A 56326-nucleotide genomic window follows, 5' to 3' on the forward strand; every position below is an offset into this window, starting at 1 on the left:
ACCGTGGCCGGGTCGGACGATTCCACCCATCTGGTCCGACGCCGGCGCATTAGCCGGTACCTCACGTGGCGCAACCGGCGGGCGGGCAGCACCACCTGCCCGCTGTACCGATTCCGCTCCATCAAGTTGGATAGGCACTAGATCACGGGTCTCCACGAGGCAAGGAGCGGCGTCCGCGGACCGGAGACGTCCGCCGGGGGGGGTGAGTCTTCGACGGGAGTGGCGAGGCGCGTCACGCCCGCTTGCGCCGCAGGAATCCCGACAGGCCGTCCCCGACGAGGCTGAACGCGATGCCGACGACGGTGATCGCGAGCCCCGGAAAGGTCGGCAGCCACCACGCGGTCATGACGTACTCGCGGGAGTCCGCGATCATCGCCCCCCACTCGGGCGTCGGAGGCTGCACGCCCAGGCCGAGGAAGCTCAGCGAGGCGCCCGCGAGGATGTTCAGCACGGCGGCCGACATCGCAAAGACGACGGCCGGGCCGATGACGTTGGGGAGTAGGTGCCGGACGATGACGCGGAGGTCGCTGCAGCCGATCGCCCGCGCCGCGAGCGCGTATTCGAGCTGCTTCGCAATCAGGATTTCTCCGCGGATCAACCGCGCGAACGCGACCCACCCCACGAGGATCAGCGCGTAGTACATGTTGATGAGGCCGGGCCCGAGGATCGCGACGATCGCGATCAACAGGACGTAGAAGGGGAACGCCACCTGGATGTCGATGACCCGCATGAAGATCGCGTCGATCACGCCCCCGTAGTAGCCCGACGCCGCCCCCACCCCGATGCCGATGACCAGCGGCAGCAGCGTGCAGAGAAAGCCGACGCTCAGGTCGATGCGCGTGCCGTAGAGGATCCGCGACAGCTGATCCCGTCCGAACTTGTCGGTGCCGAGCGGGTGCGCGGCGCTCGGCGGTTGCACGGCCGCGGCGTAGTTCTGCCGGATCGGATTGTAGGGCGCGATCGCAGGGGCGACCACGGCGGCCGTCACGACCGCGGCGATGATCACGATCCCCACCACGAGCGAGGGGTTTCGCAGCCAGACCCAGACGAGCGACCGGCGCCGCGGCGAGGCCGACGCCGCCTGCGTCATCTCACGACCGGCCGTCGCGCTCATGCGTGGTCCCGCTCCGTCACAGCGCGATACGGGGATCGATCAGGGCGTAGGTGATGTCGGTCAACAGATAGACGACCGACACCAACACCGCGTACACGAGCGTAAAGCCCTGCACGACCTGGTAGTCGCGTCCGAGGATCGCGGACACCATCTCGCTTCCCATCCCCGGCAGCGCGAACACCGACTCGATGATGACCGATCCGCCGACGAGGAAGCCGATGTACAGCCCGAGCAGGGTGATCGTCGAGATGATCGCGTTGCGCAGCACGTGACGGATCACCACGCGCCGGCCCGGCAACCCCTTCGCGCGCGCCACCACGACGTGCTCGGCGGTCAGCGTCGAGAGGATTGCGTCGCGCAGGTTTCGGGTGAGCACGGCCGACACGCCGAGCCCCATGGTCAGCGCGGGCAGGAACAGGTAGTACACGTGTCCCGTGAAGGTCTGCCCGCCGCCGCCGACCGGGAACCACCCCAGCCTGACCCCGAACAGGATGAGCATCAGGATGCCCACCCAGAAGCTCGGGGTCGAGATCCAGAACACCGAGAACCCCCGGATCGCTTGGTCCACGGCGCTGTTCTTGCGCAGCGCCGCGACGGTGCCGAGCGGCACGGTGACGAGCGTGGCCAGAATCATCGCGTAGGTCACCAAGAACAGCGTGAGCGGCAGCCGCTGGCGGACGAGATCCAGCACCGGTGCCCGCACGAGGACCGACTGGCCGAGGTCGCCGTGGGCGAGACCGGCGACGAAGATCCAGAACTGCACCGGCACCGGGCGGTCCAATCCGAGGTGGTGCCGCAGCTCCTGGACCGAGTCCGGCGTGGCCTGGATCCCCAGCATCGTGATCGCCGGGTCGCCCGGGATGAGCCGGATCATGTAGAAGATGAGCACAGCCAGGACGGCGAAGGTGACCGCCATCTGCCCGAGCCGGCCGACGATGTACCCGCGGCGGTTCATCGACGTCTCCCGGATGCCCGCGGCGTCCGCGCGTTACTTGTTGAGCCAGGTCGTCCAGTACATCGGCACCCCGAGCGGCGTCCGGAAGAACCCCTTGACGTTGGGCGTGAGATAGTTCACCGATGGCGTATAGTACAGCGGGATCGTGCCGCCGACGTCGGTGTTGTAGATATTCTGGATCTCATAGTACAACTGCGCCCGCTTCTTGGGGTCAAGCTCCTCGGCTGCCGCCTTCACCATCTGCACCGCGCGGTCGCTCGGCTGGTAGCCCGTGTTCATCTTGGGATCGATGAAGAAGAACTGCACGAGCTGGTCGGGGTCCATCATCCCGTTCGTCCACTGGTAGCCCGAGATCAGATCATAGCTGCTCTTGTACCACGCGGCCGACAGCGCCGAGCCGTCGACCTCCTGGATCTGCACCTGGAGGCCGATCTCCCCCCACATCTGCTGGGCGAGGACCGCGTTGTCGCGGCCGATCTGGCTGCCGCTCGGCAGCTGCAGCGTGATGCCGCTGCGCCCCGTGGGATACTTTGACTCCTTGACGAGCTGCTTCGCTTTCGTCAAGTCGTAGGGCAGGCTGGCGCGCGCGTTCCAGTAGAGGCCGCTTTTCGGCATGAACGAGTTCGCCGACGTCGCCAGCCCGCCGGTCGCACGGTCCACGAACACCTTGCGGTCCAACGCCAGGCTCATCGCCTGGCGGACCTTGACGTCGTCGAACGGGGGACGTGTCGTCTGAACGACCATAAAATACACTTGTTGCTGCGGGAGCGGCAGGAGCTGTCCGCGCGGGTCGCGCTTGAGCGCAGCGATCTGGCTGAAGGGGATCGCCTCGGAGCCGTTCAGATCGCCGGCCTGGATCTGGAGGACTCTCGTCGTGTCCTCGGCGACCTGTTTGATGATCACCTGATCGAGGTAGGGGTACGGCTTGCCGTCCGGTGCCATCTCCCAGTAGTGCGGGTTGGCGTCCAGGGTCAGATGGTCGTTCGGCACCCAGTCTCGGACCATGAACGGTCCCGTGCCGATCGGTTTCGTAAACTCCTTTTGCCCGATCGCCTCGACCTCGTCCTTTGGGAAGATGGCGTTGGAGATCATGGCGAGCCGCGCGAGGATGCTGGCCACCGGCGAGTTCATTACGATCGCGACCGTCGTGTCGTTCAGCTTGGCAAACGTCTTGACGTCCGCGAGGCTCCACTTGTAGACGCCGTACGCGCGGGAGCGCTCGAGGGAGGCGATGACGTCGTCCGCGGTCACGGGCTTCCCGTTGTGGAAGCGGGCCTGCCGCAGGTAGAACGTGTAAGTGAGGCCGTTCCCGCTCACCGTCCACCGCTCGGCGAGCGCGGGTTCGACGGCGGTCGCATTCGCGTTCGCCCGCACGAGGCCCTGGGCGATGTTCGAGATCGTCGTGCTGTCCGTTCGCGCCTGCGTCCACATGGGGTCGAGCCGCAACGGGATCGTGGTGTAGGCCCACGTCAGCGTGCCGCCGCGCCGGCCCGCCTGGGCCGCCGCGACCCTCGCGGCGCCTCGCCACCCCTCGAGCGCAACCAGCCCCGCGCCCCCAAGTGCCCGTCCCAAGAGCTCACGCCGTTTCACACCGCACCTCCTCGGGTCGCGGGCGAGCCCGCCTTTCCTTCGGCATTTCGCCGCCCGCAGCGGAAATCTTCTCGGGGCGACGGCGCGCGGGCGGGATGCGGTGTGGTGAAGCCGATCGGGCGAGCGGTTGGAACGACGGCAACAACGAGGCGCGGCCGGACGAGGGTTCTCGCCCGGCCGCGCTGCGAAACGCCGAGTCCCGCTACCGAGACGTGCTTCCTGCCGCCACGGAGGCGTCGACGGTAGCCGACGCGCCGACCTCCGGACTCGCGACGGCGGTGTTGGAGTCGTCGGGCACCAGATTGACCGGCTGTACCGGCACCGGCACGGGCTCCGGGTAAATCTGCGTGCCGGCGTGCGCCGTTGTGGCGGCGGGGCTCAGCGCCAGAACCGCGCCGAGCGTGAAGACGGCGGCGATGCGACGCATTGTCCACCCCTCCTTACTAGTGCGGTGGTGCCGTCCCGACCAAAAAGCACGCCGGCCGGAGGGGCGTCCCTCCGGCCGACGCGCCTCCACCCCCTACTGGCTCTGCTGGTTCTGCTGCAGGTAGACGGGGATGTTGTTGGTCGTGTTGAGCTGCGGGGTCTCGTCGGCGCTAGTGTTCATCGTGACATCGGGCGTCGAGGTGACCGGGTGGGAAGAGCCCTGCGTGTTGTCGTCCGCCATCGCGGCGGCCGGCGCCAGGGCCAGGAGCGCTCCCAGGCTGAGCATTGCGAGAACTCGCTGCATAACGACTGCCTCCCTTATGGTTCTTGCCGGAATCTCAGCGGGGACGCGGCGGGCGAACGATGCCCGCTCGGCCGTCGCGCTCCAACTGGCGTTACTGGTTGTTCTGCAAGTACACGGGCGCCTGCAGGTACGCGGGTACGCCGTCTGACGGATCGAGCTGCTGGGCGCCGTTTCCGTTGTCGGTGCTTGTCACGTCGACATTCGAGCTCGACAGGGTCGTCGGGAGATTGCCCTGCGAGTTGTCGTCCGCCAGCGCGGCAACCGGTGCCAGCCCCACTACGGCCCCAAGGGCGAGCATTGCGAGGACCTGACGCATCGGTGGTTCCTCCTTTCCCTGCGGCCCGGGCATTCGCACCCGACCGCTTCTGTAGTTGTAGCCGCTTCCCTAACGCTAGTGACTCTATCACCATAACTTACTATTGTCAAGTGGCTTGTATTATGATAGTATGTAACATGTTGGTAAGGAACGCGGACGGAAAATTGAGAAAGGATAGGGGCTCGCAAACCCTCAAGGGGGAAGAGGGGAGGCTATTTATGGAGGGCGGCGCTCATATTTGTCCCAGGTATCGCAGGGCGATCGAACTGGTGGGCAAGCGCTGGACCGGCGGGATCATCCGCGCCTTGATGGATGGCCCCCGGCGGTTCTCGTCCCTCTTGGATGCCGTACCGGGGATGCACGATCGGGTGTTGTCCGAGCGGCTAAAGGAACTGGAAGCGGCGGAGGTTATCCGGCGCCGCGTCTATGCGGAGACCCCGGTTCGGATCGAATACGAGCTGACCGAGAAAGGGCGCGAGCTGGAGAAGGTGGTCGAGGAGATGCAGCGGTGGGCGAACCGCTGGATGCCGGCCCCCGCGCAGTCGGACGGCGCCTGATCGCGCGTTTGCTAAGGCGTCGTTGATCAGCCCGGTTGTCGCCCGGGACGGCGCTGTTGTTCCCGGGCCTTGCGCTCGCGCAGCACCTCCCAGCACCGTTCGAGCGTCGTCTGGATGCGTGCGAGGCGAGCGCGGTCAGCGTCGCTCGCGTCGCCCTGAGACTCCTTGTCCCACAGCTTGTGTTCCTCGTGCGCCAAATCGTTGATGCGGTGAAAGATCTCGTGCTCCTGTTCCTCCATCGGCGTCTCCTCTCTCACGATTGCTCGGCTCCGGGTGGACGCACCCCCACTTCGTCGAGATGTCGGAGGAGATCCGCGGGGTCCTCGTAGACCCGATACGCGCCGGCCCGCTCCAGCTCCTCGCGCCCGTAGCCCCCAGACAGCAGCCCGATCCCCAGCGCGCGAGCGCGTCGCGCGGCGAGCATGTCCCACACGCTGTCCCCCACCACCAGGCAGTCCTCGATTGGCGTGCGGAGCCGTCGCGCCGCGAACAAGAACAGATCCGGATCCGGTTTCGCCCGCGAGACGTCGTCGCGCGTCACGACCGGGACGTCGTCCGGAATGCCCAAGGTTCGCACCGCCGGGTGCGCCGTGGCCAGGCGTCCGCTCGTGGCGATGGACCACGGCACGCCGTCGCGCGTCAGGGTCCTGAGCAGCTCCCGGGCCCCGGGCAGAGGGCGTACGCGGTCGGCCAGGGCCGCATACGCCCGCTCGTGATTGTCCTGGATGTCGCGGATTTGCGCCGGCGTGAGTCTGTGACCGAGTTCGCGCGCGAGCGCGTTCACAAACAGCCCGCCGCTCATGCCGATCCGGCGATGAATGCGCCACACGGAGAGTTCGATGCCGGCCCCTTCGAGCGCGGCGTGCCACACGGTCGCGTGATGGTACACGCTGTCCACGAGCGTGCCGTCGAGATCGAAGACGAACGCGATTCGCGCTCCGTCCGCCGTCGTGTCCACGGCGTCGCCCCCGCGCCGATCCATGTTCCGACCTCCACCCGGCGCGCCCGCGCAGCCGCAGCCGCCGTCAGCATCACCGGCTCTCCGCTCGGATTCATTGGCTCCGGGCGTCCATCCTGCTACGTAGCCCGGGACCGCGACCGATCCCCCCGCAAGGAGGTCTCTTCCTGCAAAGACCCGAACAGCTTAGGACCAAGTAGCCCCGGTGCTTAGGGCCGGACGTCACCTGGTGTGGGGGGAGGAGTGGACGGCATGCGCAAACGCAACCTGCTGGTTACGCTCGTGCTCTGTGGTCTCCTCGGGATGGTCGCGTTCACCGCGCCCGTACCCGCGGCTACCGTTGGACCGGTGACTGACGCGATGGGCGTCGTCCAGATCGGTCCGGGACAGCCGGTCGTCATCGCCACATGGCTCGTGACGTCGGGGCCGAACGCCGCGCTGGGGACGGACAGCCAGCGGGGGGTCGAGATCGCGATCGATGACCAGGGGGGCAAGCTCCTCGGCCACCCGATCAAGCTGGAGGCCAACGACGACGGGTGTGCCGCCGAAGGCGGACAGACGGCCGCCCAGAAGATCGCGGCCGATCCGAACGTCGTGGCCGCGATCGGCGGCAGCTGCTCGAGCGCGACCGTGCCGGGCGCGCCGATCCTCTGGAAGGCCGGAATCGTCGACGTGTCCCCGTCGGCCACAGCCCCGCTCCTGACGGCGGCCAACCGCGGCCCTGACCTGAACGGGTTCCTGCGGACCGCCCACAACGATAAGACCCAGGGCGAAGTCGCCGCCACGTTCGCGCGACAGGTGCTGAAGAAGACCCGTGCGGCGACGATCCACGACGGCAGCCCGTACGCCCTGGGGCTGGCGAACGCGTTCGCGGACAACTTCAAGAGGATGGGCGGCACGATCACGTCGCAGGAAGCCATCTCGGTCGGCGACACCGATATGAAGCCCGTGCTGACGCGCATCGCCACCGGCAAACCGGACATGATCTTCTATCCGATCTTCGTGGCCGAGGGCGGGTTGATCACGAGGCAGGCCAAGGAAGTCGCGGGTCTCGCGAACGTGACGCTGTTCGGCGCGGACGGCCTGTTCACGCCGGACTTCCTCAAGGCCGCCGGGGCATCGGCGAAGGGGATGTATTGGAGCAGCCCCGACCTGACCCCGCAGACGCTGGGCCCCGCTTATTCCTCGGTGTTCCTGCCGAAGTACCTGAAGAAGTACGGCGAGAAGCCGACCGCGGCGTTCCACCCGCATTCGTATGATGCCGCGAACATCATCTTCGCCGCGATCAAGAAAGTGGCGAAGAACCAGGGCGGCACCCTGTACATCGGGCGGAAGGCGCTCCGCGACGCGCTGTTCGCCACGAAGGGGTTTAAGGGCCTGACGGGTACGATCACGTGCAACCAGTACGGCGACTGTGCGGACCCGCACATCGCGGTCTACCAGTCGGTCGCGGCCGACCCGGCGAACTTCGTGCCGGGCACGGATCCGAAGAAAGTCTACCCCATGAAGTAGCGGAACGGGATTTTCGTACCGGCCTGAGTCACGGGGGGTGAGCACCGGTCGAACCGCGCCGGTGACTCACCCCCCGAGCCGTTTCTCGGACGGAGAGGGGGGGCTATGCGCCGCGGATTCGGCCGGCACCTATCCGTGATCGACCTACTCCTCTGGGTGTTCCGGGCGGCCATCATCGTCACGGTCGTTTGGGGCTCGATCGCCACGCTGCTCGCCGGACGGTACTCCGCGTCGCAGTGGTTGGATTTCGTCGGGTTCGGCCTCGCGCAGGGCGGGATCTACGCGCTCATCGCCCTCGGCTACACGATGGTGTACGGCGTACTCAACATGATCAACTTCGCCCACGGCGACGTGTTCATGGCGGGCGCCTACACCGCGTACTATGTCGCGGCGCCGCTCGGTACGTCCGGCTTTCTCGCGCGGCATCTGCTGAGCGGGCTCCTGCTCATCCTCGCCGTCTCGGTCGCGACCTCGACCGCGATCGCCGTGGCGCTCGAGCGGATCGCGTACCGCCCGCTACGGCGGGCGCCGAGGCTCGTGCCCTTGATCACCGCGATCGGTGCGTCGTTCTTTCTCCAGTATTCCTTCCGGAGTCTCTACGGGGCCGGCGTGCAGTCCTACCCCGACATCGCCGCGCTGTCCGGGAACCTCTCGCTCGGCGGGATCGCCTTCCCCCGCACGCAGGCGCTCGTGCTGGCGGCGGCGGTCGCGATGATGCTCCTGCTGTACTGGATCGTCATGCGGACGCGGACCGGCAAGGCGATGCGCGCCGTCGCGGAGGACCGGGACGCCGCGGCGCTGATGGGGATCGACGTCGATCGCATCATCGTGTTCACGTTCGCCCTCGGCGGCGCGATGGCCGGGGCCGCGGGCATCCTCTACGCCCTCACCTTCAAGCAGGTGCACTTCTTCATGGGGTTCGTGCCGGGGATCAAGGCGTTCACCGCAGCGGTGCTCGGCGGGATCGGCAACGTCCCGGGCGCGATGCTCGGCGGGCTGTTCCTGGGCGTCGTCGAGTCGGTTGGACCGGCGCTGTTCCTCGACGGGCTCGGGGTCCCGGCACCGTATCAGCTGCGGGACGTGATCGGCTTCACCATGCTGCTGGTCATGCTCATCTTCAGGCCGCAGGGCATCCTGGGCGAGCGTCTTGCGAGCAAGCGGGCGTAGCGCGCCGACCATCGGCGTCATCTTCGGCGGGGCGGCCGTCTATCTGTGCCTGGTCGGCATCATCGAGACGTTCAGCCGCCGCTGGGTGGTCGCGGACGTGGTCAGCCTGGGCCACGTCGTGCTGCTCGCGGTCGGCGTGGGCGCGGGCTACGTCGCCGCGTCGGCGCCCGCCCGGCGCGGACAGAAGCCGGGGCCGCTGGCCGGACCCGGCGCGGGCGTGGTGGTGGGCGCCTCGCTCGCCGTGCTGCTCTTGGCCGGCGCCGCCGTGAACTTGCGAACGATGTTCATCAACGCGTCCCCGACGCTCTACGAGCTCCTCGCGTTCGGCCGATCGCTGCAGGAGGGCGTGGCGCTCCTGCTGCTGCTCGGCGCCGCGGCGGGGGCCGGCGGGAGTGCGCTGGCCGCGATGTCCGCGCGCGCGCGGCGCGTGTTCCTCACGGGTCTCGTGGCCGTGCTCATCGTCGGGGTCTTTCAGGATTTGCTGCAGCTGCTGCTGCAGGGGCCCGCGGTTGTGACGATGCTCCGCGGGGCGCTCTTCACGACGGACGGGCCCTCGGCCGGGGGCGCGGCGGCGATCTGCGGGCTGACGTGGGCCGCCGTCGCCGCGCGCGCCCGCTACGGGGACGCGCTCCAGCGCGGGGCGGCGTCGCTCAGCCCGTCGGGCCGGCGCGGGCTGCAAGTTCTGCGCTGGACGGTGGCGCTGGCGCTCCTGCTGGTGGTGCCGATTGCGGGCGGTCCGTTCGTCGCTCAGGTGATGGTGCTGGTCGGTCTCTACACGCTCATGGGGCTCGGATTGAACCTGGAGGTCGGCTTCGCCGGGCTGCTCGATCTCGGGTTCGTGGCGTTCTTCGCGATCGGCGCGTACACGATGGCGCTCTTGACGTCGCGCGGCGAGTACGGGATCGCGCACTGGTCGTTCTGGGCGGCCGTCCCGGTGGCGATGGGCGTCTCGCTCGTCGCGGGCGTGCTGTTTGGGATCCCCGTGCTGCGCGTTCGGGGGGACTACCTTGCCATCGCCACGCTGGGGCTCGGGGAGATTGTCCGGCTGCTGGTACTCTCCGACGCGCTCCGGCCGTGGCTCGGCGGATCGTTCGGCGTGCTGTTGATTCCCAAGCCGCGCATCGGCGGGTGGGAGTTGTCGGGGCCGCGCGAACTCTACTATCTGACGCTCGTGGCGTCGGGGCTGATCGCGTACGTGGCGTCGCGGCTGCAAGATTCCCCGCTCGGCCGCGCCTGGATGGCGATTCGCGAGGACGAGGACGTGGCGCAGGCGATCGGCATCAACCTCGTCACCACGAAGCTGCTTGCGTACGGGCTCGGGGGTGCGATGGGCGGCGTCGGCGGGGCGATCTTTGCCGTGCTCGTCGGATCGGTGTTCCCGCAGAGCTTCTCGCTGTTGATCTCCATCAACGTGCTCGTCCTGATCATCCTCGGTGGGTTGGGCAGCCTGTGGGGCGTCGTCGTCGGAGCGCTGGTGCTCGTCGGCCTGCCCGAGCTGCTCCGGGAGTTTGGCGACTACCGGTTTCTGGTCTACGGCATCGTGCTCGTCGCGATGATGTTGTTCCGTCCGGAGGGGCTGTTGCCGGCCGCCGCGCAACGCCGAGAACTGCACGCCGGAGAGGATGCGTCGCCCCCCGCACCGAGGCCGGCCGTCTCCGTCGCCGGCACCGGCTCGGTGGAGGGCTGAAGTTCCGGCAATGGGCGTCCTGGTCGTGGACCACGTGACGAAGCGGTTCGGCGGGCTCGTCGCCGTCTCGGATCTCGTGCTGGACGTGGCCGAGCGGGCGATTCACAGCGTGATCGGCCCGAACGGCGCAGGGAAGACGACCGTGTTCAACTGCCTGACGGGGTTCTACCGGCCCGACGAGGGCCACGTGACCTTACGGGGCGAGCGCATCGACGGGCTGTCACCGGACGACATCGCCCGCCTCGGGATCGCGCGGACGTATCAGAACATCCGGCTGTTCGCCAACATGAGCGTGCTCGACAACGTCCGCGTCGGACATCACATCCACGTCGCCGCCGCGTGGGTGGGCACGATCTTCAACACGGCGGGCGCACGACAGGAGGAAGCGCGCGTCCTCGACGAAGCCCGCCGGTTGCTGCGGTTCGTGGGCCTCGACGCCCACCGGGGGCGTCTCGCCCGGCACCTGCCGTACGGCGCGCAGCGCCGGCTGGAGATCGCGCGCGCGCTGGCCTCGCGGCCGGCCTTGCTGTTGCTCGACGAGCCGGCGGCCGGGATGAGCCCGCGTGAGGCCCTCGACACGATGGCCTTCATCCGTGAGCTGCGGGACGACCTCGGCATCACCATCGTGTTGATCGAGCATCAGATGCGCGTGGTCATGGGGATCTCGGACCGCGTCACGGTCCTGGACCACGGCGTCAAGATCGCGGAGGGCACGCCGGCGGAGATCCAGCGCGACCCGCGCGTCATCGAGGCCTACCTCGGCGCGCGCAGAACCCAGGCCGGCGGCCCCGCGCCGCACACCCATGGCGCTTCTTGAACTTGACGCCCTGCACGTTTCCTACGGCGCGATCCAGGCGCTGCGCGGCGTGTCGCTCGAGGTCTGCGAGCGGGAGATCGTCACGCTGATCGGCGCCAACGGCGCCGGCAAGAGCACGACGCTGAACACCATCAGCGGCCTGCTGCGTCCGCACCGGGGTGCCGTGCGGCTCGACGGGGAGGACCTCACGGTCGTCCCGCCCCACGAGATCGTGACGCGGGGCGTCGTGCAGGTGCCCGAGGGTCGCCGGATCTTCGGCAGGCTCTCGGTGCTGGAGAACCTGGAACTCGGCGCGTTCACCCGGCCGTCGGCGGACGACATCCGCGACGGCGTCGCGCACGCGTTCGCCCTGTTCCCGAGGCTCAAGGAGCGGGCCACCCAGCTCGCCGGGACGCTGTCGGGGGGCGAGCAGCAGATGCTGGCGATCGGACGCGCGCTCATGGCCCGTCCCCGGATTCTGCTGCTCGATGAGCCGTCGATGGGGCTGGCGCCCGTGCTCGTCGAGCAGATCTTCGAGGCGATCCGCGGCATCAATCGCGAGGGCACCACGATCCTTCTCGTCGAGCAGAACGCCGTGATGGCACTCGAGACCGCCCAGCGCGGCTACGTGCTGGAGACGGGCGCGGTGGTCCTGGAAGGCGCCGCGGCCGATCTGCAGGCGAACCCCGAGGTCCGGCGGGCGTACCTCGGCCAGTGAGCGCCGGCGGCGTCTCCGGTCTGCCGCCCGTCAGACCCCCAGCGCCGCTTTGATTCGCGCGCCGACGCCCCGGATTCGCTCGGCCGGCTCGTTGGCGAAGACAAAGCGCAGGTGCTGCCCGCCGTTCGTCTCTCCCCAGCCGTCCATCGGCGTCGCGGCCACGCCGGCGTGCTCGAGGAGACGCCGCGACATCTCCGCCCCGGTCAGGCCGAGCGGCGTGCCGTCGAGGAGCATCGACCAGCCGCCCCCCGGCGTGACCGCGGGCAGGCCCGCGAGTTCGCCGAGCAGGGCATCGCGGCGGCGGCCCCACTCGGCCACGGCCGCCTGGACGTCTGAGTCGCCGAGCTCGAGCGCGACGGCGGCCGCCTCCTGCGCGATCCCGACGGGGACGACCACATTGCCCATCGACACAAGGGCGAGGTCCGGGAGCAGGCGCTCCGGTGCAACGATCCAGCCGACCCGCCAGCCGATCATACGGAGCTCCTTGGACGCTGCGCCGACCGTGATGACGCGGTCGGCCGCGCCGGGCAGGGACGCCGGGTGGATATACGGCCGGCCGTCGTAGAGGATGCGCTCCATCGCCGCGTCGTAGATCAGCCACAGATCGCGCTCGCGCGCGAGTTCGACCGCAACCTCCCAATCCCCGCGCCGCAGTACACCGCCCGACGGCATCGACGGGCTCATCAGGAGCAGCGCCCGCGTCTTCGGGGTCACGGCTCTCCGCAGCGCATCGCGGTCGAGACGCCATTCACCGCGCGCTTGCGTGAACGGCGCGAGGCGCGGGACGCCGCCGGCGAGCCGGACGCGGTTGATCAGACCGACGTAGGTCGGGTCCGTCAACACAACCTCGTCGTCGGTGTCGACCACCGTCAACAGGACGTTGAGAATCCCGGACAGGCCCCCGGCCGAGATGATGACGTTGCGGGCACCGGAGTAGGGGACGCCGGAGAGCCGGGACACGTGCGCGGCCGCGGCCTCGCGCAGCCGGGTCTGGCCGACGAACGGCAGGTAGCTGTTGTTGCGGTCCTCGGTGAGCGCGCGCCGGGTCGCGTCGACGACACGCGGATGGGGTCGGAGATCGGTGTCGAGATTCTCGAATCGGAGAATGGACCGGTCGGCCAGGGCATCGGCGAGGCTGCCCACCCGGTCGACGCCGATGCCCGCCATCCCGGCCAGGCGTCGCGGTCTCATGCGCCCGACCCCCGCCATTCGTAGAGCGCGTCGGGCTCGCGCTCCTCGTTCTGCGACCCGTCGGTGAACTCGATGGCCACGAAGCCTCGCGCCTCGTAGAATGCCCTCGCGCGCGTGTTTCGCTGGAACGTAAACAGCCGGAGCCGGCCGGGGCTCAATTCCTTGGCCTTGTCGAGTAACAGGCTCCCGATCCCGCGTCCGTAGAATCCGGGCAGGAGGTAGAGGTGGTCGACATAGTCGCCGGCCAGCGAGAGAAAGCCGACCACTGTGCCCCCGATCTCGGCCACCCACACGTCCGCGCGTTTCATCATGACCGCAGGCACCCACTCCCGAATCTCCGGGTCCGTGTGGGCGTTGCGGAGATACGGCAGCGCGTCTCGCCGCGAGGCGAGATACAGCTCCGCGATTGCGCTCGCGTCCGCGGCGCCGGCCCGGCGGAGGATCGTCGGAGGCCCGGGGGTCATGCGCATAATCTGCGCGCGCGGGCGGCGAAGGTCCTGCCAAGACCCCGACACGGACATCACGAGCGCGCTGTTCGGCGGCGCCTGAGCCGCGCAAGCGCGACGGCCAGCGCAAGCGCGCCAGCCGCGGCGATCGCCGGCACCCACGGCCCCGGCGATAGGGCGGCGATGCCGGCAGGGGCCGCCGCCACAAAGATGCCGAGCTGGTCCGTGTTGGCGGCGACCTGCTGGCTCTCCCCGAATCGGGTGGTCGGCAGGCTCGTCCATGCGTCGCGGGAGGATCGAAGCATGACGGTCGCGTGCACAGGGTAGCGCAGCACAACCATCGCGCGTTTGGTCAAGCCCGCCTGGCTTCCCGACGCCGCGTAGGATGCCACGATGCGGTACGCGTTGCCGTCGAATCGGAAACCCTTCGGAGGGGGAGCGACGGTCAGAGGATCGATCGGCGTCAGCCGTACCCTGACCGCGGATTCGTGGGAGCGTTTGGCGAAGGTGCCCTCGGCAAACGAGATGACCGCCTGCTCATCCTCCGTGGATGCGTCGCCCGGCATCGATTCGAGTACGCCGATGGTGACGGCCGCGGCCCCGGACGCCGCACGCTGATTCCCGGCAGCCACATCTCGCGGGGGCAAGACCCATCGATATGGCGGAAGCGGGGCGGGACCGTCGTACAGCAACATGCCCGGCTGCGGCCACCCCAGCGCCAGTGTGATCAGGTAGAAGACGCCCGCGGTGACGCCGATCCAGAAACCCCGCCGTCGTTCACCTCGGTGCGGGCCTGCGCTCCTGCGATCAAGGGGCGAGCCGCTGCAGGCCGCGCGATCGCGGCCGGCGTCCGGGGCCCGAGGCCTCCGGTTCGTCACGGCGACGCGACGAACGTTCCCAACTGGTCGGTGTGCACGACGATTTGCTGGCTCGCAGGGAACGCGGGACCGTGGAGGACCGTCCACGTCTTCTCCTGGTCCTGCGCCCGGAGGATCACGGTGGCATGGGTCGCGTACGTCAGCGCGACGTCCACGGGTTTGGCCAGTTCCGCGGGCGTCCCCGAGGTCGCGTACAAGACCTCAAACCGGTACCCGTTGCTGTCAAAGTGGCGCCCGTTCGGCGCGGGGGCCACGGTGGCGGCGTCGAGCGGCGTGATCGTGACTTTTGCGGACGTCTCCCCGGGCCGAGACGCGACGGCGCCCTGCGAGAACGTGATGGTCGCCTGCAGGTCATCGGTGGAAACCTCGGCGGCGCCGGACGCGCCACCAGTAAATGCAACGATCCCGGTCGCGCCGCGCGGCGGGCTGCTGCTTCCGCCTCCCGGCGGATGCACCCACTGATACGGCGGCAGCGGGACGAGCCCATCGTACAGCAGCCGAGACGGGGGCGTTCCGAGCATGCCGGATACGACAAGATAAAGCACGGCCGCGGCGGTGCCCCATCCGGGCCCGACGCGAGCGCGCCGACGGCTGGCCCACGCGATCGCGCGCACGCGTGTCACCCTACCTGCAGCAGATTCGCCGCCATGTGGGTGACGGCGGGGGCCGTCCACCCGCCGGTTGCCGCGCGCTGCCAACCGAAGAGCAGGCCCGCGGCGAAGTCGATCGGAAGTGCCCGAACGCCGTACGCCGGGACATGCACGGCGGCAAACGCCACGGCCGTCCCGACGAGCGCGAGCGTCAGTCCGCCGGTCGCCAGCCACCCGTAAAGCCACCGTCGGAAGAAGGCCTCCTCGGCCACGGACGCGACCATGAGCACAGCGACCCCCCACGCGGAGAAGCGGAGGTGCGGCGGGTGCACGGGCATCAGCACCCGTCCCGCCGCAAGCGTCGCCACCCCGAGCGCCACAGCGGCCGCCCAGCGCGGCCACGCGGACGGGCGGTCCGTCGTCGCGGGCACGGCGGCGGTCACCCCGACGATCCCGATCGCGAGGTCGACGAGCGGCGCGCCGCGCACGGCGGCCGCGCGCGCCGCCAGCGCGACGCACCCGAGAATCCCGACGAGCACCGCCTGCCAGGTCCGCACGGCGCTCACTTGACCGTGAACGTCAACGTTTTCACCACGCGCGGTCGGAACGGGAAGTGATCTTGAGCGACGAACTCCGCGGTGAGGATGTGCAGTCCCGGGGAGACGTCGACGACCTGATCGAGGCCGTAGACCATCGAGATCACCTTCCCGTCGATCGACAGGTGGATGTGTCCTTTATCCGGGCTGAGGTGGGTCGTGGTCTGCGGCACCACCTGCGCGCCCTCCAGCGAGAGGCGGACGTCCACCTTCGTGCCGGAGACGACCGCGCCGGGCTCCGGATACAGGATCGCCAGCACGGCCGTGGAGCTCGGCCGCGGTGCTGCCAGAGAGGGCGTGGTCGCTGTTTGAGCGCGCGGTCCGCACCCCGCGCACAACAGGAGGATCCCGATCAAGCCGGTGATGGCTGTCGCGTGCCGCATCGCGCTCTCCGCATGGCCTCACATCATCCCTGCCTATATAGTGCGCCCACGCCGCGGGGAGAATCCTGCCTGCCGCGTGCGCCGTGTCGAACAGGGAGATGCCGGTACGCTGTCAAACATGGGCAACGACCGAGGTGAGACGCATGCGACATGTTCTCATGACCGCCGTGCTCACGATCTTGCTCGCCGGAACCGCCGTCGAGGGGCAGGAACCTGCGATCGCGATCGGGGCGGTCTACCCGACCGGGGGACCGCAGGGCGCGGTCGGCGCCGGCATCGACGAATATCACGGGCTGCTCCTGGCCGCCGCGTACGTGAACGAACACGGCGGCATCCGGGGACGCGCGGTCCACGTTCGGCTCGCATCCGCGAACTCCGTCGACGCGGCCGCAGGGGCGGTCCAGCAGCTCGCGGAGGGCGGGATCACGACGATCGTCGGGACCTACGGCAGCGTGATTGCCCGGCCCGCCGCGGAGACCGCGGCCCGTTTGGGGCTCGTGTACTGGGAAACTGGAGCCGTGGGCGAGATCGGGAGCGCGGCGGCTCCCGGCACCCACTTCTTCCGGGTGGCGCCGAGTGGTGCGCTGCTGGGACGGCAGGCAGTGGATTTCGTGCGCAACCAGCTTGGCCCGCGGCTGCGGCGCGCCGGTCCGCTCCGGTACACCGTCGCCTACGTCAACGACGGGTTCGGACGGGCGGAAGCCCAAGGAGAGATCGCCGAGATCCACCGGCTCAACCTGCCGCTCGCGGCGACGCTCCCGTACGATCCGTGGCACGCTGACTACGCGGCGCTCGCGAACAAGATCGCGGCCGCGCATACGGATGTCCTGATCGTCGCCGCTTACATGGAGAACGCAGTGGCGCTGCGTCAGGCGGTGCTCACCGCCCACGTCCCGCTCGCCGTCAACATTGGAGGATGTTCCGCGTACATCATGCCGGAGTTCGGGGAACGCCTCGGGGCGGATGCCGTCGGCGTGTTCTCCTCGGATAAGACCGGGGACCTGCTGCCCACGCGGGCGCTGACGAAACAGGCGTCGGCACAGCTGCTGTGGGCCAGGCAACAGTTCCAGGAGCGATACGGTCACCCGCTGTGGGAGCCGGCGCTGTCAGGTTTTTCGGGCGGCATCGCGCTGTTCCAGGACGTCTTGCCCTATGCGCGCGACCTGTCCCCGGCCGCGGTCGCGGCGGCCGTACGCCAGGGTCTCCTGCCGATGGGCGCGCTGCCGAACGGAAGCGGGCTGGCATTTGCTCCCGAAGGGTCGCCGCAGGCCGGGGAGAACCTGAGGGCCGCGAGCGTCGTGTGGGAGTGGGTGGCCCCGAACACGCGGGCGCTTGTGTGGCCGCCGGCGCTCGCGACGCACGCGATCGTCACGCCGTAGGCGCCACGGCACCGTCGGCGTTGCCGATCACAACGCGGACGCCGCCTCGATGTCGGCGAACACCGTGGCATCGGCGTGTCGCTGCAACACCGAGGCGGGGCACGTCACCGATACGGCGCCTCGCACCATACGGCTCAGCGCCTCGCGTTTCGTGGGACCGGGAACGATGCAGACAATGGTGCGTGCCGCGACAATCGCAGGGACGGTGAGCGTAAGGGCCCGAGTCGGCACCGCATCCAGCGCATCGAAACACCCATCGTGCACCTGCTGCCGCCGCGACTTTTCAGTCAGCGCGACCACGCGAGGCAGAGCGGGATCGTCGAAGTCGGTGCTGTCGGGCTCGTTGAACGCCAAATGGCCATTTTCGCCCGCGCCGACGCAGCCCAGATCGAACGGCGCCTCGCAGAGCAGGCGTCCGTAGCGCGCAATCTCCGCAGACGCGTCGCGCGCCTTCCCGTCGAGAAACCATACCTTCCGCGGCCGGCTTCGATCGAAGAGATGCTCCCGCAAGAACTGGCCGAGAGCCTGGGGAGCATGCGAAGGGAAATCGAGATACTCATCGAGGTGAAACGCCGTCACACGACTCCAATCAAGGTCCGGTGCTTCCGCGAGCACATGGAGAAACTCGACCTGTGAAGGCGCCGAGGCGAACACGGCGCGCGCTTCGCCGCGCGCGGCGACCGCCGCCCGCAGGCATCCGACTGCCGCGGACGCAGCCGCCCTGGCCATGTCGTCCCGGGTTCGGTGCGTGCACGCGGGCCGACTCGTCGTACGAATCTACCCCATCTTTCGATCCACGGTGTGCGAGTGCGCACTGGAAGTCGAACAGCCAAAACGAACACTCCCATTGAGATGGCAAGCAAGCCGGACGCTGGTACGCCACCGCGACCCTGAGCACGCCCTGCCAAAAGGACGGGCTCGTCTCGATGCCCGAGACATGAAGCTCCGGTACCACCTTCGCCCATCCATGCTTGGGGGAGCGCCGAGCCGCTCGTTGGTCGCGACGGTCCCCGCTCGCGTGAGGAACTCGACCGAGGCCGAGCGTGGAGAGCGCGTCGGGGCGCGATCGACTTCTACGGATCCGCGCGCTACGACTTGACAGCCGCCCGCGCGCCGTGATAGATAAATGATAATGATTTTCATATGGAGTTAGTTGTCTGATCTGCGAGCACCCGTCCTTGGCGTGTCCCGCGGAGATTGAAGGGGGACGCGCCTGAAACGAGAGCGCTCGCAACAACAGGGGCGCCGCCGCACATCGGCGGGGAAGGAGACTGATCGGCGATGAGACGAACACAGCTGGCAGTCACGACCGTGGTCGTTGCGGCGGCGGTCCTGTTGGTCGCGTCGCTCGGAGTCACGCCGCCATCCGGCACGGCCGCGCCGAGCGCGTCGCGGCCGACCGTCGTCGCCGCGGAGAACTTCTACGGCGACATCGTCGGGCAGATCGCCGGCGATCACGTGTCCATCACGAGCATTATCAGCGATCCGAACGTCGACCCGCACGAGTACGAGTCCAGCGCGAGGGACGGCGCGGCCGTCGCGCGGGCGAGCCTCGTCGTCATGAACGGGATCGGATACGACGACTTCATGTATCGTCTGATGAAAGCGTCCCCGAACCCTGCGCGGAAGGTGATCGTCGTTGCCACCCTCGTCGGACGTAAGAGCGGGGACAACGTCCACCTCTGGTACGATCCCGGCACCATACCCAAGGTCGCGCAGGCCGTCACCGACGCGCTCGATCAGATCGATCCCGCGGATACCCGGCGGTTCCATCACTCGCTCGGGCTGCTCCAGGGGTCGCTACGCCCTCTGAACGACAAGATCGCGGAGCTGCGGAGCCGGTACCACGGGGCGCCGGTCGCGTTCACGGAGCCTGTGTTTGGGTACATGGCCGAGGCGCTCGACCTCCACGTGGTCACGCCTGAGGCGTTCCAGCGGGCGATCGAGGAGGGCGACGAACCACCCGCCTCGGCGATCGCGCAGATGGACGACCAGTTGCGGACGCACCAGGTGAAGGTGCTGCTCTACAACGTCCAAACGGTCACCCCGATCACGACGAAGGTGCAGCAGCGGGCCAAGCAGCTTGGAATCCCGGTCGTCGGCGTTTCGGAAACGGAGCCGCTCGGAAAGAGCTATCAACAGTGGATGCTTTCGCAGCTGGACAATCTCGAGGCGGCGCTGACGGGAGCCAGTAAGTAGCGATCGGGGGCGCCATCGTGCTGGTGGCCGCGGCCTGGTTTGTCCTGGCGTGGGTGTTCGGGCCGCGGGTCGCCGCCCAACGGCGTCGCGCGACAAGCCGCGCTCCCGCGCGGCCAACGCAGCGGGCCGGTCCCCGCGGCTTCACCGCTCCACGCGACACCCGGGTTCCCTTGACGTGGAGGACGCCGTAAGTATTACTCTGGAAGTGCATCAGTCACGGCGGCATCTAACCGTCGCGGATGAACGGCGACCGGCGCCGGCGGCCGTCGCACGGGAGCGGGGGAGGGGGGACGCAATATGGACATCGCGTTGGTCATCCTGCGGCTCGTCGTGGGTCTGCTCGTCGCCGGCCACGGGGCGCAGAAGCTCTTCGGTTGGTTCGGTGGGTACGGGCTCGCGACCACGAGCAAGTTCCTGGAGTCCATCGGATTTCGACCGGCCTCGGCGTGGGCGCTGCTCGGTGCGGCCGCGGAGGCGGTAGGCGGGGTGCTGTTCGCGGTCGGGCTCTTTAGCCCCCTCGGCAGCATCGGGATCGGCGCGGCGATGGCAATCGCGATCACGAAGGTTCATTGGCCGAAGCTTTGGGCGTCGAACGGCGGACTTGAATACCCGCTCGTGAACCTCGCAGTCGCGGTGGCCGTTGGCATCGTGGGGCCGGGTGCGTACGCACTGGATCGCGTCTGGGGTACGTCACTTCCTTCGGTCATTTCCCAGCCGTTCCTGGGGCTGGTCGCGCTCGGATATCTCATCGGCATGGTGAGCTCCGCCGCGACCAAGAGGGCGAGCGCGGCCACGCGCTCGCCCGATGCCCGGGCGCGCTGAGCTCGCGAACACCGAGCGGGCGAGCTCGACCGGCGCGCTGACGGCACATCTTCCGATCGGCGAGGTGGCGAAGCGCGCCGGCCATCGGCACAGCGGCATCGGCGCCTCGGGCGCATCGCTTGCGCGGGGTGCCCCGCTTATCGCGGTGACGCGACCCGACCGATGGCTGCGACTTCGTCGCGCTCGAGAACGACACCCACCGCGCCGACATTCTCTTCCAGATGCCGCACCGACGCGGTGGCGGCCACGTGGCACGCGACCGACGGCACCGCGGCGCTCGCGGCCCCGCCGCACGAGCACGACCACCGCGCGGCGCCGCGACGCGCGCTCCTGCTCATCCTCGGTTCATCGCCGATGGTCGAGGGGATCCCCGCCTTTTTCGCGGCGAGCCGTTTCGGGCTCGGCCTGATCGCTGCGATGGCGGTGGTGTTCACGCTCGCCACGGTGGTCACATATGTCGCGCTGTGCGTGTCCTCGAGCGCGGCGGCGGAGCGCGTGCATCTTGGTCCGGTCGAGCAGTACGGCGAAGCCCTGAGCGGGGCGTTCATCGCGGCCGTGGGGCTGGTCTTTCTCGCCTGGGTGCGGTGGTGAGCGCGATCGCCCCGGCCCGGCGACGGACGCCGCGGCTCGCGCCTCGCAGATCGGCGCCCGGTGTCGGCGGGGCCTCCCGGCGGGAGGCTATCCTGTTCGCGGCTCCCGTGACACCGCGACGATACCCCCCAGTCCGTCGGGACGTGGACGCGGGCGACGCTCCCCGGGGAGGGGCTGCGGCCGGCCCTCCGTGCGCGGGGACCCGGCGCCGGTGTGCTAGTCTCCGGGTTCTCGATGAACGGCGACGCCGACAATGACCAGCGCCACTCCCGCAAGCTCGATCGGCGTCGGGATCTGGTGCAAAACGACCACTCCCACAACGGTGGCGGTGGCCGGGAGCAACGAGAGCAGGAGCGCGAACGTCGCCCGCGGCAGGCGCGCCATGGCCATCTGGTCGCACACGTACGGGATGACGGATGAACAGATACCGACCCCGACGCCGGCGCCGAGCAGGGTGAGCTGGAGAAATGCGGGCGCGGCGGCAGCGATCGTGAACGGCGTGACGACGACCAAGGCGATGAGCATCGCCGCGGCAAGCCGATCGACGCCGCTCGCCCCGCCGTCCTGGGCCACGCGGTGGCCGAGGATGACATAGAGGACGAACAGTGCGCTGTTGGCAAACGTGAGCGCGAAGCCGACGGACTCGCCCGCGATCCGCACGTGCGTGAGACAGTACACGCCGGCGACCGCGAGCCCGAGCGCGATGAGGTTGCGGTGGGAGCGCGCCCCCGCCGCCGCCAACGCAATGGGGCCGAGAAACTCGATCGCACCGACCGTCCCGAGTGGCACGCGGTTGATGGCGAGGTAGAAGCAGGTGTTCATAGTGGCGAGGACGGTCCCGAGCGCGACGAGCGTGACCCGCTGACGCGGGCGGACCTCCGCGAGCACGCGCCACGGACGCCGCCAGATGGCGAAGACGGCGGCCGCGCTCGCGATCCTGAGCCAGACCACCCCCAGAACGTCGACCCGGCTGAACAACAGGACCGCGAACGACGGCCCGAGGTAGTGAAATACGGCGCTCACCAGAAAGAAGGCCTGGGGCGGGAGACCGGTCACCGTGATGCCTACGGGCCGCCCCGGGACAAACCCACTCACGCGGAGGTTCATGCAACTATAATTGCAGTCGCGGAGCCTCTCGTCCATGCTATAATGCTGGCGAGGTGGCCAGAATGCCTGGAAAACGAAATGTTCATGGCTCTCCTGCGTTAAGAACGGTAAGTCCGTTGCTTGACCGGGTCAACGTGCGGTTGCTGCGAGAGCTGCAGCATCACCCGCGGCTCGCGATGTCCACGCTGGCGCGGCGCGTCCGCATGTCGGCGCCGGCCGTGACGGAGCGCGTCCGGCGGCTGGAGGAAGCCGGGGTCATCGCCGGCTACAGAATGGACATTGCTCCGAGCGCCCTCGGCCTGCCGGTCACGGCGTATGTGCGCATACGGCCCACGCCGGGCCAGTTGGCGAAAGTCGCGGAACTCGCGCTGCGGACGCCGGAGGTGGTGGAGTGCCATCGGATCACCGGCGAGGACTGCTTCCTGGTCAAGGTCCACGTCTCGCAGGTCGACCAGCTTGACACCGTGCTCGACCGCTTTCTGGTCTTCGGGCAGACGACGACCTCGATTGTGCAGTCCACGCCCGTGCCGCTCCGGTCTCTCCCGCTTCCCACCGATCGGCCCGAGCACGACTAGGCGGCACCCGCCGCGTCTTGCGCGCGATCCCCCGCGGCGGGCCCGGCGGGCGAACGCATCTGCGGTGGGGAAATCCATGCCGTGGGATCGAACGTGTGAGGCGTCCCGCGCTGCTGTGGTGCCGGGTCCGTTCCGCCATGCGGCGGCGCTCAGAAGGTGAGGGAGGTGCAGATTCGATGAAGCATCGCAGACTCGGCGCGCATGGGCCAACGGTTTCGGCGGTCGCCCTCGGAACGATGGCGATGTCGGGCATTTACGGACCGTCCGACGAGGCCGAGGCGATCGCCACGATTCACCATGCGATCGACATGGGGATCACCCTCGTCGATACCGCGGAAGCGTACGGCGCGGACGGCCACAATGAGACGTTGGTCGGCCGGGCGCTTCGCGACCGACGCGGCAAGGTCGTGCTGTCGACCAAGGTCGGCGGCGGTCCCGAGCTCGGGCGAGGCCGTCCGGAGTACATCCGCCGGGCGATCGACGACAGCCTGCGACGGCTCGGCGTCGAGCACGTGGACGTCTATTCGCTCCACCGGGTCGATCCGACCACGCCGATCGAGGACTCCGTGGGCGCCATGGCGGAGTCGGTGGCGGCCGGCAAGGTGCGCTATCTCGGACTCTCCGAGGCGGGCCCGGATACGATTCGACGGGCGCACGCGGTGCATCCGATCACGTCGCTGCAAAGCGAGTACTCGTTGTGGACGCGCGACCTCGAAGCCGCGGTGCTGCCCGCGAACCGGACGCTCGGCATTGGGCTCATGGCCTACAGCCCGCTCGGGCGCGGGTTCCTTGCCGGTGAACTGCACCGGGCCGCGGATCTGGCGCCGAGCGATCGTCGCCGGGAGCACCCGCGCTTCCAGGGCGACAACTTCCGCCGTAACCTCGAGCTGGCGGACGCCCTCCGCGCGCTGGCTGCCAAACGCGGCGTCACCGCGGGCCAGATGGCGCTCGCGTGGCTGTTGTATCGAGGCGATGATGTCGTGCCGCTGTTCGGCACCCGCAGGCGCGCCCGCATCGACGAGAACATCGCCGCCATCGACGTCGCGCTGACCGCCGAGGAGCTCAGGCGGCTGGACGAGTTGTTCGCGCCGGGGGTCGCGGCCGGGGCGAGATATCCTGAGTCCGCGATGCGCCGGGTGGAGTCGAGCACGCCCTCCCCGCGCTAACCTCCCGGCGTGCGGCGGCCCCCACCGCTCGTCCGCCGACCGGGGGCGCATGGCGCCGGCGGCGCGCGTCAGCGGGGCGGGGCCGGGCGATGCCCGTGCGTCCGCACCATCTGCACTGCCGCGGCGACCAACTCTGCGTTGTCTCGAGCGGGCCGCCCGTCTGCGAGCCACAGCGTGTCCTCCAGCCCGATGCGGATGTCGCGGCCCCGGTCGAGCGCGGCATCCAGCACGGCCCACGTCGCCGCTCCCTCTCCGTGGTGGACGCGCGGCAGTGTGATCCCCGCGGTGTCGAGGACGGCGTCGATCGCCGCCGCGTCCGCAACGGCTGCCCCGGCGTCTTGTGGCTGCACCTCGACGAGGACCCGGAGACAGCGTGACGCCAGGCCGCTTGCCACGAACGCCCGGGCGTCGTCGACGGACCACAGCCCCGCTTCGATCCCGATGCCGCGGCGGGCCAGCGCCGCGCACAGATCGGCGATGCCGGGTTCGGAGACGTTGACGGACGCGAAGTCGGGAAGCACGGTCCAGGACTCGATGAGCCCCGGGCGGGCGTGGGGATCCGGCGCGATCCACGCCGCCGTGCTCAGCCCGACCGGGATCCCCGGGCACGCCTCGCGGATCGCGGCAACGGCGGCGCCGCAGGCCGAGGCGTCCAGCGTCTCGGCCTCGTCGCGACCACGTGGGTGCACGTGCAGGGCCGCGGCGCCCTCGGCGACTGCGGCGCGCGCATCCGCCGCCAGTTCCCGCGGGGTCACCGGCGCCCCCTTGTGCTCCGTGCGCCGCCGGCCTCCGTTCAAGCAGGCCTTCACCACAATGCTGCGTCCCGCTCCGCCGTTCATTGTCCGTGCGTCCTCCGGTCGCGGCCGCGGCACCCGAGCTGCTAGGGGGCGATCCGCGTTCCACGCAGGCAAAAGAACGGGTGGATCCTCTCCGCCGTCGCCTGGAAGCCGACGGTCCTCACGCGCTCGGCGAGAACGGCCGGATGGTAGTACACTTTCACGATCGAGAACGTCCGGCCGTCGAGCAGCGCGCGTTGTTCGTAGATCCCTTCTCGGGCGGGGACCGGATAGTTCGGCAGGTCGTCGCACTGGTCGACGATGAACAGGTGTCCCTCAGGACGCACCGCGCTGCACGTGCGCACGAGAAACGCGTCGACGAGATCCGGCGGCACGTGAGAAAGAAAGAACGCGCTGAACACAAGATCGTACTGCCGGTCGGCCGTCCACTGGAAGAGGTCCGCCTGTCTGTACTCGACCCGTGCATCGGCGATCCGCTGTCGGTTGATCTCCATCATTTCCGGGGAGGCGTCGACCACGGTGACGGTCTCGCCGATCCGCACCAGTTCCTCGGTCCAGTTGCCGGTGCCCGGCGCCAGTTCGAGGACGTCTCGGAGCGGCCCGAGCGCCAGAAGATGCCGTCTGGCGACGGCGAGCGGTCCCGACGAGAGAATCACGTTGTGGTACTCGGGCGCCCGTGCGCTGTAGTAGGTGATTTGCTCTCGGATGACGTCTCGCTCCACAAGAGTATTCTACCAGCCCCGGGGCGAGATGCTCAGGGTGCCGCGCGTGCCGCCAGCCCGTGGCCGGTGCCGACGTTGGGCCCTCCAGGTCATCGCCGCTTCCCGAGCGAAACACCTGTCGAACCGTCGTCGCCCGCGGCGTCGCCGGGAGCCCGGGATGGACGGGGCACACAGGTGCCTGGAGGTGCGGAGCGGTGAAGGTCGTGGTGATCGGCGCGGGGATCGTCGGGGCGTCCGTCGCGTATCGACTTGCTCGGGCCGGGGCATCGGTGACGATCTTGGAGGCGCGCTGGGTCGGGAGCGGCACGTCGTCCGCCAGCCTCGCCTGGATCAACGCCAACAACAAGCCGCCCCGTTCGTACCATGAGCTGAACGCTGCGGGCCTGCGCGCCCACGAGGCGCTCCGCGAGGAGTTCCCCGGGATGTCATGGTGGCACCGGGATGGCAACGTGGAGTGGGCCGTCGACGTCGCCGCACGGACGGCGCTCGGGCGGCGCATCGCGCGGCTGCGCGAGTGGGGGTATGCGGCCGAGGAGATCACCGCGCGGCGGTTGGGCGAGCTCGAGCCCGACATCGATCCCGGGCCGCTCCGCGGCGCGAGCATCGCGTATTTTCCCGAGGAAGGATGGCTCGATCCGGTCGTGTACGCGCACGCGATGGTCGAGGCGGCGATCGGCGCGGGCGCCCGCCTCCTCGTGCACGAGCCGGTTCGGGAGATCCGTCGCACGGGCGAGCGCGTGGTTGGCGTCACGACGGGCGGCGGACAGAGGCACGACGCCGATTGCGTCGTCAACTGCGCCGGCCGATGGGCGAACGACGTCGCCGGGGAGGTCGGGCTCGGCATCCCGCTCGCGCCCACGATGGGTCTGCTCGCCATCACGCCCCCCGTTCCGGTGCGCCTGCGGGTCGTTGTCCACGCGCCATGCTGTCAGGTTCGGCCCGACGGCGGGGGGCGCCTCATGGTGCAGGCGGACGATACCGACGAGATGATGACGCCGGAGACGCTCCCGAGCGCCGCGCTCGAGCCGGCCGCTGACATTGTCCGCCGGGCCGCGCGCCTGCTCCCGGGGATCGAGGGCGTGGGACCCGAGGCGGTGCGCATCGGGACCCGTGCGTATCCCGCCGACGGGTTTTCGGCGGTGGGGCCGCTGCCGGGCGTGACCGGATATTATCTGGCGGTGACCCACAGTGGGGTCACAATGGCGCCGGCGCTCGGGACGATCATCGCGGACGAGATCGTGCTGGACCGGGAGGACGCCCGGCTGGCGACGTTCCGGCCCGGCCGATTCTCGGCGGAGCGCTCTTGAGCGCGGCCCGGCGCACGCCGTGACTCGACGGGCGGCCGGGCGTCATCCGGGCTTCCGCCGGGCCGCGCGCGATCATTGCTCCGTCGTGAGCACGCCGGAGAACCAGACGAGGGACTGTTGGATCCGCTCGAACAGCCGGCTCCCGTGCGTGCCGTCGTGTTCCACGACGTCGTGGCGCACGCCGGCGTCGGCGAGGTGGCGGCTCAGCATGCGGTGCCCGTAGTGGAGCTCGAACTCGTCGTGATAGCCGACGTCGAGTCGAATGCCGAGCAGCCGGCGGAGGTTCGCGAGCCGCGGCTGCCACGAGACGACGGGGTCGTAGCTGAGCCACTTCTCCCAGAGGTCCGGGATGACTCTGCCGCTCGGGAACTCGACCGGCAGGTCCACGTAGAATGGCGGGTTCGCCACGTTCGGCGTGTAGCAGGACGCCAACCCGTAGCAGAACCACGAGTTCAAGTCGCCGTTGATGGGGCCGTTCGGCGGTTCCGGGAAGCGCGAGTTGTAGAAGCGGTAGAACCAGGGCTTGTGGGTGTAGTCGAAGTACGAATCGGCGGACAGGAGCAGCATCGCGCCGAAGACGTCGGGGTTGCGCGAGCCGAGATGCCAGGCGCCCAGGCCGCCGGACGAGATGCCGAAGACGCCTCGACTGTCCCGCTCGGGAATCGTTCGATAAGTGCGATCCACGTGCGCCACGATCTCGCGGGTGACGTACTGCTCGAAGTTGCCGTTGACCGGCGAGTCGACCCACTGGCTGCAGCCCCAGCGGCTCCAGCCGTCCGGCATGATGACGATCATCTCCTCGGCGCCGCGGTTGCGAATCGCGTCGTCGATCACGTCTCCGATCGGCGGGCGGAGCGCCCCGCCTTGCACCTGCGGGCCCTCGATCCAGCCCGTGGCGCGCCGGCCGAACCCGTGGAGGAGGTACGCCACCGGGAATCGCCGTTCCGACCGTGCGTACCCCGGAGGCAGATACACTACGAGGTCTCGGCGCGCGGGATCGCCGATTACATTGCCCGCCAGGTGCCGGCTGTCGATCTGGACAACCTCGATCATCGGTCCGCCTCCTCGCTCCCGGGGCATGCTCCCTGCCGCGTGCCCGCGGAGACACCGGAGGTTTCTTCCGACGGCGCGGGGCCGCCTCCCTGTCGCGGAACGCCCGACACGGCCGACAGGGAAGCCCGCCCGAGTGATGAATGAGTTTCTCCGTCGCATGCTCACGGGAGGCCACGATCGCATGGATCGCAACCTGCGTCCGCACACATCGCACTGGGGCGCCTTCGACGCGGAAGTGACCGACGGCGTCCTGACGAAGATCCGCCCGTTCCGCCTCGATCCCGACCCATCGCCAATCTTGGAGAACATCGTGGACAGCGTTCGGCACGGGACCCGCATCGCGCAGCCGATGGTCCGGGCGGGCTGGCTCGACCGAGGCCCCGGCCCGGACGAGCGCCGCGGCGCGGAGCCGTTCGTCCCGGTCGACTGGGCGACCGCGATCCGCGTGCTCGCCGCCGAGCTGCGGCGGGTGATTGAGGCCCACGGCCCTCAGGCGATCTACGGCGGTTCCTACGGCTGGGCCAGCGCCGGGCGATTTCACCACGCGCAGAGCCAGCTGCACCGGTTTCTGAACTGCCTCGGGGGATTCACGCGATCGATCAATACGTACAGCCTCGGCGCGTCGCGCGTGATCCTGCCCCACGTCATCGGTACCCACGACGATCTGATCACCCGGGGCACCTCGTGGCCCGTGATCGCCGCCCATACGCAGCTCGTCGTGTGCTTCGGCGGCATCCCGCTCAAGAACACCGCGGTCGCCTCTGGCGGTGTGACGCGCCACACCGTGCGTGACCATCTCGGCGACGCCGCGTCGCGGGGGGTGGAGTTCGTTCACGTCAGCCCCCTGCGCGACGACTTACCGGCGTTCCTGGACGCGCAGTGGCTGCCCCTCGTGCCCGGGAGCGACGTCGCCCTGATGCTGGCGATCGCGCACGTGCTCGTCACCGAGGGGCTGCACGATCGTGCGTTTCTCGCACGGTACTGTGTGGGATTCGAGCGGTTCGAGCGGTACGTGCGCGGGCTCGACGACGGACGGGCGAAAAACCCTGAGTGGGCCGAGGCGATCACCGAGATCCCTGCGGAGGTGGTGCGCGCGCTCGCCCGCCGGATGGCGTCCCGGCGCACGCTCGTGACGGTGAGTTGGTCGCTGCAGCGCGCCGATCATGGGGAGCAGGTGCCCTGGATGGGCATCGTGCTGGCGGCGATGCTCGGTCAGATCGGATTGCCCGGCGGTGGGTTCGGCTTCGGATATGGGTCCGTGCACGGGGTCGGCGCGCCGTTCTACGGCGGGTGGCCCGCCCTGCCTCAAGGGAGGAACGCGGTGGACGCGTTCATCCCGGTGGCGCGGATCTCGGACATGCTGCTCCACCCGGGCGAGCCGTTCGACTACGACGGGCGGCGGCTCTCCTATCCTCACGTACGGCTCGTGTACTGGTGCGGCGGCAACCCGTTTCATCACCACCAGGACCTCGGCCGCCTCCGCCGGGCGCTCGGACGTGCCGAGACGATCGTCGTGCACGATCCGTTCTGGACCGCGATGGCCCGCCACGCCGACATCGTCCTGCCGTCGACGATCACGCTGGAACGGAACGACATCGGTGCGTCGCGGAACGAGCCGTATCTCGTGGCCATGCACCAAGCGCTCGAGCCGCACGCCCAGTCGCGCAACGACTACGACATCTTAACCGATCTCGCGAACGTCCTCGGGGTCGGTGAACGGTTCACCGAAGGGCGCAGCGACGAGGCGTGGCTCCGGCACATGTACGATGGGTGGCGCGCGGCGATGGCCAGATCGGGGGTCCACCCGCCGGCGTTCGAGGAATTCTGGCGTGGGGGATACCTGGAGGTGCCGCCGCACGAGGAAGCCGTCGTGTTGTTCGACGCGTTCCGGCGTGACCCGGCGGGATCGCCGCTCGGCACGCCGAGCGGCCGGATCGAGATCTTCTCCGAGACGGTTCACGGGTTTCACTACGACGACTGTCCCGGCCACCCCACGTGGCTTGAGCCCGTCGAGTGGCTCAAGTCTCGGCGCGCCGCTCGGTTCCCGCTCGTGCTGATCGCGAACAACCCCCGAACGCGCCTGCACAGTCAGCTGGATGTCGGCGCGTTCAGCCAGGCGGCCAAGGTCAAGGGTCGGGAGCCGATCCGCATGCATCCCGCCGACGCCGCGTCCCGCGGTATCGCGGCCGGGGATGTGGTGCGTGTCTTCAACGACCGCGGCGGCTGCCTCGCCGGCGCGGTCGTCAGCGAGGACGTCCGCCGTGGGGTCGTGCAGCTGTCGACCGGAGCGTGGTACGATCCCCTCGACCCCGCCGGCGATGAGTGGATGTGCGTGCACGGAAACCCGAACGTGCTGACGCTCGACAAGGGGACGTCGCGGCTGGCCCAGGGCTGCACGGGCCAGCAGACGTTGGTGGAGGTCGAGCGCTGGAACCGTCCCGTGCCGCCGATCAAGGTGCTCGACCCGCCCCCGGTCGAGCGCCGCGCGGAGGTGTAACGTCCGCGACTACTTCCTGCGGACCACGCGCCTCGGGTTCGGGCGCTGGGTGGTCGCCGACCTGCCGGTCGCGGTCGCGCTGTGGAGCGATCCCGTGGTGACGCAGTTCATCGGCGGCGCGCTCTCCCCCGCACAGGTGGAGGAGAAGCTCGCCCGGGAGATCGAGTTGATGCGCACCCACGGCGTCCAGTACTGGCCGCTCTTTCTCCTGCGCACCGGTGAGCACGTGGGGTGCGGCGGACTGCGACCGTACCGACTGGAGGACCGAATCTACGAGATGGGGTTTCATTTTCGGCCAGCGTACTGGGGACAGGGGTTGGCGCAGGAGGCGGGGCGAGGAATTATCGCGTTCGCATTCGAGACGCTCGGTGCCGCGGCCGTCTTTGCCGGCCACCACCCGGCGAACGCGGCGTCGCGGAGGGTGCTCGAGAAGCTCGGCCTGCGCTTCACGCACGACGAGTTCTACCCGCCGACCGGCCTCAGGCACCCGTCCTATCTGCTCACGCGTCCGGAGACCGCACCGCGCGAACCGGCGTAGCGCGTCCCGGCGCGTCTCTGACCGGGGAACGTGCGCCGGTGCTAGCGTCCGGGGCCGGCGACGTCGAGGACGATCGCCAGGGCCAGGCGCGCGGATGCTTCGAGCAGCGCGGGGTCGACGCGATCCACGGTGTCCCTGGGAGTGTCGTAGTCGGGATCGTCCGGCCGCAGTAAGAATACGACCGGCACCCCGATCCGTTCGAAGTTCAGGTGGTCGCTTCCGCCATCGTGGCTCGGGGCCGCGGCGATCCCGAGCTCACCCGCCAGGCGTGTGGCCGTGCGCACGAGCGTGTCGCTGCCGTGGTACGTTGAGAGCAGAAGCCGTTGGCCGACCCCCTCCATGTCCAGGTTGACAAACCCGACGATCGGGTCGGGGCCGTGATGGTCGACGTAGTACGCGGAGCCGTAGAGCCCCTCTTCCTCTGCGCCGAAGAACACGAACCGCACCGTGTCGCCGAGCGGCACAGACTTGAGGACCTCTGCGACGTCGAGCACGACGGCGACGCCGGAGGTGTTGTCGTTCGCGCCCGGCGCACCCTCGACCGTGTCGCGGTGCGCGCCGACGACCAGGACCCGGTGTGTGTCGCGCGTGCCCGGTTTGGTCGCAATGATGTTCCAGGTCGTGCGCTGTTCGTCCGCGGCCTGCACGTTGAGGCGCATCGTCACGGGGCCGGATCGCGCCGCGGCCAGCAGCTGCTGCCCCTCGGCTCCTGAGAGGCCGACGACCGCAATCTTCATGGGAGCGCCGAGCGTTCCGGCGAACTCGCCGGGCTGTGTGTTGTAAATCACGACGCCGACCGCGCCGGCCGCGGCCGCCGCCTCGGCTTTGGCGTGGAACGTCGCGCCGCCGCGCTCGATGAGCGCGATCTTCCCCGCCGCCGCACCGCCGGCGAAATCTTCGGGACGGCCGAGCGCCGCGGCGAACACCTCGGCGGTCGCGCCGGCCGCCGGCGTGGAGCCCGAGTGCTGCAGCACGTGCGGGTGCAGCGCCAGACCGGGCTGCGAGGGCACGGCCAGCGAGACCGTACGCACCGCGAAATACGAGAGCGGAAACGGCTGCCACTCGACCGCGTACCCGTCGCGGGCAAGCTGCCCGGCGATGTACTCGCCCGAGGTCCGGTCCTCAGGCGTGCCGGCGACGTGGGGCCCGATCTTCTGCGCCAGCGCGAGTACGTGCTGGTAGGCACGGGCTCCGGACACGCGCGCCAGCACCGCCGTCGGAAGCTCGGCGCCGGAGGGGACCGCCGGGAGCAGGGCCGCCACCACCAGCGCTGCGATGCCGGTCGCGAGTCGCGCGGGGATTCTCTGGGCGCGGATGGCTGTGGGTTTCATCGCGATCGCCTCCCGGCGAAGCTGTGGATCCTAGTGTAGCATTCCCGAATCGCGCTTCGCAGCGCGCGAGTGGCCACGTCTTCCGCGCGGGTGTGCTGCGGCGACAGGCGGATCGCGAGTCCTGGAAGAACTCTCTCAGCGCGGCCGTCAGGGGTGGGCGAATCGATCTGAGACGTGTCGGCCCGGGAGGCTTGAAGATGGAAGAAGAGATCGAGATTCGGATGGCTGATGGAACCACCGACGCGGTCCTGTATCGGGCGGAGGACGGCCGCCGTCAGCCCGGCGTGATCCATTTACCGACATCGGCGGCATTCGCCCGTCCCACCGCGGCATGGCGCGGCGGCTGGCTGTGCTCGGGTACACCGTGCTAATGCCCAATGTGTTCTATCGGACCGGGCGGCCGCCGGTGCTCGACCTTCCTGCGGGCGCAGGAGACGAGCAGCGAACCAAGCGAATCGCGGAGTTGAGAGCGCCATTGACGCCCGACGCGATGGACCGCGACGTCTCGGCCTACGTCGATTTCCTCGCCGGCGACCGGTCCGTCGGCGAGGGCGGCATGGGCGTCGTCGGGTACTGTTTCGCGGGCGCTATGGCGATGCGCGCCGCCGCGGCGCGCCCCGGCAGAATGGCCGCGGCCGCGTCCTTTCACGGCGGCGGCCTCTTCACCGACACTCCGGCGAGCCCGCACCTCGTGCTGCCGCGCACGAACGCCCGATTGTATTTCGGTCACGCCGTCCAGGACCGCAGCATGCCGGAAGAAGCGATCCACAAGCTGGACCGCGCGCTCGAGGCGTGGGGCGGGAGGTACGAGAGCGAGATCTACGAGGGTGCCTATCACGGGTGGACCGTGCCCGACAACCCGGTCTACAATCGGCCGCAAGCCGAACGTGCGTTTCAGAAGCTGACGGAGTTGTTCGCGAGCACCCTGCGCTAGACGTTCTTGGGCCCCGCGCCGGGTGCGCGGGGCTGACCGGCGATGCGCTGCGGCGTTGCGGGCAGGTCACGGTGCGGGCCGGGGCCGAGAGGGTTCCGGCCCGTGCGGGTGCGGTGTTCAGCTGAGCTGTTTGCGAAATCGCCAGACGCTGAGCGAAACCAGCACCACGGTGAACGCGAGCAGCGCGAGGAAGTTCGGCCAGAGGGCGTCGAGTCCGCTGCCCTTGATCATCGCGCCGCGTGTGATGCGGCCGAAGTGATAGATCGGGTTCAGCACGGTGAGCGGTTGCATCCACTGCGGCATAGCTTCGACCGGCATCAACGCTCCGGAGAGCGACGTGAGCGGTGGGTTGATGAAGAAGATCGTCAACATCGCCTGCTGCGCGGACCGGGTGAAGGTCGCCAGCAGGGTCCCGAGACCGATGCCGGAGAACAGGCAGAGGCCCGAGCCTCCCAACACCACGAGCGCGCTGCCGTGCATCGGCACCTGGAACGCGACGCGAATCAGCCCCAGCGCGAGCAACGCCATCGCGGAGAGCAGGACGAATACCGGCGCGATCTTGGCAAGGATGATCTCGGCCGTGCTCGCCGGGGACATCAGGAGTTGCTCGATCGTCCCGAACTCGCGTTCCTTCAGCATCACCGTGGACGCAATGATGGTGCCGTTGAGGATCAACAGCATGCCGAACACGCCGGTCACGACGAACCACGAGCTCACGAGGCCCGGGTTGAACAGGAAGGCCGGATCGAGCACCACCGTCCCTCGTTCCGTCACCGGTTGGATTGCGATTTGCGGTGCGGGCAGGTGCAGCCCCTGCGAGGCAAGGTCGGCGTTGTATGTTTGAATGACGCCTTCCGCGTACCCTTGGCTAATCTGCGCCGTGTTCACGTTCATCGCGTTGAGGAGGAACTGCACGGTGGTCGGACGACCGCGCACCAGAGCACGCGCGTAGTCGTACGGGATCACCACGCCGGCATCGACCACGCCGCGGCTGATCGCGTCTCCGAGCCCGCCGGCCGAAAGATAGTACCCTGCCAGGCGGAAGCTTTTGCTCTCGGTCAGCACGGCCACTAACTCGCGGCTCTCCGGCGTCCGGCTCTCGTCCACGACCCCCAGGCTCACGTTCGAGACCGTCGCGTTCAGCACCGACCCCAGGAGCAGCAACTGCAGGACCGGCGCCACGGTCAGCGAGATAACGAGGCGCCGGTCGCGAAGGATCTGCCGGAACTCCTTCCCGGCGAGGGCGTGGAACCGGCCGGTGAACAGGATGCGGATGAACGTCCTCACGGCGGCCCGTCAGTCCGTGAGCTGCATGCGGCGCATCGTCCGCCACGCCACGGCGTAGAAGACCGCACCGATCAGCCCGATGATCAGCACTTTGTACCACGTGGCGGCCCACCCGCCTCCCTGGAGGAGGGCGTCGCGGACGACCTCGATGTAGTAGCGTCCCCAGACGAGGTTGGAGATCCAGCGGAGACCGGCCGGGATGTTTGCGATTGGGAACAACAGCCCGGACAGGAGCATCACGAGCAGGAATCCCCCGAACGCCACGGCCTGCATCGCCGCCGCCTGATTGGGGACCGCCGCGCCCACCATCGTGCCGAACGTGGCGACGCAGAACGCATACAACACCGTCGCGACGAGAAACGGCGTGGGATCTCCGGCGAAACTGAGCCCAAAGCTGGTGAACAACAGCACGAGCAGCACGAGGGTCTCGGCCAGCGCCACGGCCATGAACGCGAGGATCTTGCCCAGCAGGAACTCGTGCGCGGAGATGCTGGACACATAGACTTGCAGAATCGTCTTCTGTTCGCCCTCTTTCGCCATCGCGAGCGTGGCCAGGAGGGCAGGGAACATCGAGAGCGCCATCACGAAAATCCCCGGCCCGTAGAACTTGGCCGATGATTCCCCAGGGTTGAACCACAACCTGATCGCCGTCTGCACCGGTGCGGGGCGTGTCGCTCCGGCCGTGCTCGCGTTGTAGGCTTGCACGACCGTCGCGACGTCGCCGGACACGAGCCGGGCCGTGTTGGCGTCCGAGCCGTCGACCAGAAGCTGCACCGGCGCCGGGACGCCTCGCGCGATGTCGCGGCCGAAGTGCGGCGGGATGATCAGCGCGGCGCGGGCGGCGTTCGAGACCAACGCCTGGTCCGGCTGCCGGTCGGCGGGCCACGACACCACGTGGAACGTAATGGAAGCGCGGAGCGCCGCGACCAGGTCGTGCGAGAGCGCCGAATCATCGAGGTCTTGGACGACGATCGGCACGTCGGTCACCGACAGCGAGAACGCCCGGCCGAGCAGCAGCACGAGGATCACCGGCAGGACGAGGGCCAAGGCGAGCGAGAGGCGGTCCCGGAGGAACTGGATCAGCTCTTTGCGGGCCTGCGCCAGCATCCGCGTCATCGATCACGCGCCTCCGTCTCCGCCGACCTTGCCGTCGCGGCGCGCCCGCTCCACGACGCTGATGAAAACGTCCTCCAGCGAGAACCGTCCCTCGCGAGCGTCGATCACGCGCACCCCGTTCGCGCGCAGCACGTCCGTCGTCGTCCGCGTCGCGCGCTCGGCGTCTTCGTCCGTGATGACGTGGAGCCGGTCTCCGAACAGCGACACCCGCCAGGCCTCGGTCTGCTGTTTCAAGACGTCCGCCGCGCGCTGCGGCTGATCGACCCGCAACTCCAGGAGATGGGTGCCGGCCATCTGCCGGCGCCTGATCCCGTCGGGAGAGCCCTCGGCGACGAGTTCCCCGGCCACCATCAGGCCGATGCGGTTGCACTGCTCCGCCTCTTCGAGGTAGTGGGTGGTGACCAAAATCGCCGTGCCGGCGTCGGCTAGGCCGTTGATCATGGTCCAGAATGCGCGGCGGGCGAGCGGATCCACGCCAGAAGTCGGCTCGTCGAGGAACAGCACGCTCGGCTCGTGCATGATGGCGGCGCCGAACGCGACGCGCTGCTTCCAGCCCCCGGGGAGGCTTCCGGTGAGCTCCCGCTCCTTGCCTTCCAGCCCCGAGAACGCGAGGACCCAGCGCCGTTTCTCCTCGCGCTCGCCCTGCGGCACGCCGTAGACGCCGGCGAAGAACTCAAGATTCTGCTCGATCGTCAGGTCGTTGTACAGGGAGAACTTCTGCGACATGTAGCCCACCCGCTGCCGCACGCCGGACGAACGGACGCGGCCGCGCTCCCCCGCGAGCCGCACCTCTCCGTGGGTCGGCGCTAGCAGGCCGCAGAGCATCTTGATCGTGGTCGTCTTCCCCGCGCCGTTGGCGCCGAGCAGGCCGTACACCTCGCCGTACCGCACCTGGATGTGGACGTTGTTGACCGCAGTAAACGCGCCGAATTGTTTCGTCAGGTTCGTGCCCCCGATCGCCACCTGGTCGTGCAACCCACCACGGTCGTGGCGAGCGGGAAAGGGCGCCGCGTGCGGCTCCTGCCCCAGACCGCGCAGCGTTGCCACGAAGGTGTTCTCGAGGGTCGGCGCGTCCACCCGAACGTCTTCGAACGCCACGCCGGCGGCGCGCAGCGCGTCCTCGAGCAGACGCCGCGCCTCTTCCGTCTCCGTGGCGAGCACGTCGAGCCGGTCTCCGAACCGCTGGACGTCGACGATCGCGCGGTCCGGTCCGTTGAGCTCGGACAGGACGCGCTCGGCCTCGTTCAACCGCGTGGTGCGGAGCTCGATGCGTTGCGCGTGCAGCCGCCCCCGCAGGTCCGCCGGCGTGCCGATGTCGCGAATCTCCCCGAGGTACATCAGCGCGACCCGGTGGCATCGCTCGGCCTCGTCGAGATACGGGGTCGCGACGAGGATGGTTAGGCCCTCGGCCGCAAGATGAGCGAGCGTATCCCAGAACTCGCGACGCGAGACCGGGTCCACGCCGGTCGTCGGCTCGTCCAGCAGCAGCACCCGCGGTTCGGGCACGAGCGCGCACGCCAGGGCCAGCTTCTGTTTCATCCCACCGCTCAGCTGCCCCGCGAGGCGCCCGGCGAACTGGTCCATCCCGAACATCCGGAGATAGCGGTCGCCGCGTGCTGTGATCTCGCGTGCGGGGACGTGACGCAGGTCACCGATGTAGCGGATGTTTTCCCTGACCGTCAGGTCTGGGTACAGGCTGAACGTCTGCGTCAGGTAGCCCGTTTCGGCGCGCGCCGCGCGCGCCGGCCGGCCGAACACCTCGGCCGAGCCGCTCGTGGCTTCCATCACCCCGGCGAGGATCTGGAAGGTCGACGTCTTGCCGGCGCCGTCGGGACCGATCAGCCCGAAGATCTCGCCCTGCCGCACCTCGAAGCCGACTCCGCGCACCGCCTCGACGGCGCCGTAGCGCTTCCAGAGGTCCGCGACGTGGATCACCGCGGTCCGGGCCGCCTGCGGGCGCGCGTCTAGCCCGGGCGGCGCGCCGGAGATCACTGGCTGTGCCAGCCCTTCCAACCCTTCGGCCAGTCGCCGCCCGACACGAGGATCTCGCCGTCGGCCGGCATCCCCGGCTTCGCGTACCCGAACGCGCCGCGGAGTTGCAGCTTGATGCCGACGACTTGCTTGACCCGGTCTTCACGGAAGTACGTGTTCTCGGGCGTGAACGTGGCCTGTGGATCGATCCGGAGCACGTAGGCGTCGACGGGTTGACTCGGATTCGAATCGAGATACACGTGCGCCGGCTGACCGATTTTGACCTTGCCGATGTCTCCCTCGGGCACGAACCCGCGGAGGTACACTTGATCGAGGTTGAGGAGGGTCACGATCGCCGTGCCGGCCGTCACGACCTCGCCTGGCTCCGCCGCACGCGTGATCACCGTCCCGCCGAAGGGCGCTCTGATGACGAGATCCTGCCGGTTCGCCTCTGCTTCGGCGAGTTGCGCCCGCGCCTGCGCCACCTGGGCGGCGGCGCTTGCCACGACCGCTCCCTGCTGCACGATCTGCCTCTCCACCGTGGCGCTCGCGGCGCTGCGGATGCCGGGATTGGCGAGGTTCGCTTGTGCGGTGGTCAAGGCGCCGCGGGCGGAGTCGACCTGCCGCTGCGCCGCCGCGACGGCGGCCGCCTGCTGCTCGGCGGCCGTCACGGCCTGGACGCGCTGCTGCTCGGACACGGCGCCCTGTTGCGCGAGATGCGTGTACGCGTCCTTGTTGAAGGCCGCCATCTGGTAGGCCGCCTTTTGCTGCGCGAGATTCTCTTCCGCGGCCGCGAGCTCGGCTTCCGCCTGCCGCACCCGGCCCTGGGCGTCGGTGGCGGCCTGCGCCGTCTGCAACTGATTCTGCTCCAACTGCTCCTGGAGCACGGCGATCTGGTCCCGCGCGGACTGCGCCTGCGCTTCCGCGTTCCGTAGTGCCGCCCGGGCCTGGTCTTCCTGGGCCCGGATCTGACTGTCGTCGAGCGCTGCGATGACGTCGCCGGCGTGCACCGTGTCGCCTTCTCGCACCCGGATCTCCAGGATCTTCCCGGCCACCTTCGGTGCAATCGCGGAGTCGTCGCCCTCGATGCGGCCGCTCAGGGTGACGATCCCGTCCGGCACCAGAGGCGGAGCGAAGAACGTGCGCCAGACGAATACCCCGGCGGCGGCCACCACCGCGAGCAGGATGAGAGGCAGCAGGCGGGGGCGTGTGCGTGCCCGCGCGGCACCGGATTCCGCCGACGGCGCCTGCGAAGGCACTTGGGCGGCGTCGTGTGCGCTCATGTCCGCGTCCTACCTCGTGACGCCGGCGTCGTCCGCCCGTGCTCCGCTTTGAACGCGCGGAGATACGCGAGCGAGAAGTCGGCGATGTGATCCGCGATCCGGTCGACCCGGCCCGGCGTCATCTTGAGCTCCGGCCACAACCGCGCCAGGAGCGGCCGCCCCTGGACGTAGTGGACGGCCTGCCCCATGATGCTGTGGACGCAGAGCCGCGTCGTTTCGTGGTCCCGCGGCAGCCCGAGGATCGTGCCGACGATCTCCCGGAAGCGGTCGTAGAGCGGCCGCAGGGTCTCGTTCACCACGCGGTCCATCGCCGGGGTCGGCTGTGCCCACTCATGCATCAGGATTCGAAACGCCCAGTCCGGGTGGTCCGAGCCGAACACCCCGCGGAGTCTCATCCGCAGGATCTTCCGGAGGAGCTCTTCCGGGGGCACCGCACGATCGGCGATGAGGCGCTCGACGTCCAGGGTGCGGGCAAATCTCCGCAGCACCTCCGTGTACAGGGTGACCTTGTCGCCGAAGTGATAGTTGACCGCGGCGACGTTGGCCCCCGCGCGCAGACAGATCTCACGCACCGTGGCTCCATAGAACCCGCGCTCCGCAAAGATCTGCTCGGCGGCCTCGAGCAGCTTCTCGCGGGTGCCGTCGGAGGTGACGCGGACGGGCATCGTCCCTCGGTCTGACCGTGAGCGATCGACTGTGTCTTTCATTTCAAACATCAGTTTAAATCGTGTGTTTGATCCCGTCAAGGCCCCGATAACATTCTTCCCCGATGCCGGCGCCCGCGGACGCCCTGGTCGCGATGCCGGTGGTGCGCAGGCGTTCGGCGGGCCGGTGCGGAAGGGCACGGCCGCGATGCGGCCATCCCTCGAACTTGTGCTTGCCGGCGGTGATCCGAGGTCACTCGGCCGCGTCGCTGCGGTCGTCCGGCTCGCGCGCAAAGATCCGCGCCGCCTGGCGAGCTGTTTGGCTGCGTGCTGCACCGGGACGAGATCGTCCGGATGCGGGCCGGGGACGCGCTCGAGAAGGTCTGCCGGGACCGGCCCGAGCTGCTGCAACCGTATGTGGAGCGACTGCTCACCAAGGTGTCCGAGGTCAGACAGCCCTCGGTGCAGTGGCACCTCGCGCAGATGCTGGGCGGGCTCGCGCTCAGGCCAGGTCAGCGAGCCCGCGCGGTCCGCCTGCTGAAACGCACCCTCGACGAGTCGACCGACTGGATCGTGACCAACTACGCGCTCGAAACGCTCGCAACGCTCGCAGCCAAGGACCGAGTGCTGCGCCGGAATCTCATCGGACGCCTGCAACGGTACCGCCGGGAGAAACGGAAGTCGATCGCCCGGCGCGCGGAGAGACTGCTGGCGCGCCTGCGCGTGTTCGATGAGTGAGGCATCGAACGGCGCGGCCGGCGCCCGATGCCGACGGTCCGCACCGGCCTGTGCCGCTACACGGCCACGTGCAGCTCCGGTTGCCGCGCCAGGCGCCGCACGGGTGAGGTCATGATTACGACCGCTTGGACGAGGAACCCGAGCGCCGCGATGAGGAGGCAGGCGTCCGTTCCCAACGCGCCGCCCGCGGCGGCACCGATCGCGGCCCCAATCGGCCGGGCGCCGAACGTCGCCGTGGTGATGACCGCCGAGACCCGGCCGAGCAAGTCTCCCGGCGTTACGGATTGCCGGAGCGTGGTCGTGCTGATCGTCCAGAGAATCGGGCCCGCGCCGATCAGGAAGAAACTGATCCCGGCGAGGAGGGGCGACGGAACCCAGATCGTCAGCACCATCACGCCCGCCGCAGCGAGCCCCGCCATCGGCCCGATCGCGACGACGGTCCCGAACGGGAGCGCGCGCGAGATGCGTGCCGCGAAGATCGCGCCGACGACCATGCCGGTGCCGTAGGCACCGAGCGTGATCCCGACAGCGGACGCCGAGAGGCCGAGCCGGTGGACGGCATACGGCACGTACACGGCCTGAAGCACGAAGAACGCGGTGTTGAAGACCACGGCGGTCAGCAGAACGGGCCGGAGCAGCGGATGGCTGAGCACGAACACGCCGCCCTCGCGCAGGCCGTGACAGAAGTGACGGCGCGGGAGCGCCGGCCGAGCTGGTTCGCGAAGTCCGGCGAGCAAGAGCACAGCGCAAATGGAGAGCGCGGCGGCGAACCCAAACGCCGGGGCGGCGCCGGTCCATCCGATCAGCGTGCCGGCCAGCGCGGGGCCGGCGACGAACGCCGTGCTGCGGGCCTGCTCCAACCGCCCGTTCGCCGCGGCGAGCGCCTCGCGCGGCACGAGCGCCGGCACCAGCGACGGAGCGGCGACGCTGTAGGCGACCGTCCCCGCGGCGCCCGTGAAGCCCAGCAGCGCCAGTGTCGGCAGGCTCAATCGGTGGAACACCTCGACTGTCAGGATCCCAACGAGGGAGACGGCGCGCAGCGCCTCGGCGGACGCCATAAGGTGGCGGCGAGAGATGCGGTCGGCCAACACCCCTGCGGGGAAGGACAGCAACAGGAACGGCAGCGTCTGCGCCGCCTGGAGGAGACCCGTCTCGCCGGCTCCGGCGCCGAACGCGAGCACGGCGACGATGGGTGCGGCGGCCAGGCCGAGCTGGTCGGCCGACTGCGCGGCGACGTTGGACCAGGCCAGGCGGTTGAACGCGACCGGAAAGCGAAGGACGAACTGCGAGCGCATCACGGCGGGACCTCCCACGACAGGTCTCGTGGCCGAAGCCACGTCGCCATTATGCGAGCGTCCGCGCGCTCATTCTATCCGGGTCTTGCCGTTGAACTTGCCTGGGGGCCAATGACGATGCGGGATCTCGGTTCAATATCCGGCGGCGAATCTTCGGACGCCCTGGCGCTGGGCGGGAGGATCAGGCGTTAGAAGCCGAGCCGGTGCTTCGCTCGACGCAAGAGGATGATGTGGATCGTCACTGCGGCGATTCCGGCCGCTATCAAGAACAGATTCAACGGCGTGATGGAACGCCTCGCGCGACGCTCGCCGCACCGACCCCACGGAGTGACGGGCGGCATGCGACGCGATGCGGCGTCCTGGGACGTCCGGCCGGCGGCCTGCGTGCGTATCATCTCGTGCAAGAACATAGCAGAGCGCCGGGGACGGCGGGTTAGGTCAATGTTATGATTGAGCGATGTTTGGACTTGCATGGGGCTCATCGACACCCTCGAAGACACGCCGCCTGTTGATCAGCCACTCCGGAAAATCCGTGCGTGGCCTGATTGAGTCGATCCATCGACAATGGTACACCTGTAGCACGCTGGGAAAGGGTATGCGAATGTCCGATGCGCGACCGGAATGGTAACTGAGAAGGAGAGATGAGGGTCATGGGCGTCATCCTTGCCGGAACTCCGCAGGCACTTCGTAGGAGATCTCCTGCAACCAGCAGCGGCGCCGGGAGACCGAGCGCGAAACCGCCACGGGACGACGCCTTGGCCGCGGTGGGACGCGAGGCCGCGCGGCTCGCCCAACCCGTCGATCTCGTTGCCGCGCTGGACGACATCCTGAGCAACGTGCAACAGCTTGTGAACGGCTCCGCGTCCGCGGTCTGGTTGCGCGATTCCACCGGCACGCGCCTCTCCGTGAAGACGCATCGCGGCTATGACGGCGGGACGCCGAAGCCGCTGGCGCTCGATGCGGAGCACGAAGATGCGCGGGCTCGTGTCTTGACCGCCGGGCAACCCCGTTACGCCGGGGATGCCCGGCGGATGTCGGGCCGCCCCGGTGCGGGCATCACGACGGGCTTCGGCGCGATCTTGCCCCTGCGGGTTGACGGTCACGTCGTCGGTGTCTTGACCCTCGAGCGTCGAGATCGGCACGCGATCCCCGCCGCCACGCGGAAGGCGTTGACCGTGTTCGCCGCGTTGGCGTCGCTGGCGGTGTATCAGGCGCGACAACAGGAGCTCCTGGCGGAGCAGGGTCGCACGGCCCGAGAGGTCAGCGACAGCGCCGAGAGCTTCGCGAGCTTGTTCAACGCCACGACCGAGGGGATCGTGATCCATGACCAAGCGCGCATCGTCGCCGTGAACCAGACGTTCGCCGCGATGAACGGATATACGCAGGACGAGCTCATCGGCAAGAACGCTCTGGATATCATGACACCCGAGTCCCGGCCACTGGCGCTCGACAACATCCGTACGAACGCCGCGGAGCCGTACGACGTCGTGGGGTTGCGGAAGGATGGGTCGACCTTTCCGGCCGAGCTCGCGGGGCGGCCGATTCGTTTTCAGGGTCGGTTCCTCCGCATGGTCACGGTACGGGACATCAGCAAGCGCAAGCAGGCCGAGGAGATGGCGCGCGTTGGCGCGGATCTCAGCGAAGCGCTCCAGGTGAGTCTCAGCGTGGAAGAGGCAAGCACGGTGGTCAGCCGTTTCTCCATGCAAGCATTCCCCGACGCGTCCGGCACGATTGTGCTCAACAATGGATCACCGCTGACGCCCGCCGCCGCGTGGGGCCCGGCCTCGGCCCTCCTGGGGTCGGGTGGGTTTGCCCCGCAAGACTGCTGGGCCCTTCGCCGCGGGCGTCCGCATCTTGTGTCTGACTCGAGCACCGGCCTCTTGTGTAGACACGTGTCCGCACCGGTTCCACCAGCGTATCAGTGCATCCCGCTGATCGCGCAGGGAGAAACCTTGGGTGTGATGTCGTTGACGGCAGGCGGCAAAGGGACAAAGGGCGAGTTGACCCCCGCCGTCGCGCGCCTCGCGAAGACAATGGCGGACCACCTGAGCCTGGCCCTGGCCAACCTGCGGCTGCGCGAGGCGCTGCGCGCACAGTCGGTACGGGATCCCCTGACCGGGCTCTTCAACAGACGCTACCTTGAGGAGACGTTGGAACGTGAGTTCCGGCGAGGCCAGCGCGCGGGGAGCGCGCTGAGCGTCATCATGTTCGACATCGACCACTTCAAGCTGTTCAACGACAGTTTCGGCCACGACGTCGGGGACACGTTGCTGCGGCATCTTGCGGATCTCACGCGGAGTCAGTTTCGCAGCGAGGACATCGTGTGTCGGTACGGCGGCGAAGAATTCGTGGTGGTGCTCCCGGCGACCGGCCGTGACGAGGCTCGGGCGCGCGCCGAGACGCTGCGGGAGGTCGTCGCCGATCTGCGCATCGCGCAAGGCGGGCGGCGGCCGGGTGAGATCACGATTTCGCTCGGCGTGGCGACGATTCCGGACCACGGCTCGAGCCCGGGCGCGCTGCTCCACGCCGCCGATGTCGCGCTGTATCGTGCCAAGCAGAATGGGCGCGACCGGGTCGAGACTGCGACGCCGGGGTAGCGTCGAGGCGGGCGTAAGGGCGCCTACCGGGATGGCTCGAACAGGGGAACCCGATCCATCTCGGGGACGGTCACCAAGCCCTTATCCGTGAGACGGATCGCGGGGATCACGCTGAGCGGCAGCAGGTTGAACCCCATGAAGGGCAGCAAGCACCCCGCCTCGGTCCACGCGCGCTTGAGCCCGGCGACCTCCTCGGCGACCGCCACGGCGCGGCGGTCCGAGAGCAGTCCGGCGATCGGAAGCGCGACGCGGGCCCGGACTCGACCGTCCCTGACGACCACGACGCCGCCCGCCGTGTCCCGAACGGCTTCCACGGCGCGGCACATCTCCGCCTCGTCGATGCCGGCCACGATCAGGTTGTGCGCATCGTGTCCGACGGAGCTGGCCACCGCCCCCGCCGTGAGGCCGAAGTCCGCGAGGAGCCCGTGCGCCGCCCCACCGCCGCGTCCGTAACGTTCGAGCACCGCGACGAAGCACAGGCGGTGCCGCGCGAGCAGCTCGGGCCAGGACGTCCCCGCGGCAACGTCAATCGTCTCGTGAACCGTCGCGATGCCGGGCATCGCGACGCGGATGACATGGGCGCGGCACGGCAGCGGTGGCAATTCCGGGGTGAGACGCGGGATCTCCGGAATCTGGACCGTCGCGTAGGCAGCTCGTGGGTAGGCGTAGCGCTGAGAGAGCACCTCATCCAGCACTGGAGTGATCTTGCGGTGTTCGACGACGAGCGTCCCGCCGTACCACGTGCTCTGCGGCTCGAGGTCGTCGTTGAGGAGGGCGATATCGGCACGACGTCCGTGCCCGAGGCCGCCGAGCTCGCCGTCCATCCCGTACCTGGTGGCCGGGTGCAGCGATCCCAGGCTCCACGCCGGCGGTTTCGGAATGCCGGCCGCGACGGCCTGACGGACCACCCAATCCAGCCCGAAATGGAAGAGATCGTCCGTATCGCGGTCGTCGGTGCACACGCAGACGCGTTTCGAACTGGCCATCAGCTCGGTGATCGTGCGGACCGCCGCCGGCAGACTGTGCCACGGCGTGGTGGGAGGCCCCCCGCGGAGAAATACCCAGAGACCGGCCTCGAGGAGATCGTCCGCGATCTCCCGGCTCACGGCTTCATGGGTGTCGGTGACACCGCTTGCCGCGTACGCGGCCACGAACTCCTGGCCGTAAACGTGGCCGCAGACCGGGAGTCCCCGGGCCAGGGCTTGTTGGATGATGGCGTGGCTGCGCGGATCGCCGAGGGCGACCTGGACGAAGTCCATCTTCTCGCCCAACGCGACCGCTTCCGGCCAGCGGTCGAAGAGCCGGCCGACCGCCTGGGGCGAGAGATCGCCGCCGGCGGTCTCGAACTCTTCGGTCGTGGCAGGGATCGTGCTGGGTACCGTGAGGAAGATGTTCAGGGGCGCCCGGCGCGCGTCTTCGAGCATCCACTCGATGCCCTGCTCGCCGCAGACGTTGCCGATCTCGTGGCTGTCGGCGAAGATCGTCGTGGTGCCGTTCAGCAGGGCCGCCTCGGCGAACGCGCACGCCGTGACCATGCTGCTCTCGATGTGCACGTGCGGGTCCACGAGCCCTGGGGCCAGGATGCCTCCCGCGGCGTCGTAGAATCGCGCCCCGGAGTCTCGCTTGCACCGGCCGGCCGGGACGACCGCCGCGATCCGCCCGGCGTGAATCAGGATCTCCCGGTCTTCGAGCACGCGGTCGGTGTAGACGGAGAGGATTCTCGCGCCGGTGATGACGGTCTCCGGGGCGAGCCGGAACGACGCCACCGCCGCGAGATCACGGGTTAGCGTGTGAAGGGGAGGGACCGAGAGCCGGTTCATGCGCGCGCCGCACCCGTCGTCTGCGTCATCGCCTTCGCAGCATGGTAACAGGGGCAGACGGCGTTCGTCAAGCCGGTGCGGGGGCACATTCTCCGTCGTCGGGGACTGCGTGTCGGCCGAAGGGATGCGGCTTCGGCCGACACGCGCAACAGCACTGCCTACCCTGCGCTGTTCCCGATGCGCGCCTGACCGGTCACGCGGACGCTTTCTCCGGAAGCTCCCCGAAAAAGCCGGTGATGCGCTGCAGCCGGCCGTCGGGGGCCAGTCGGCCGACGTCGATGCCAGCCACCACGACGCTGCCGTCAGGGGCCGCGAGTTCCCATGCGAAGCGGAGCTGGTCGTGGTGCGTGTCGACGCCGCTGGTACGGCGAAACCGGTGGCCGGGGAACCGGGCCTGCACGGTGGCCACCATGTCGCCGATGGCGGTGTGGCCCTCGGCCTCCAACTGGGGGTCGACGTAGCGGCCATCGCCCGCCCAACTGTGTCTGATGTGCGCGGCCCGCCGGGTCGGATCGGTCTCGTTCCACATCGCAAGATACGTGTCGACGGTTGTCGTGGCGTTGCTCATCTGACGCCTCCTGTCAAACCGAGATTGGTGAGACAGGAGCATTCTCGCACCGACGGCGGCCGAAAGACAATTACCTCCGACGTCGTGGATCACGCAGATGTTCGTCGTCCCCGCGTCCGGCGCGCGCCGGTCACTTCTTCGGATCGAGCTTCAACGCCGCCGAGTTGATGCAGTATCGCAGCCCAGTCGGCCGAGGGCCGTCGTCGAACACGTGACCCAGATGCGCGTCGCATCTGGCGCACAGGACTTCCGTCCGGAGCATTCCGTGGCTGCGGTCGACGTGCTTGTCCACGCGGTCGTCGGCGACCGGGCTGGTAAAGCTCGGCCAACCGCAGCCCGCATCGAATTTCGCATCGGACTCGAAGAGTTCGGCACCGCAGCATACGCAGCGATAGACGCCGGGCGTCGTCGCTCTCTCATACTCGCCGGTGAAGGGCCGTTCGGTGGCCTTCTGGCGTGTGACAGCATATTGCTCTGGCGTCAACTGCGCACGCCATTCACTGTCGGTCTTTTGGATCTTGTCCGGCATCGTGGCACCCCGCGGATAGTCGGTGTTGGCGTCGGCGAACCGCCAGATGTGGTGTCGGCGGCCCGTTGACGCTGCTACGTGCATTCTACTACGGCGAGTGACGCGGGCACTGCGCTGAGCCTTAACATATTTTTAGCGCCCATCCCCCTCGAGGCAGTGCCGGCGCTGGTGCGCGATGTTCTTGCCCAGCGACACATTCTGGAGTCGGTTGTCGCCGCCGGCGTCCCCGGCTGGCTCCGCCTGCAGCGGCGCGCGACAGCCCACGCCGCACCCGGACTACCGATCCCGCGACGTCGTCAGCTTGTGCTTGTTCACCCACTCGATTTGTGCGGTGTGGTGTCCAGCGTGCCAGACGTAGTGGGCGAGCGCGCGCCACAGAGGCACGACCTCCTGGTTTTCCGGGTGGTAGAACGATCGTTCGAACGCGTCGGGCGCAAGTGATCGGAGCAGGCACACCCAGCGCGCGTGCAGCCCCTCCAGGATCCGCAACGACGGCTCGACGTCCCCGCACCGAGCGTCGGCGAGCAGCGACCACCGAGTCTCGTCGTACGGTCTGATGGTGGGGCGCTCTTCCGTCAGCGCCAGCTTAAAGCGAATGTAGCTGTTCTGGTGGCTGTCCGCCAGGTGGTGCGCGATTTGGCGGATCGTCCAGTTCCGATACACGGTGTCGAGCTGTTCGTTCGAGAGTCTCGACACCGCCTCGCGCAGCCGCGCGGGGGCGCGTTCCAGTTCGCCGATCCACGCCTCGCGGTGCCGGGCGTCGTGCGCCTCAGCGGCGACGAACGGCCCCGTCGGAAACGGCGGCGGTTCCGGCGATATCCGATCTTTCATGCGTGTCCCTCCAGGTGTGGCGTTTCGACCCGGCTACGCGAGCGGGATGCGCTCCACCATCAGCACCGAGTAGTCCAGGTTCTCCGCCGCGACTCCCGCCTGCCGCAACATCGTCATAATCTGGGCCCGGTGGTGGATCTCGTGGAACAGAATCTGGCCGGCGATTCCCCCCGCGGTCAACTGGAACCGCATCGGCGGGGTCATGTCTCGCGCGACCATGGCCGTGGGGCGGTCCGGATCGCCGAGATCGGCGAGCGCCGCCCGCGTGCTCGAGCGCTGTCGGTCCCATGCCGCGACTAGAGGCTCGAGATCCGGCAGCCGTTCGAGGGTGAAAGGGTTGTTCTGCCGGATCTCCTGCGCGACCACCTCACTCTTTCTCAGCGCTTCGACGTAGCCCCATTCCGCGCCCGCGACGTGAAGCAACGTCGCGCGGATGGAGCCTCGTCCGACCGGGAACGCCTGCGTGTACGCTTGGGGAGAAGCCTGCCGCACCCACTCCAGCAGCCTGGCGCGCGCGCGTACGAGATAGTCGAAGTATGTCACGAGCCCGTCAGCGAGGGTCGCCTTGGCGTGGGAATCAGAAGATTCGGCCATTTCCTACAGTCACCTCCGTAGGGTCACGTAGCCCCTAGCGCGTACGCTGCCGCATGCGCGGTCCACGTCACGATGAGCGGCGCGCCGCCTCAAGTGCGGCCGCCAGCTGCTCCGCGCCCCTTCGCAGTACGTCGGGGCGAGCCGCCGCGAATCCCAGCGCAAGCCCGTTCGCGGCTCGGGCAGGCCGCGCAGAATATGCCGCCAGCGGGGTAGCTTCAATGCCGCGACTGTGCGCCTCCGCGGATACCCTTACGGCGTCCACTCCATCGAGGTCAGCCACCGCGTGCAGGCCCGTCTGCACCGGCCGCAGCCGCAGCGCGCCGCCGCAGTAGCGTTCCACCGCGGCGGCCAGCGCCTCGAGGCGCTGGCGGTATGCCGTCCTCATACGGCGCAGGTGCCGGGCGAAATGGCCCTCGCGGATGAAATCGGCGAGCACCGCCTGGTCGAGCACCGGTGGATGTTGGTCCGCGGCACGGCGCGCGGCGACGAGGCGATCCCGGAGATCGGGCGGTACGATGAGAAACCCGAGGCGGAGCGCCGGGAACAGCGTCTTGCTGAAACTGCCCGTATAGATCACGCGGCCGCCAGCATCGAGGCCGTGCAAGCAAGGGATGGCGCGGGTTCCATAACGGAACTCGCTGTCGTAGTCGTCTTCGATCACCCACGCGCGCGCCGCCCCGGCCCACTTCAGCAGCGCGAGCCGCCGCCGCAGGCTCATCGGGACACCGAGCGGGTACTGGTGGGACGGTGTGACATACACCAGACGAGCGTCATCCGCGCGGCGGGCACCAGCGTCGACGTCAAGGCCTTCCGCGTCGACCCGCACCGGGACGATGTGCGCTCCGGCCCCGAGCAGGGCGCTGCGCGCGCCGGGGTAGCCAGGTTCCTCCATCCAGGCCCGATCTCCCGGATCGAGCAGCACTCGGCAGATTAAGTCGAACCCTTGCTGCGCGCCGGCGACGATGATCACGTGGTCGGCGACGCACTGGGTCCCACGTGCCGTCTGCACATGGGCGGCAATGGCTTCACGCAGAGCCGCAAGCCCGCCGACGTCACCGTAGTCCAGATTCGCCGCGGTCGCGGATCGAAGCCGGCGGTTGATGAGCCGTTGCCAGATCCTGATCGGGAAAAGATCGACTCCTGGTGTTCCCATGCGAAAGGCCCTCGGCGGGCCGGCGAGCCGCTGCGCGCCTTGCGGCGCCGCCGCCAGAGCCACGCCACGGTGCGACAGTGATAGGCGCGCCCGCCGTGCCGCGGGATGGTTCGTCCGCGGACCTCCCCGGCAGGGGAAAGAGGGCAGGTCATCCGGGAGGTCGTCCGCGACGAACGTGCCCGCGCCGCGCCGCGTGGCAAGATAACCTTCTGACAACAGCTGCTCAAGGGCAAGGACCGCAGTGGTCCGAGAGATGCGCAGGTCGTGGGCCAGTTCCCGTGACGACGGAAGACGTGTCCCTCGCGAGACTGCGCCAGACAAGATTGCGAGCCTGATGCTCCGATAGATCTGGTGTTGCAGCGTGCCTGCGGCGCGCGGATCGATGCGGACGAACAGGTCTGTGGCCAGATGCTCGGCCATCGACGGCCCCCGCGAGCGTCTTATGGGTGAGGCGACTCTCCATGTCATTTGGTTCTATGCACAGCGCACAAATGCGCAGCCTCATCATACCAGCTGGGCGGGACCTCGTGGCGGGTAAGTGGTCTGAACGCTTTCCACGCGACTGGACCTACATCGTGCACCAGCCCGCGGCGACAATAGGCGATGACGGTGTCGCGCAGTTCGAGATCGACGTACGAGGCCGCGAGCGGAGGGCGCACCCATCATGAAACATACGCTCGGTCTGTGGCAAGGCGTCGCGCTGTACGTGGGGGCGGTGCTGGGGACGGGCATGCTCGTTTTGCCCGCGGTGGCCGCGGCGACCGCAGGTCCGGCTTCGATCCTCGCATGGCTCGCGCTCGTGGTGATCTCGTGCCCGATGGCGCTCACCTACGCAGCCCTGTCACGCGACCGGCCTGATGCCGCCGGGTTCTCCGGCGCGATCGAGCGCGCCTTCGGTCCCCAGTGGGGCGCCGTGGCGGGATGGCTCTTTCTGGCGGCCGCGCCGACCGGATACGTCGTCGCCGCCCTCATCGCCGGAGGGTATGCTGCGAGCCTCATCGGGGGCGGGCGGGAAGGCGCGTTCGCGCTCGGAGGGGGATTGGTGTGCCTCGCCTACGTCCTGAACCTCGTGGGCTTGCGCGTGAGCGCGGGCGCGCAGCTCTTCTCTGTCGGGGCGATTACAGCCGGAATGGTGCTCATCGTCGGGCGGGCGCTCGGCCACGTGGAGAAATCCGCGTTCGTCCCGTTTGCCCCACATGGGCACGCCGCGATCGGCCTCGCCGCCGTGCAGCTGTTCTGGGCGTTCGTCGGGTGGGAAGCGATTACGCCGCTTGCCACGGAATTCCGCAACCCGCGAGACATCTCTCGCGCCAGCCTGCTTGCCGTCGTGGTTGTCGGCATCCTCTATCTGTCCCTCGCGGTCGCCACCGTCGGTATGCACGCGTACGGCCCAGCGCTCCAGTCGGCGACGCCCCTGGTCAGCATGGCGGCCGTCACGTTCGGGCCGTCGGCTGCGCTCATGATCGGTATCGCTGGTTTTGTGCTGTCGTTCGCCCCGGTGAACGCCTATGTCGCTGGCATGGGCCGGCTGATACCGGCGCTCGCGCGCCGGCGGCAACTCCCGGCCTGGCTCGGAAACGCGCCGGCATCGGGGACGCCGCGGCGCGCCCTCGCCGTGTTGGGAGCGTTGTGCGCCGCAGCGGCCGTGGTCGCATACGCAGCGGGGTGGAGTATCGCCGATCTGCTGCCGTTCTCCACGTCATCGTTCATCGCGACCTACGTACTCTCGATGGCCGCGGCCGTGCGCCTGCTCCGTCCACCCCTCAGGTACGCGGCCGTCGCATCGCTCGTGACATGCACAATCGTCCTTCTCTTCATCGGTCCGTTGCTGGCGTGGATCGCCGGCGTCGCGGCCTGCGCACTCGCGTACCAGGGCGTTGTGGCGCTTCGGGAGCGCGGCGGCGCGCCCGGCGGGAAAGTGCCGGCGTGATCTCGGCCCCTGCCAGATGCGGATCGGCAACTGCGTAATCGAGCGGCGCACACCACGCGATTCACGCTGGACCTGGGTCGTCGTGGTGGCGGTTGTGGCGTCGTGTGTGGTTCGCTTGAGGGGGCTGGCAGTTTCTTGTCGCACGCCAGCCACGGCTCCAAGGCCGTAACTCCCAACCGACCGGTCTGGAGAACGCTGGACAACCAGCATCGAAATCCAACAGCACCTATCGCTGCTTTGCGAGGTTGTCGAACCGGCTGTGCTCCTTGTGGAAGTACAGCTCCACGGTGCCGATCGGTCCGTTGCGGTGCTTCGCGATGATGACTTCGCAGATGTTCTCCTTGTTCTCCTTCTGTGCCTTCTCCTGATCGTAGTAGTCCTCGCGGTAGAGGAATAGTACGAGGTCGCTGACCTGCTCGATTTCGCCAGAGTTGTGGCTGACGATTCCGTCGGCCAACCACGAGGCGGGACCGGGAACTGTGAGATCGAATACTTCCCCCTGCCCCGCTGGCTCACTGGAGATCACGCAGTCCCAAAAGAGACCATTGCCGCATTCGGCTCCAACGGGACCATCGCCGAACAGTTCCGCGCGTTCGAGCAGCGTTGCACCGGACGCGACCTTGGACTGCGCTACGCTTCCGGGGACGCGTTTGGTGAATGCCGCGACGGTCCGCGCCTCCGGCAGGGATTCGGGCGCGAGTGCCTTCGGGAGTTCACGCGCGACAGCGACGCGATCTCCGATTGACAGCTCCCGCGTCTGCACCCATCCCCTGCCGCTATACAGTCGGTGAGCCTTCGTTGCTCGGATCGTCCGGCCACTCGCCAATTTCACCTCGACGACATCGCGTCGCCCGACGCACCACACAGCGTCTGCCTTCGCGCGAACAATGCGCCCGTCCTGCGCCATGGACAGTACTGACGGCGTCGTGCCTACGAGGTCGCGAATTGGCACGCGCCGACCGTCCGCGAGGAGTACGAGCGTATCGCCCGTGACGCACTCGCGAAGGTGGCTCAGCATCGGCCGCTTCTGTCCAAGAGACTCGACGGCCCGGCTGAGCTGCGAGATCGCGATAATGGGGATGTCCAGCTCCTTCGCGAGCGACTTGATGTTGCGCGCGATCTCGCTCAGCTCCTGGGTGCGGTTCTCGGTGCGCCTGAACGACTGGATCAGTTGGATGTAGTCAATGACGATCAGGCCCAGGCCGTGTTCCGCCTTGAGCTTGCGCGCCTTTGCGCGCATCTCGACCACCGAGAGCATCGCCGAATCGTCGATGAAGATCGGCGCCTCGCTGAGTCCGCCCATCGCCCGCGCGAGTTTGCGCCAATCCTCGTCGGCGAGAAAGCCCGTGCGCAGCTTCGTGTTGTCCACCTGCGCCTCGGAGCACAGGATGCGCTGCACGAGCTGCTCCTTGCTCGTCTCGAGGCTGAAGATCGCGACTGGAATCTTGTGGGTGAGCGCCGCGTGCTGGGCGATGTTGACGGCGAACGTCGTGTTGTGGACGCAGACGTCGTTGGCCACGAAGTTGTGCGTGACCGGGATCGTCAGATCGTACACTTGCTTGGATCCCGCGGGGTCGATCGCGACGATCTCGTCCCAGTAGACGTCGCTGCCGGCGATCTGCGCCAGCGCCGCCAGATCCAGCGTGTGTGCGACCGCAAGCAGGCCTTCCCGAGTCAACTCCGCTGGCCTAGTGAGGGTGCGGGACGACGCCCCGAGGTCGCGGCCCTGCGCAACCGTGCCCCACGACGCGGGCCCCGTTGCCGCGGCGATCGCCTGCCAGACGCCTGAGGACAAGATGTCAGCGTTGGGCCTGCGGGTGCCGTCGGCGAGGGCGTCGACGACGCGGCCGAGCTGTGCCTGCCGGCCAAAGATGCCGATCTCGCGCGCGAAGATCCAAAGCGAGGCGGGATCGGTAATCTCGATCTGCCAGCGTGATTGTTGCACGCCCCGGGCGAGCACCGTTCGGCCGCGGATCGCGGCGAGGATCCCGAACCGGAGCAAGAGGTGCTGGACCTGACGGGCAAGCCGCTCGCCGGTCGTCGCGTATCCGATCTTCGCTTGGCTCCCGGGTTCTGCCGCGACCCAGCCCCCGGTTGCAAACAGCTTGTTCAGAAACAGCGCGAGGTGGTGGCGAGGTAGCGTGAAGACCTTGGCAGGCACATGCCGCTCGCCCGTGCGCGCGGCGGTGAGGCCGTGCCGCTTGAGCCGGGACACCAGCGCGGTGTGGGTGCTCGTGCCGGCGGCGCGCGAGGGCGCGGGCGTCTGTCGGCGGGCCCGCCGCCGTGCGGCGCCGAACGCGTGGGTGGCGCGCAACACATCATCAGCGATGGCCGGATGCGCGCGCGCGAACGCGGCGCTTCCTCCGGTGAACAATGCACCGCCGGTGGCGTACGCGAGCAACGTGACCTCGCACTCACGCATCGAGGTATCGCCGAAGACGCCGATGCGTCTCGGCACGGCGATCCGCTCGCCGACGCGGAGTGCGGCGAGCGGAAGCCATCCCTCGATGGTCAGGAAGGGGTGGCTGGCGGTGCATTCTACGGTCCGGCCCAATCTCGTCATGACGCGAAACACGGGCTTGATGCCGTCGTCTACGAACGCAGAGGGTTCCGTGGTGCGCAGCTTCCAGTCGGCGCCCAGCGTCAGGAGGCGCGCCCGCTTCCGTCGGTACACATCCTCGATCGTGGCGACGCTGCCGTCCGCCAGCACGATCTCGGCGTCGTGGCTGAGGCACTTCCCCACCGACGGCCTCGCGGCGACGATGATCATGTCCGACGGTTGGAGCCCCGACGTCAGCATGTCCAAGTCGGTGAAACTGGTGGAGACGCCGGTGACGGTGCCCTTCTCCTGGTACCGTTTGTCGATCTTCTCGAAGCTTTCCTTGAGGATCTCCTTGATCGCCTGGAAGTCCTGGACGTTGCGGCGCGCCGCAATCCCGAACACGAGCTTCTCGGCCTGATCGATCAACGCGGCGACGTCGTCCGCGCCCTCGTACCCGAGGGTCGCGATGTGCGTGCCGGCGTTGATCAAGGACCGGAGCATGGACTTCTCAAGCACGATGCCTGCGTAGTAGTCCACGTTCGCTGCGGTCGGCACGACGTTCGGGAGCGAGGCGAGATACGTCGCACCGCCGACGTCGTCGATCTTGCCCATCACGGAGAGCCGATTGGTCACGGTGATCAGGTCCACCGGCTCACCGCGGTCGAACAAGTCGATCATCGCCGCGAAGATCACGCGGTGCGCGTCGCGGTAGAAGTCCTCTGGTCGGAGCGCTTCCAGGACGCGCGCGATCGCATCGCGATCGAGCAGCATCGATCCCAGGACGCCCTGCTCTGCCTCAAGATTCTGTGGCGGGATACGCTCTAGTTGTTGGACGATGCTCACGCGGGCGGGCCTCCGGGGCCGGGTCTGTAGGAATTATAGAACATATGTTCGGTCTCGTCCAGTCCCAGGTGCGACCCCCGGCCTGCCCGCCGCCGGTGGCCGGGAGGTCGATTGCGCGACCCATGAGGATGTTCGACCAAGGGGAGAAATGCGAGACCGCGAGGCGGCATCCCTTGTGGGCTGCTTGCGTCTTTGCTGGGACATCGCTGAGGATAACCTGGGTACGCGTGGGGCGAGCCTGTGGATGATCCCGTCGCCCGCTCCAGAAAGGTGTTGATAGCATGTGGAGAAGCTGCGTCCTCGATGTGGACCCGACGCGGGCCGGAGGGTTGAGGGCGTGCGCGCAAGGTCGTACCGTGGAGTCGAGTCGCCACTCCGGCGGCTTCTTCGGCCGCACACACGCGGCCACGTACCAGGCCGATTGGGGAGGGAGCGCCGTGGCCGACGCAGGTGTGCCCCGGGATTTTCGCGGGTTCACGGAGGAGACGCGGGAGATCTGGAACGAGAACGCGGACTGGTGGGATCAACACGCCGGCGACGGGGGCCTGGAGTTCCAGCGGACGATGATCGACCCGGCGACGGCGAGGCTGCTCGCATTGTGCCCGGGAGAGCTCGTGTTGGACCTCGCGTGTGGGAACGGCGCCTCCGCCCGCAAGATGGCGGAGGCGGGCGCCCGGGTGGTCGCCGTGGACTTCAGCGAGCGGCTGATTGCGCACGCGAGGCTGCGCACGACGAAACACGTCGACCGAATCGACTACCGCGTGATGAACCTCACCGACGAGGACGCGCTGCGATCGCTCGGCGCGCGGTGCTTCGATGCGGCCGTGTGCACAATGGCTCTCTTTGATATCGCGGACATCGAGCCGCTGGGCGCGGCGTTGCCGGGTCTGCTGCGCGACGGCGGCCGGTTTGTGTTCTCAGTGACGCACCCGTGCTTCAACACGGCGGGGGTCACGAAAACGCTCGAAGAGCAATTGCTCAACGGGCGGTTCGCGGTGACGCGCGGGGTCAAAATCGTCGCGTACCTCCGGCCCACCGCTCGGACGGGCCTCGTGGGACCGCCGAACCAGCCGGTACCGCACTACTACTTCGACCGCCCGCTCGGCATCCTGTTCGGCACCTTCTTCCGAGGCGGCCTCATGCTGGACGCGCTCGAAGAGCCCGCCGTGCCTGCGGGCGCCGGCGACGGTGGGTTGTCCTGGAGGAACTACACAGAGATTCCGCCGGTGCTCATTGCGCGGATGCGTGTCTAGCCGGCGCCCACCACGTTGATCTCCACCATCGCGGTGTGCTGGTGGTGGAGATGCACCGGGACCTTGTAAAATCCCGTGGTCCTGATCGGCTCGGCGAGTTCGATCTGCTTCTTTGTGATCTCCACGCCCT

At 68.6% G+C, this 56326-nt stretch carries 55 protein-coding genes and 1 pseudogene (1 of these 56 cut by a window edge); 21 read left to right on the forward strand and 35 right to left on the reverse strand.

Going from position 1 to position 56326, the window contains the following annotated elements; all coding sequences use genetic code 11:
• Nucleotides 1-232 precede the first annotated feature (232 nt).
• From VKZ50_17320 to VKZ50_17345, 6 genes are all read right to left on the reverse strand, one after another.
• Nucleotides 233-1114, reverse strand: a complete 882-nt coding sequence (locus tag VKZ50_17320) for an ABC transporter permease (GenBank protein ID HLJ61486.1) — start codon at nt 1112-1114, stop codon at nt 233-235.
• 16 nt (nt 1115-1130) lie between these two features.
• On the reverse strand, nt 1131-2069 hold the full coding sequence (locus VKZ50_17325; protein HLJ61487.1) for an ABC transporter permease: 939 nt from the start codon (nt 2067-2069) through the stop codon (nt 1131-1133).
• Nucleotides 2070-2102: 33 nt separating this feature from the next.
• Nucleotides 2103-3659: an ABC transporter substrate-binding protein gene (locus VKZ50_17330; GenBank protein ID HLJ61488.1), complete on the reverse strand. Its 1557-nt coding sequence runs from the start codon at nt 3657-3659 to the stop codon at nt 2103-2105.
• 202 nt (nt 3660-3861) lie between these two features.
• Nucleotides 3862-4086, reverse strand: a complete 225-nt coding sequence (locus VKZ50_17335; protein ID HLJ61489.1) for a hypothetical protein — start codon at nt 4084-4086, stop codon at nt 3862-3864.
• A 93-nt stretch (nt 4087-4179) separates the two neighbouring features.
• Nucleotides 4180-4389 (reverse strand): hypothetical protein, encoded by a 210-nt coding sequence (locus VKZ50_17340; GenBank protein HLJ61490.1) that lies wholly within the window; start codon nt 4387-4389, stop codon nt 4180-4182.
• A 91-nt stretch (nt 4390-4480) separates the two neighbouring features.
• Nucleotides 4481-4705, reverse strand: coding sequence for a hypothetical protein (locus tag VKZ50_17345; protein HLJ61491.1), 225 nt, complete (start codon nt 4703-4705; stop codon nt 4481-4483).
• A gap of 218 nt (nt 4706-4923) precedes the next feature.
• On the opposite strand from VKZ50_17345, the gene VKZ50_17350 reads away from it, so the two are divergent.
• The gene (locus VKZ50_17350; protein ID HLJ61492.1) at nt 4924-5262 is read left to right on the forward strand and encodes a helix-turn-helix domain-containing protein; all 339 of its coding nucleotides are present in this window, start codon (nt 4924-4926) and stop codon (nt 5260-5262) included.
• Nucleotides 5263-5288: 26 nt separating this feature from the next.
• On the opposite strand, the gene VKZ50_17355 is transcribed toward VKZ50_17350, so the two are convergent.
• The gene (locus VKZ50_17355; protein ID HLJ61493.1) at nt 5289-5501 is read right to left on the reverse strand and encodes a DUF2630 family protein; all 213 of its coding nucleotides are present in this window, start codon (nt 5499-5501) and stop codon (nt 5289-5291) included.
• Between the two features lie 14 nt (nt 5502-5515).
• The gene (locus VKZ50_17360; protein ID HLJ61494.1) at nt 5516-6244 is read right to left on the reverse strand and encodes an HAD family hydrolase; all 729 of its coding nucleotides are present in this window, start codon (nt 6242-6244) and stop codon (nt 5516-5518) included.
• Between the two features lie 228 nt (nt 6245-6472).
• On the opposite strand from VKZ50_17360, the gene VKZ50_17365 reads away from it, so the two are divergent.
• From VKZ50_17365 to VKZ50_17385, 5 genes are all read left to right on the forward strand, one after another.
• On the forward strand, nt 6473-7732 hold the full coding sequence (locus VKZ50_17365; protein ID HLJ61495.1) for a branched-chain amino acid ABC transporter substrate-binding protein: 1260 nt from the start codon (nt 6473-6475) through the stop codon (nt 7730-7732).
• 105 nt (nt 7733-7837) lie between these two features.
• Nucleotides 7838-8899, forward strand: a complete 1062-nt coding sequence (locus tag VKZ50_17370) for a branched-chain amino acid ABC transporter permease (protein ID HLJ61496.1) — start codon at nt 7838-7840, stop codon at nt 8897-8899.
• Nucleotides 8880-10586: a branched-chain amino acid ABC transporter permease gene (locus tag VKZ50_17375; protein HLJ61497.1), complete on the forward strand. Its 1707-nt coding sequence runs from the start codon at nt 8880-8882 to the stop codon at nt 10584-10586. The genes VKZ50_17370 and VKZ50_17375 overlap by 20 nt, the downstream gene beginning before the upstream one ends.
• A 10-nt stretch (nt 10587-10596) precedes the next feature.
• On the forward strand, nt 10597-11403 hold the full coding sequence (locus VKZ50_17380) for an ABC transporter ATP-binding protein (GenBank protein ID HLJ61498.1): 807 nt from the start codon (nt 10597-10599) through the stop codon (nt 11401-11403).
• The gene (locus VKZ50_17385) at nt 11390-12100 is read left to right on the forward strand and encodes an ABC transporter ATP-binding protein (protein ID HLJ61499.1); all 711 of its coding nucleotides are present in this window, start codon (nt 11390-11392) and stop codon (nt 12098-12100) included. Before VKZ50_17380 ends, VKZ50_17385 begins: the two co-directional genes overlap by 14 nt.
• Nucleotides 12101-12130: 30 nt before the next feature.
• Here the strand turns inward: VKZ50_17385 and VKZ50_17390 are convergent, their stop codons facing one another.
• The 6 genes from VKZ50_17390 to VKZ50_17415 form a co-directional block, all read right to left on the reverse strand.
• Entirely contained in the window at nt 12131-13291 is a 1161-nt protein-coding gene (locus VKZ50_17390) for a pyridoxal phosphate-dependent aminotransferase (protein ID HLJ61500.1), read from the reverse strand.
• Nucleotides 13288-13755, reverse strand: coding sequence for a GNAT family N-acetyltransferase (locus tag VKZ50_17395; GenBank protein ID HLJ61501.1), 468 nt, complete (start codon nt 13753-13755; stop codon nt 13288-13290). Before VKZ50_17395 ends, VKZ50_17390 begins: the two co-directional genes overlap by 4 nt.
• Nucleotides 13756-13811: 56 nt before the next feature.
• The gene (locus VKZ50_17400; GenBank protein HLJ61502.1) at nt 13812-14432 is read right to left on the reverse strand and encodes a hypothetical protein; all 621 of its coding nucleotides are present in this window, start codon (nt 14430-14432) and stop codon (nt 13812-13814) included.
• Between the two features lie 179 nt (nt 14433-14611).
• On the reverse strand, nt 14612-15229 hold the full coding sequence (locus VKZ50_17405; protein HLJ61503.1) for a hypothetical protein: 618 nt from the start codon (nt 15227-15229) through the stop codon (nt 14612-14614).
• Nucleotides 15230-15234: 5 nt separating this feature from the next.
• Complete coding sequence (locus VKZ50_17410) at nt 15235-15771, reverse strand: CPBP family intramembrane glutamic endopeptidase (GenBank protein HLJ61504.1); 537 nt, start codon at nt 15769-15771, stop codon at nt 15235-15237.
• The gene (locus tag VKZ50_17415; GenBank protein HLJ61505.1) at nt 15768-16184 is read right to left on the reverse strand and encodes a hypothetical protein; all 417 of its coding nucleotides are present in this window, start codon (nt 16182-16184) and stop codon (nt 15768-15770) included. The genes VKZ50_17410 and VKZ50_17415 overlap by 4 nt, the downstream gene beginning before the upstream one ends.
• Before the next feature lie 143 nt (nt 16185-16327).
• On the opposite strand from VKZ50_17415, the gene VKZ50_17420 reads away from it, so the two are divergent.
• Nucleotides 16328-17563, forward strand: coding sequence for an ABC transporter substrate-binding protein (locus VKZ50_17420; GenBank protein HLJ61506.1), 1236 nt, complete (start codon nt 16328-16330; stop codon nt 17561-17563).
• 27 nt (nt 17564-17590) lie between these two features.
• On the opposite strand, the gene VKZ50_17425 is transcribed toward VKZ50_17420, so the two are convergent.
• A complete protein-coding gene (locus VKZ50_17425; protein ID HLJ61507.1) occupies nt 17591-18292 on the reverse strand; it encodes a 6-phosphogluconolactonase in 702 nt (233 codons plus the stop codon).
• Between the two features lie 552 nt (nt 18293-18844).
• Between VKZ50_17425 and VKZ50_17430 the strand changes: the two genes are divergently transcribed.
• The 3 genes from VKZ50_17430 to VKZ50_17440 all read left to right on the forward strand — a co-directional run bounded on the left by VKZ50_17430 (nt 18845) and on the right by VKZ50_17440 (nt 21175).
• Complete coding sequence (locus VKZ50_17430) at nt 18845-19762, forward strand: zinc ABC transporter substrate-binding protein (GenBank protein HLJ61508.1); 918 nt, start codon at nt 18845-18847, stop codon at nt 19760-19762.
• A 297-nt stretch (nt 19763-20059) separates the two neighbouring features.
• Nucleotides 20060-20584, forward strand: a complete 525-nt coding sequence (locus tag VKZ50_17435) for a DoxX family protein (protein HLJ61509.1) — start codon at nt 20060-20062, stop codon at nt 20582-20584.
• 237 nt (nt 20585-20821) lie between these two features.
• Nucleotides 20822-21175, forward strand: a complete 354-nt coding sequence (locus tag VKZ50_17440) for a hypothetical protein (protein HLJ61510.1) — start codon at nt 20822-20824, stop codon at nt 21173-21175.
• Between the two features lie 216 nt (nt 21176-21391).
• On the opposite strand, the gene VKZ50_17445 is transcribed toward VKZ50_17440, so the two are convergent.
• Entirely contained in the window at nt 21392-22270 is an 879-nt protein-coding gene (locus tag VKZ50_17445; protein ID HLJ61511.1) for an EamA family transporter, read from the reverse strand.
• Nucleotides 22271-22344: 74 nt separating this feature from the next.
• Between VKZ50_17445 and VKZ50_17450 the strand changes: the two genes are divergently transcribed.
• Together VKZ50_17450 and VKZ50_17455 are read left to right on the forward strand one after the other, a co-directional pair.
• Complete coding sequence (locus tag VKZ50_17450) at nt 22345-22857, forward strand: Lrp/AsnC family transcriptional regulator (GenBank protein HLJ61512.1); 513 nt, start codon at nt 22345-22347, stop codon at nt 22855-22857.
• A 176-nt stretch (nt 22858-23033) separates the two neighbouring features.
• On the forward strand, nt 23034-24023 hold the full coding sequence (locus VKZ50_17455) for an aldo/keto reductase (GenBank protein ID HLJ61513.1): 990 nt from the start codon (nt 23034-23036) through the stop codon (nt 24021-24023).
• A 68-nt stretch (nt 24024-24091) separates the two neighbouring features.
• On the opposite strand, the gene VKZ50_17460 is transcribed toward VKZ50_17455, so the two are convergent.
• Together VKZ50_17460 and VKZ50_17465 are read right to left on the reverse strand one after the other, a co-directional pair.
• Nucleotides 24092-24862, reverse strand: a complete 771-nt coding sequence (locus tag VKZ50_17460) for a 3-keto-5-aminohexanoate cleavage protein (GenBank protein ID HLJ61514.1) — start codon at nt 24860-24862, stop codon at nt 24092-24094.
• A gap of 41 nt (nt 24863-24903) precedes the next feature.
• Nucleotides 24904-25542 carry a class I SAM-dependent methyltransferase gene (locus tag VKZ50_17465; protein HLJ61515.1) on the reverse strand — a complete coding sequence of 213 codons (639 nt, stop codon included), beginning with the start codon at nt 25540-25542 and terminating at the stop codon, nt 24904-24906.
• A gap of 194 nt (nt 25543-25736) precedes the next feature.
• Between VKZ50_17465 and VKZ50_17470 the strand changes: the two genes are divergently transcribed.
• Nucleotides 25737-26849 (forward strand): FAD-binding oxidoreductase, encoded by a 1113-nt coding sequence (locus VKZ50_17470; GenBank protein ID HLJ61516.1) that lies wholly within the window; start codon nt 25737-25739, stop codon nt 26847-26849.
• Between the two features lie 72 nt (nt 26850-26921).
• Here the strand turns inward: VKZ50_17470 and VKZ50_17475 are convergent, their stop codons facing one another.
• Nucleotides 26922-27902, reverse strand: a complete 981-nt coding sequence (locus tag VKZ50_17475; protein HLJ61517.1) for an alpha/beta hydrolase-fold protein — start codon at nt 27900-27902, stop codon at nt 26922-26924.
• Nucleotides 27903-28083: 181 nt separating this feature from the next.
• Here VKZ50_17475 and VKZ50_17480 point away from each other — a divergent pair, with 181 nt between their 5' ends.
• Entirely contained in the window at nt 28084-30399 is a 2316-nt protein-coding gene (locus VKZ50_17480) for a molybdopterin guanine dinucleotide-containing S/N-oxide reductase (GenBank protein HLJ61518.1), read from the forward strand.
• A 16-nt stretch (nt 30400-30415) separates the two neighbouring features.
• Complete coding sequence (locus VKZ50_17485) at nt 30416-30937, forward strand: GNAT family N-acetyltransferase (protein ID HLJ61519.1); 522 nt, start codon at nt 30416-30418, stop codon at nt 30935-30937.
• A gap of 41 nt (nt 30938-30978) precedes the next feature.
• Here the strand turns inward: VKZ50_17485 and VKZ50_17490 are convergent, their stop codons facing one another.
• Complete coding sequence (locus tag VKZ50_17490) at nt 30979-32268, reverse strand: M28 family metallopeptidase (GenBank protein ID HLJ61520.1); 1290 nt, start codon at nt 32266-32268, stop codon at nt 30979-30981.
• 197 nt (nt 32269-32465) lie between these two features.
• Between VKZ50_17490 and VKZ50_17495 the strand changes: the two genes are divergently transcribed.
• Both VKZ50_17495 and VKZ50_17500 read left to right on the forward strand, forming a co-directional pair.
• Complete coding sequence (locus VKZ50_17495) at nt 32466-32639, forward strand: hypothetical protein (protein HLJ61521.1); 174 nt, start codon at nt 32466-32468, stop codon at nt 32637-32639.
• Complete coding sequence (locus tag VKZ50_17500; protein ID HLJ61522.1) at nt 32618-33202, forward strand: dienelactone hydrolase family protein; 585 nt, start codon at nt 32618-32620, stop codon at nt 33200-33202. The genes VKZ50_17495 and VKZ50_17500 overlap by 22 nt, the downstream gene beginning before the upstream one ends.
• Before the next feature lie 117 nt (nt 33203-33319).
• On the opposite strand, the gene VKZ50_17505 is transcribed toward VKZ50_17500, so the two are convergent.
• From VKZ50_17505 to VKZ50_17525, 5 genes are read right to left on the reverse strand one after another with little or no spacing between them, the layout of a single operon-like run.
• Nucleotides 33320-34489 carry an ABC transporter permease gene (locus VKZ50_17505; protein HLJ61523.1) on the reverse strand — a complete coding sequence of 390 codons (1170 nt, stop codon included), beginning with the start codon at nt 34487-34489 and terminating at the stop codon, nt 33320-33322.
• 9 nt (nt 34490-34498) lie between these two features.
• Nucleotides 34499-35605 (reverse strand): ABC transporter permease, encoded by a 1107-nt coding sequence (locus VKZ50_17510; protein ID HLJ61524.1) that lies wholly within the window; start codon nt 35603-35605, stop codon nt 34499-34501.
• 3 nt (nt 35606-35608) lie between these two features.
• Nucleotides 35609-37597, reverse strand: a complete 1989-nt coding sequence (locus tag VKZ50_17515) for an ATP-binding cassette domain-containing protein (protein ID HLJ61525.1) — start codon at nt 37595-37597, stop codon at nt 35609-35611.
• A complete protein-coding gene (locus tag VKZ50_17520; GenBank protein HLJ61526.1) occupies nt 37594-38859 on the reverse strand; it encodes an HlyD family efflux transporter periplasmic adaptor subunit in 1266 nt (421 codons plus the stop codon). The genes VKZ50_17515 and VKZ50_17520 overlap by 4 nt, the downstream gene beginning before the upstream one ends.
• Nucleotides 38856-39524 carry a CerR family C-terminal domain-containing protein gene (locus VKZ50_17525; protein HLJ61527.1) on the reverse strand — a complete coding sequence of 223 codons (669 nt, stop codon included), beginning with the start codon at nt 39522-39524 and terminating at the stop codon, nt 38856-38858. The genes VKZ50_17520 and VKZ50_17525 overlap by 4 nt, the downstream gene beginning before the upstream one ends.
• A 306-nt stretch (nt 39525-39830) precedes the next feature.
• Here VKZ50_17525 and VKZ50_17530 point away from each other — a divergent pair, with 306 nt between their 5' ends.
• Complete coding sequence (locus tag VKZ50_17530) at nt 39831-40241, forward strand: hypothetical protein (GenBank protein ID HLJ61528.1); 411 nt, start codon at nt 39831-39833, stop codon at nt 40239-40241.
• Nucleotides 40242-40297: 56 nt separating this feature from the next.
• Here the strand turns inward: VKZ50_17530 and VKZ50_17535 are convergent, their stop codons facing one another.
• Nucleotides 40298-41536: an MFS transporter gene (locus VKZ50_17535; GenBank protein ID HLJ61529.1), complete on the reverse strand. Its 1239-nt coding sequence runs from the start codon at nt 41534-41536 to the stop codon at nt 40298-40300.
• A gap of 764 nt (nt 41537-42300) precedes the next feature.
• Here VKZ50_17535 and VKZ50_17540 point away from each other — a divergent pair.
• The gene (locus VKZ50_17540; protein ID HLJ61530.1) at nt 42301-44133 is read left to right on the forward strand and encodes a diguanylate cyclase; all 1833 of its coding nucleotides are present in this window, start codon (nt 42301-42303) and stop codon (nt 44131-44133) included.
• A gap of 23 nt (nt 44134-44156) precedes the next feature.
• Here the strand turns inward: VKZ50_17540 and VKZ50_17545 are convergent, their stop codons facing one another.
• From VKZ50_17545 to VKZ50_17575, 7 genes and pseudogenes are all read right to left on the reverse strand, one after another.
• Nucleotides 44157-45953 carry an adenine deaminase C-terminal domain-containing protein gene (locus VKZ50_17545; GenBank protein ID HLJ61531.1) on the reverse strand — a complete coding sequence of 599 codons (1797 nt, stop codon included), beginning with the start codon at nt 45951-45953 and terminating at the stop codon, nt 44157-44159.
• Between the two features lie 193 nt (nt 45954-46146).
• Nucleotides 46147-46521, reverse strand: a complete 375-nt coding sequence (locus tag VKZ50_17550; GenBank protein ID HLJ61532.1) for a nuclear transport factor 2 family protein — start codon at nt 46519-46521, stop codon at nt 46147-46149.
• Between the two features lie 130 nt (nt 46522-46651).
• Nucleotides 46652-47050, reverse strand: a complete 399-nt coding sequence (gene msrB / locus VKZ50_17555; GenBank protein ID HLJ61533.1) for a peptide-methionine (R)-S-oxide reductase MsrB — start codon at nt 47048-47050, stop codon at nt 46652-46654.
• Nucleotides 47051-47326: 276 nt separating this feature from the next.
• On the reverse strand, nt 47327-47881 hold the full coding sequence (locus tag VKZ50_17560; GenBank protein ID HLJ61534.1) for a putative metal-dependent hydrolase: 555 nt from the start codon (nt 47879-47881) through the stop codon (nt 47327-47329).
• A 33-nt stretch (nt 47882-47914) separates the two neighbouring features.
• Nucleotides 47915-48475: a DinB family protein gene (locus VKZ50_17565; protein HLJ61535.1), complete on the reverse strand. Its 561-nt coding sequence runs from the start codon at nt 48473-48475 to the stop codon at nt 47915-47917.
• Nucleotides 48476-48542: 67 nt separating this feature from the next.
• Nucleotides 48543-49628, reverse strand: coding sequence for a PLP-dependent aminotransferase family protein (locus VKZ50_17570; GenBank protein ID HLJ61536.1), 1086 nt, complete (start codon nt 49626-49628; stop codon nt 48543-48545).
• 180 nt (nt 49629-49808) lie between these two features.
• Nucleotides 49809-50096 (reverse strand): annotated as a pseudogene (locus VKZ50_17575) (winged helix-turn-helix domain-containing protein).
• A gap of 196 nt (nt 50097-50292) precedes the next feature.
• Here VKZ50_17575 and VKZ50_17580 point away from each other — a divergent pair.
• Nucleotides 50293-51558 (forward strand): amino acid permease, encoded by a 1266-nt coding sequence (locus tag VKZ50_17580; GenBank protein HLJ61537.1) that lies wholly within the window; start codon nt 50293-50295, stop codon nt 51556-51558.
• 226 nt (nt 51559-51784) lie between these two features.
• Here the strand turns inward: VKZ50_17580 and dnaB are convergent, their stop codons facing one another.
• Nucleotides 51785-54943, reverse strand: a complete 3159-nt coding sequence (dnaB, locus tag VKZ50_17585) for a replicative DNA helicase (GenBank protein HLJ61538.1) — start codon at nt 54941-54943, stop codon at nt 51785-51787.
• A 437-nt stretch (nt 54944-55380) separates the two neighbouring features.
• Between dnaB and VKZ50_17590 the strand changes: the two genes are divergently transcribed.
• Complete coding sequence (locus VKZ50_17590; GenBank protein ID HLJ61539.1) at nt 55381-56196, forward strand: class I SAM-dependent methyltransferase; 816 nt, start codon at nt 55381-55383, stop codon at nt 56194-56196.
• Here the strand turns inward: VKZ50_17590 and rplI are convergent.
• Nucleotides 56193-56326, reverse strand: partial view of a 50S ribosomal protein L9 gene (gene rplI, locus VKZ50_17595; GenBank protein HLJ61540.1) — the final stretch only. Its footprint extends 313 nt past the window's final position; the window shows 134 of its 447 coding nt (coding positions 314-447); the start codon falls outside the window, past its right edge — the gene reads right to left on this strand; its stop codon occupies nt 56193-56195. The genes VKZ50_17590 and rplI overlap by 4 nt on opposite strands.

The organism is bacterium (assembly GCA_035295165.1).
GTDB lineage: Bacteria > Sysuimicrobiota > Sysuimicrobiia > Sysuimicrobiales > Segetimicrobiaceae > JAJPIA01.

Coding starts and splice junctions, on each gene's coding strand:
- VKZ50_17320 (HLJ61486.1), bottom strand. CDS start 1,114: ATGAGCGCGACGGCCGGTCGTGAGATGACGCAGGCGGCGTCGGCCTCG.
- VKZ50_17325 (HLJ61487.1), bottom strand. CDS start 2,069: ATGAACCGCCGCGGGTACATCGTCGGCCGGCTCGGGCAGATGGCGGTC.
- VKZ50_17335 (HLJ61489.1), bottom strand. CDS start 4,086: ATGCGTCGCATCGCCGCCGTCTTCACGCTCGGCGCGGTTCTGGCGCTG.
- VKZ50_17340 (HLJ61490.1), bottom strand. CDS start 4,389: ATGCAGCGAGTTCTCGCAATGCTCAGCCTGGGAGCGCTCCTGGCCCTG.
- VKZ50_17345 (HLJ61491.1), bottom strand. CDS start 4,705: ATGCGTCAGGTCCTCGCAATGCTCGCCCTTGGGGCCGTAGTGGGGCTG.
- VKZ50_17350 (HLJ61492.1), top strand. CDS start 4,924: ATGGAGGGCGGCGCTCATATTTGTCCCAGGTATCGCAGGGCGATCGAA.
- VKZ50_17355 (HLJ61493.1), bottom strand. CDS start 5,501: ATGGAGGAACAGGAGCACGAGATCTTTCACCGCATCAACGATTTGGCG.
- VKZ50_17360 (HLJ61494.1), bottom strand. CDS start 6,244: ATGGATCGGCGCGGGGGCGACGCCGTGGACACGACGGCGGACGGAGCG.
- VKZ50_17365 (HLJ61495.1), top strand. CDS start 6,473: ATGCGCAAACGCAACCTGCTGGTTACGCTCGTGCTCTGTGGTCTCCTC.
- VKZ50_17370 (HLJ61496.1), top strand. CDS start 7,838: ATGCGCCGCGGATTCGGCCGGCACCTATCCGTGATCGACCTACTCCTC.
- VKZ50_17380 (HLJ61498.1), top strand. CDS start 10,597: ATGGGCGTCCTGGTCGTGGACCACGTGACGAAGCGGTTCGGCGGGCTC.
- VKZ50_17385 (HLJ61499.1), top strand. CDS start 11,390: ATGGCGCTTCTTGAACTTGACGCCCTGCACGTTTCCTACGGCGCGATC.
- VKZ50_17390 (HLJ61500.1), bottom strand. CDS start 13,291: ATGAGACCGCGACGCCTGGCCGGGATGGCGGGCATCGGCGTCGACCGG.
- VKZ50_17395 (HLJ61501.1), bottom strand. CDS start 13,755: ATGACCCCCGGGCCTCCGACGATCCTCCGCCGGGCCGGCGCCGCGGAC.
- VKZ50_17400 (HLJ61502.1), bottom strand. CDS start 14,432: ATGTTGCTGTACGACGGTCCCGCCCCGCTTCCGCCATATCGATGGGTC.
- VKZ50_17415 (HLJ61505.1), bottom strand. CDS start 16,184: ATGCGGCACGCGACAGCCATCACCGGCTTGATCGGGATCCTCCTGTTG.
- VKZ50_17420 (HLJ61506.1), top strand. CDS start 16,328: ATGCGACATGTTCTCATGACCGCCGTGCTCACGATCTTGCTCGCCGGA.
- VKZ50_17425 (HLJ61507.1), bottom strand. CDS start 18,292: ATGGCCAGGGCGGCTGCGTCCGCGGCAGTCGGATGCCTGCGGGCGGCG.
- VKZ50_17430 (HLJ61508.1), top strand. CDS start 18,845: ATGAGACGAACACAGCTGGCAGTCACGACCGTGGTCGTTGCGGCGGCG.
- VKZ50_17435 (HLJ61509.1), top strand. CDS start 20,060: ATGGACATCGCGTTGGTCATCCTGCGGCTCGTCGTGGGTCTGCTCGTC.
- VKZ50_17450 (HLJ61512.1), top strand. CDS start 22,345: ATGCCTGGAAAACGAAATGTTCATGGCTCTCCTGCGTTAAGAACGGTA.
- VKZ50_17455 (HLJ61513.1), top strand. CDS start 23,034: ATGAAGCATCGCAGACTCGGCGCGCATGGGCCAACGGTTTCGGCGGTC.
- VKZ50_17460 (HLJ61514.1), bottom strand. CDS start 24,862: ATGAACGGCGGAGCGGGACGCAGCATTGTGGTGAAGGCCTGCTTGAAC.
- VKZ50_17475 (HLJ61517.1), bottom strand. CDS start 27,902: ATGATCGAGGTTGTCCAGATCGACAGCCGGCACCTGGCGGGCAATGTA.
- VKZ50_17480 (HLJ61518.1), top strand. CDS start 28,084: ATGGATCGCAACCTGCGTCCGCACACATCGCACTGGGGCGCCTTCGAC.
- VKZ50_17490 (HLJ61520.1), bottom strand. CDS start 32,268: ATGAAACCCACAGCCATCCGCGCCCAGAGAATCCCCGCGCGACTCGCG.
- VKZ50_17495 (HLJ61521.1), top strand. CDS start 32,466: ATGGAAGAAGAGATCGAGATTCGGATGGCTGATGGAACCACCGACGCG.
- VKZ50_17510 (HLJ61524.1), bottom strand. CDS start 35,605: ATGACGCGGATGCTGGCGCAGGCCCGCAAAGAGCTGATCCAGTTCCTC.
- VKZ50_17520 (HLJ61526.1), bottom strand. CDS start 38,859: ATGAGCGCACACGACGCCGCCCAAGTGCCTTCGCAGGCGCCGTCGGCG.
- VKZ50_17525 (HLJ61527.1), bottom strand. CDS start 39,524: ATGCCCGTCCGCGTCACCTCCGACGGCACCCGCGAGAAGCTGCTCGAG.
- VKZ50_17535 (HLJ61529.1), bottom strand. CDS start 41,536: ATGCGCTCGCAGTTCGTCCTTCGCTTTCCGGTCGCGTTCAACCGCCTG.
- VKZ50_17545 (HLJ61531.1), bottom strand. CDS start 45,953: ATGAACCGGCTCTCGGTCCCTCCCCTTCACACGCTAACCCGTGATCTC.
- VKZ50_17550 (HLJ61532.1), bottom strand. CDS start 46,521: ATGAGCAACGCCACGACAACCGTCGACACGTATCTTGCGATGTGGAAC.
- msrB (HLJ61533.1), bottom strand. CDS start 47,050: ATGCCGGACAAGATCCAAAAGACCGACAGTGAATGGCGTGCGCAGTTG.
- VKZ50_17560 (HLJ61534.1), bottom strand. CDS start 47,881: ATGAAAGATCGGATATCGCCGGAACCGCCGCCGTTTCCGACGGGGCCG.
- VKZ50_17565 (HLJ61535.1), bottom strand. CDS start 48,475: ATGGCCGAATCTTCTGATTCCCACGCCAAGGCGACCCTCGCTGACGGG.
- VKZ50_17570 (HLJ61536.1), bottom strand. CDS start 49,628: ATGGGAACACCAGGAGTCGATCTTTTCCCGATCAGGATCTGGCAACGG.
- VKZ50_17580 (HLJ61537.1), top strand. CDS start 50,293: ATGAAACATACGCTCGGTCTGTGGCAAGGCGTCGCGCTGTACGTGGGG.